The sequence below is a fragment of the Limnoglobus sp. genome (assembly GCF_059499385.1).
Window position 1 is genome coordinate 48970 of record NZ_JCABYM010000143.1, and the last position, 56096, is coordinate 105065.

Sequence of the window (56096 nt, forward strand, 5' to 3'; positions counted from 1 at the left end):
GGAGCGGAGCGCGGGGCCGCCCGCGCTCCGCTCCGAAGACTCCGCCTCGCGGCTAAACGGTCACTTCCCCTGGTTCCAGTAGATGCGGCAGTTCCCCGTCGCCCGGCCGACGGCGACGATGTCCGGCTTCCCGTCGCCGTTCAGGTCGCCGACGGCCAGGTCCTCGACCGCCACGCCGCCGTCTTCGAGGACGTACCGGTCCCACTCGCGGGCGCTCCCCTTCGGCTGGTAGAGCCGGATGCCGCGGCGGTCCGTGAACGTGTCGCCGAGCTTCGGGTTCGGGTCGTCCCGCACGCCGAGCACGACCGTGTCCCCCGGCTCGTTGGCGAAGTTGGCGAACTTCACCGCGTGGCCCCACCGGAGCTTGTTGTCCAGAACCATGTGGACGGGGGACTTGGCGAAATCGTTGTAGAAGTTCAGGACCAGCTCGTTGCCGTGCCACGGCTGGACGGTCGCGAGCGTCGAACCCAGGACGGCCATCGTCCCGCGGGCGATCTCGCTGGCCCCGCGGCTGCCCTTCTTGTCCTTCTGGTTTCCCTGGTGGTAAAGCCGGGTCGAGTACTTGCCGTCATTGTAGTCCACCAAGCTAATCCCCTCGTAGCTCGCCGTAGCGAACAGGGCCGTCGGGTACTCCGTGCCGACCGGGCAGAAGTTGTGAACGACGTGCAGGGTGTCCGACAGAACGGTCGGCTTCCAGTTCCCTGACTTCTTCGGGTCGGCAGGGATCGCATAGCCGAGGACGCGGACCGGTCGGCCGTCGAGCCAGTTCCGCTCCCTCGTGGCGTCGCGGCCCATGAGCGGGGCCATGACGATCTCCTTCTTGCCGTCACCGTTGACGTCGAACGCCTGGACGCGATGCACCGTCGGCTCGTCGCACGCGATCGGGTGCATCGTCCACTCGTCGTCGAGCGACTTCCCCCGCTTCAGCCACTGGAGCGTCCCGGGGTTCTTCGTGTCGAACGGCTTCCAGCCCGCGCCGATGACCAACTCCAGGTCGCCGCCGCCGTCGATGTCGAGGGCGCAGATGCAGACGTTGTCCGGCTTCGTCTTGCCGTCGAGAATGACCCGCTTCTTCCACGTCGGGTTCTCGTACCAGACGACCTTGTGCTGATCGACCACGACGACGTCCGACTTCTTGTCGCCGTTCAGGTCTTCGAGGATCACGGCGTACCCGATCTTCAGGGCCGTGTCGATCTCCTGCCACTTGAACTTCGGGAACCCGACCGGCGGCGGCGGGGCGTCGGCGAGCTTCGGCTCGCCGGCCCGACCGGTCGTGCCGGTCGTCAGGATCGCGAAGAGGGCGGCGACGGCCCAAATTGTGGCGGACCTCATCCGAATCTCCTGAGTGTGTTCTAAATTTCGAGCGGTTGCACCTTCGCCAACCGGCACAGCTTTCCTAGCCGCTACGACCGAAAATGTCGCAACCGGCGGACAACCGCTTGACCCGCGGGAGAGTGCCGGGACAATGAACGCAGGTCGCCATCATGGCGGGTTGCGGGCCGCGGGGCAAGAACTTCTCGGACCGGAGACAGTGGATGTCGGTACGCTCGTCTTCCAGGCCGGCCCGCGAGTGGCTGTTGCTCGTCGTCGCCCTCGTCGTCGTCGGGGTCGTCGTCGTCCCGTTGTGGCAACTCACCGGGTCCGGCGAGACGCGGGCCGAGTTCCTGGCGAAGTGGACGCCGGAGCGCATCGCGAAGCTGCTCCTCGGCCCCGAACAGGTCGCGTGCTACCTCTGCTTCGTCTGGGCCGGACTTGTCTTGGTGTTCCGCTACCGGGAAGTGATCCGTCAGCGGGCCGCGTTCCGTCTCGAACTCCTCCCGACGGACGAAGGGGCGCGAATTCTTCCCGAGGACGCCCGGCCCCTGTCCCGTAAAGTCGATCAAGTTTCCAGCCGCGGCGGGCCGTACATCCTGGCGAACATGATCCGCCTCGGCCTCGGCAAGTACGCCGTCAGCAAGTCGGCCCCGGACGTGGCCGAGGTCGTGCGGAACCAGGCGGACATCGAGTACGGCCGGCTCGTCGCCAGCATGGGCGGCCTCGTCAGCTACCTCGCGTGGGCGATCCCGGCGATCGGCTTCATCGGCACGGTCCGCGGCCTCGCCGGGTCGTTCGGCCTCGGCGGCGTGCAAGACATCGACAACGCCACGTTCCTCCGCGTGGCGACCGACCAGCTCAAGATCGCGTTCGACTGCACGCTCGTCGCCCTCGTGCTCAGCATCCTGCTCATGTACCTGTTGCACTCGGTCCAGCGGTCGGAAGAGACGCTCGTGATCGACTGCCAGGAGTATTGCCAGGAACACTTGCTATTGCGGCTCTACGATCCGAAGGCCGACGGGGAGAAGCATTGATGTTCGGATTCGGCAGCGCGAAACGAACCGAGAAGCCCGGCGGCGACCGGGCGAAACTCGTCGGCGTCGATCTCACCTCCTCGCGGACGCGGGCGATTGCCGTCGCGGGTGGGCATCTCAACCCTGTCACGCTGGATTCTCAGACCGACGAATTGCCACTTTTCATCAACCTCGAGCGCCGCTCGCCGGACGTGGGCCGCGCCGGGTACGCCGTCTGCCGGACGCTGCCGCACCTCGTCTGCTCGAACTACCTCGCCCAGCTCGGCACGGCCCGCGAGTGGCGCGGCCAGCGGGTCGCGCTCACGCCGGAGGCGGCGGTCCTCGTCACGCTCGAAAAGCTCCGCGGCCCACTGACGGCCGAGGCGGACGGCTTCGCGCTCGTGCTGCCGCCGTACCTCGCGGCCGCGCAGGTGAAGGCGGTCCGCGAACTGGCGGCGCGGGCGAAGCTGCCGCTCGTCGGCACGGCGTCGGCCCCGCTCGCGGTCGCGGCCCACCGCGCGAACGCGGTCTTGAACCCGATGAAGGTGGTCGGCGAACCGAAGACCGGCGAGCAATCGTCGTGGGTCGTGCCGATCCGCCCGCAGGCCGGCGGGCCGGGGGCGGTCGTCGTCGTGGACGTGGACGAGTACGCCCTGTCCGCCGCCGTCGTGAACGTGCAGCCCGGCGAGGTCCGCCTGCAAACCCTCGCCGCGTGGCCGCGGGCGTCGTTGAAGCTGTGGAAGGACCGGCTCATCGACGCGATTTCCGACCGCTGCGTGCGGCTCTGCCGCCGCGACCCCCGCGACTCCGCGGCGGCGGAGCAAGCCCTTTTCGAGCAACTCGATTCTGCCCTCGACCGCGTGCGGCACGCCCAGCCGGTGACGCTGACCGTGCGGGCCGACAAGTGGTTCCAGGACATCGTGCAACAGCCGACGGACTTCGATTCCCACTGCGCCGCGCTCGCGAAGCTTGCCTCCGAACAATTGCGCGACCTGCTCGCGTCCGCGAACCTGCCGCCGCGGGCCGTGTGGCTGACCGACGCCGCCTCACGGCTGCCCGGCCTGACGGCCGCGATCTACCAGACCTCGGCCGAGCAAACGGAGGTCGCTGTCCTACCGCCGGACGCCGCGACGGAGGCGGCGGCCGCGTTGCATTCGCGCTGGCTCGCCGCGACGCTGCCGCGCGTTCATCTGGACGGCGTGATCGGGTGGGACCAACAAACCAATAAGCCGAAGACGGAAGCAAGAAGTCAGCGGTCCGTGTGACCCGACTTCCGAAGTCCGGCTTCGACTTCGGAAGTCCGTGCGCGGGTGAGGCGTTTGCCGATCAGATGAAAGCCCCGGCCCGGTTCGACTTCCGAAGTCGAAGCCGGACTTCGGAAGTCAGGTACAACCCATGATCCGCAACCGGCACAAGCCGCCGCAACTCGTGAGCATGTGGATGCTCGACGTGTTCTGCTGTGCCCTCGGGTGCGTCACGCTCCTGTGGCTCGTCAGCAACCGCGACGCCGCGCAGGAGGCGCAGCGGAACAAGGCCGCCATCACCGAACTTCAGTCCACACGCTCGACACTCCTCGCCACGACGCAGGATCTCGAATCGACCCGCCGCAGCCTGAACGCCGAGATCGACAACCTGAAGGCCAAGCTGATCGCCACCACGACCGAACGGGACGCGACGGCCACGAGCCTCGCGGTGGCGAAGACCGACATCGCCAGCCTGGAGACGAAGCTCGCGAAGTCCGTCATCCAAAGCGTGACGCTGGAGGAACAGCTTCTCAAGAAGCAAAAGGAATCGACCGACCTGACGAAGCAACTTGCCACCCTCTCGCTGTCGGCCGAGGAGTTGCAGAAGTTGCTCCGCGACAAGGAAACGGAACGGCAAGACCTGGCGCTGAAGGCGAAGAAGGCGGCGGAGCAGCTCGACGACGCGGACGCTCGCATTCGGGCCATCACGAAGGCGAACGACGACGCGAAGGCCGACCTCGCCGCCATGCGGAAGACCGGCGACGAACTCGCGTCCGCGAAGGCCGCGCAACGCGACTTGCAGAAGAAGCTCGACGACGCGAACGTGAACATCGTGGACCTGCAAGGGGACAAGAAGAAGCTCGCCGACAAGTACGACAAGCTGCGGATCGAGACGGACGCGAAGTTCGCCGGCATCGCGATGACCGGCCGGCGGGTGGCGTTCGTCGTGGACATGTCCGGCAGCATGAAGTTGCTCGACGACAAGACGGCCGCCCCGGAGAAGTGGCCCACGGTCGTGGAGACGCTCACGAAGGTGATGCGGAGCCTGCCGGACCTGGAGCAGTTCCAGATCGTCGTCTTCTCCCGCCAGGCCCGCTACCTGTTCGGCTCCGGCGGGTGGCAGCGGTACGCGGGCGAAGAAACACTCGCGGCCGTTCGCGAGAAGTTGTTGGCCGAAGACCCGGTCGGCGACACGAACGTGTACGACGCGTTCGACCTGGCTTTCCGGCTGAAGCCGCTCGGCCTCGACACCGTCTACTTCTTCTCGGACGGCCTGCCGACGAGCGGGGCCGGCCTGCCGGCCGACTTCAAGACCCTCTCCGACGCCCAGCGGTCCGAGGCCCTGACGAAGCACGTCCGCCAGACGCTGCGGACGGTCTGGAACCCGGAACGGGACGCGAAACGGGTGAAGATCAACTCGATCGGCTTCTTCTTCGAGAACCCGGAAGTCGGGGCGTTCCTGTGGGCGCTGTCCCGCGACAACGCCGGCAGCTTCGTCGGCATGAGCAAGCCGTGATTCACCGCACGAGTTGTCGAAACGGCTCGCCTAACACCTCCTCGATCCGCGGCGTCACGCCCCAGAACTGTCTCATCCCACGGTATTCTTCGACGAACTGCGGCTCGCCGGCCTTTCCCGTTCGCACGGCCCGGATCATCAGGTTGCGGGCCGTGTGCTCCGGGCTGACGAACTCGACCACGTCCACCCGGTAGCCCATGATCCGCAGCGCCAGCGCGCGGAACGAGTCGGTCACGAGGTCGGCCGTCCGCTCGTGCAGGATGCCGTGCCGCAGGACGGGCCGAAGCACCTCGGCCGGGCCGCTCGCCTTCAGCCGCTCGTTCAGGTGGTGGTGGCAGCACGGCACGCTCATCAGGAGCCTCGCCTCGCTCTTCACGGCCTGGGCGAGCGCGTCGTCCGTCGCCGTGTCGCAGGCGTGAAGTGCGACCACCACGTCAGCCCGTGTGTCCAACTCGCCGATCCGCCCGCACGCGAACGTCAGGCCGGACATCTCCAACCGGCTCGCCTTCTCGACGCTCGTGCGGATCACGGCCTCGTTCACGTCCACGCCGAGGATCGTCGCCGGGACGAGCAGCATGTCGTTCAGGTAGTGGTGGGCCGCGAGCGTCAGGTAGCTCGACCCGCAGCCGCAATCGAGAATCTCGACCGGCCGGCCGAGCGACCGCAACCCCGACGGTTCGAGGGCGTGACGGAGGTGCTTCAAGAACTCGTTGATCTGCGTGAACTTTGGCCGAAGGCTCGCCCGCACCCGGCCGTCGGCGGTGAGGATGCCCATCGTTTCGAGCAGCCGGTCAGCCTTCCCCTCCGGCAGCGGCACGTCCTTCACGCGGTTGTGCGTCAGGTCGCCGTCCGGCGTCGCCGCCGCCCGGCGCGTGACGTTCAGCTTCCCCTTCTTGCTGACGCGGATGTCGATTTCCTCACCGCCCGTGCGGGCGTGGACGTTCGCGAACTCGAACCCGACCAACTCCCGCAGGAGGGCATTGGCCGCGGTTGGTTCCTCGTTGCGGGTGAACGACTGCCGGGCGTCGAAGAACTCGAACTGGGTCAGCCTTGTTCCGCGGACGACGACCGGCCGCACGAGGACGCGGACCCACGGGCACGGCCCGTCGCCACGGACGGCCCCGCCGAACGCGGCCCGCTGGAACCGTTGGTTCAGCACGGCGTCGCGGATGGTTTCGAGGAGTCGTTCCCGATCTTCGGCGGAGAGTTTCACACGGATAGAGTATCGCGAACCTCGCGGCCGGCCGCGTGTCGATGTTGTGGGGTAAAAACCGCCCGCGGCCCTTGATGACGACGGCCCGCGGTTCTAAAACTTCGGGACGCCCCGATAGCTCAACTGGCAGAGCAGCTGACTCTTAATCAGCGGGTTGTAGGTTCGAGTCCTACTCGGGGCACTTCCACTTCGCAGCACGTCCGCCGACCAGCAATTTGGCACGCCCGTTGCTCAACAATCCCTCGTTGAAGTGAGACTTCCTTCGCAAACGACCGGAGGTGTCCCATGTTGCGAATGGCGATTGCCTTCTTCGCGATTGCGTTACTCGCCGCGGTGTTCGGGTTCGGCCTCGTCGCCGACTTCTCGTTCACCGCCGCCAAGGTGCTCTGCTTCGTGTTCCTCGTTCTCGCCGTGATTTCGCTGATCGGCGGGAGCTTGCGAACGAAGACCCTTTAACCCCAACCCCTGCACGAGGTTCCCATGACGATCATCAACGCCACCCGCCGGGCCGGTCGAATCAGCTATGCCGCCATCGCGTGGCTGCTCGGTCTGCCGCTGCCGATCATCCTCATCGCCCTGCTCATCGGCGGTTGCACCCGCTGGTAACGCGAAATCTCGACGACAGGTTGCGGCCTCCCCGGAGGCCGCGACCTTTTTTCATTTCACGCCCGTCGAATCCGGCTCATCAACGCCTGCCAGCCCTCGTTTAGCGACGCTAGCGTCCGATGGGGGAGCACGCTCGCCCCCGCGAGCCGCCGGCGGCCCGCCAGGTACGCCGACAGCCCGCCGGCGGCGCTGACGCCGCCCACGAGCAGCCACGCGGTCGATTCCGGGAGCCTCGCCCACTCTTGCAAGACTCGCACGACGCCGATCAGCAGGAATAGCGTGCCCACGGTCAGGGCGACGAGGCCGGTCCCCGTCAGTTCTGCCGCCGACTTTAGCCGGCGGAGTTCCTCGCGGGCCTCGGCGTCCAGCAGTTTGAGGTGCTCGTGGAGGAGTTGGCCGCCGGCGGCGGCGAGGTCAGACGCCAACGCCGCGAGAGTTTCCTCCCGCGGCGTCGTGGTAGACTCGGGTTGTGGGTCGGCGTGCATGTTACTTCCCGACGAGGTGGCCCGTATGCTCCAGGATACGGTTCGCCGCCTCCTTCGGGTCGAGTTTGTCGTCGTCGAGGTCGATTGCGGGGCCGCCCTCGCCCTCCATCCGGCTGACGGCCTCGCGGTCCTCGACCTCGAACACCGTCGGCAGGTGGCGGAAGTCGCCGCGGAGGATGCGGAGCGCGATCCGCTCGTTTTCGATCTCCGCCCCGGACCGGAACCCGGCGGCGGCGAACAGGTCGGTGAACACGCTACGGCAGAAGAACAGGTACTGGGCCAGCACCACCCCGGCGATCGCGGGGAGGATCAGCCACCACGGGCTGACGAACGCCGCCAGTGCGAGGCCCGCGATGAGCAGCACACCGGAGCTGGCCTTCACCAGCCGGCCCGTCGTCCACTCGCATTCGAGTTCGTGCAGGCGCTGGTCGATGGCGGCCGGTCCGTTCGCGGCAATCTTCGCCAACCGGGTGGGGAGTTCCTTCTCCGGCGCTTGGAATGTCGTAACCATTGGAGCCTCCATCTGTGGGCGAAGGCGACCGATGTTCGAGTCCCCTCGGAACCGGTCGCCTTCGGTTTGTGAGCCGGAGTTCGGTGCGAACTCGTGCGGGTTACAGCGCGCTTTCCGGGGTGCGGCGGCCCATCAGCAGGGACACCACGAACAGCACCAGGAACACGAAGAACAGGACCTTCGCGGCCAGGTAGGCGGTGCCGGCCACGGTCGTGAAGCCGAACACGCCGGCGAGCAGGGCGATGAGCAGGAACAGGATCGAGTAACCGAGCATGGGATTCTCCCGCGTGAAAGCCGTGTGGGATAACCTCCGATCTGTTCGGGGGTTGAAGAACTAAATGCACGGGCCGTGCCAAAGCGGATTTCGCCGTTGTTTTGAGGTGAAATCACCCTGAACCGTGGGATAAATGGGAACCAATCACGCCGAAAGAGAACGAGCGGGACGGGTCTGCGCTTCTTGCTTCTCATTGACGGGAGAAAACGAAAACCGCCGCCGTTCGACGCATCGAACGGCGGCGGTTGCGACCGGAGAGGGGGTCGCCTACTCCTTCGCTTCCAGCCCTTGAATCATGCTGTCGAGGGCGCGGACGTGGTCGCGACACCGCGGCAGCAGTTCGTCGCGGAGGATGTCCTTGCACGCCACCGGCACGTCCTGGTCTTCCAACATCCCTTCGTAAGTGCCGATGCCGTATTCCTCGCCCTGCTTCAGCGCGCCGAGGGTCGTCTGCGGCCCGAGCATCTTCGCCGCGCCGGTGACGGTGCTGGCGAACGTGCCCCAGCTACCGGAGCTGTCGCTCGGCTCCGCGCCCATGTCGCGGAGGTGCGAGCGGAGGAGTTCCACGGCTTGGGTGTGTTCGTCGCGGATGTGGCTGAGCACGGACCGGATGTTCATGTCGTCGAACTTCGGGATCGCCTGCTCGTAGGTTTCGACCGCCGACAGTTCACCGCGGAGGACGGAATTCATGTTGTCGCGGTCCTTCTCGCTGAACTGGTCCATGACCATGCCGGACCCAAAGGTGCGAGTCGCCATGACAATCTCCAATCGGGCGAAGGGGGTATTCGGTGAGACTCGCCGACCCCAAGTCTGACGAGAAACTCATTCCTTTTCCGAGCGAGTAGTGTGCCGAGAAACGACGAAACCGGCCGCAAGGCCGGTTTGAGTGACACAAGGAAGTGGTAATTCGCCTGGCCTCTCGATTTTCCGCTCACGGCTTCGGCAGTCGCCTTCGGCCGCAACGACTCGGCCCCAACGGCGGGCAACCCCCACAACGCCGGACGAGTAGTCAGTCTTTTTTGAACTGTGTCTTGTCGATCTTGTAGTTCGCGATCTTGTCCGTGACACTCCGGCGACTCAGCCCGGAAATCTTGGCACATTTGCCGACGTGCCCGCGGGTCTTGCGCAGCGCCTTTCGCAAATACCGCTCCTCGAAGTGCGCGACGATTTGCGCGAGTTGTTCGGACAGCGGGCGGCCCAGGTCCACGTGGAACGGGTGCTTCGTTTCGTGGTGCTTGAGTACGTCGCCCGGAAGGTTACCCGGCTTGATGACGCCGTCGCGGGCGGTGACGCACGCCCGCTCGATCGCGTTCTCCAGCTGCCGGACGTTGCCGGCCCACTCGCACTTGAGGAGCAGTTGCATCGCCTCCGGCGTGATCGTCACCGTCTGGCCGGGGCGGGCGAACTTCGCCGTGAAATGCTCGGCCAGTACCGGGATGTCCTCCGGTCGCTCGCGGAGCGGCGGGATTTCGATCCGGATCACGTTCAACCGGTAGTACAAATCCTCGCGGAACTTCCCGTCCTTGACGAGCTTTTCCAGCGGCTGGTGCGTCGCGGCGATGACCCGCACGTCGATGTCGATGGACGCCGTGCCGCCGACCCGCTCGATGCGGCGCTCCTGGAGCACGCGGAGGAGTTTCACCTGCATCGACAGCGGCACGTCGCCGATCTCGTCGAGGAACAGCGTCCCGTTGTGCGCCTGCTCGAACCGCCCCTTCCGCTGGGCCAGCGCCCCGGTGAACGACCCCTTCTCGTGGCCGAACAGCTCGCTCTCCAGCAGCGACTCCGGCAGCGCGGCGCAGTTGACGGCGACGAACTCGCCGGGCCGGAGCTTCGCGGACGCCTGGTGGATCGCCCGGCCGATCTGCTCCTTCCCGGTCCCCGTTTCGCCGAGGATGAGGACCGTGCTGGACGTGTCCGCGATGTTCGAGATGAGGTCGAACAGGTCCATCATCTTCGGGCTTTTGCTCAGCACGTTCTGGAACGAGTGCCGCGTCTGGAGCTGCGACCGGAGGGCGATCACCTCGTCCCGGAGGGCGCGGTCGGCGAGCGCCCGCTGGACGAGCAGGCACAGGTGCTGCGGGTCGGCCGGCTTAAGCAGGAAGTCGTAGGCCCCCATCCGCATCGCCTTGACGGCGTCCGGCACGTTGCCGTGGCCGGTCGTCACGATGGTCGTGACCGGCAGGCCCTCGTCCTGGATCGACTCGATGAGTTGCAGCCCGCTCTTCTTGGGCATCTTCAGGTCGGTGACGAGCACGCTGTAGTGCTTGGTCCGGAGCATCTCGAGCGCGGCCGCCCCGTCCACGGCGGTGTCCACCTCGAGGTTCAGGGTGAGGTGCAGAAGTTGCTTGAGGGACTCGCGGGCGTCCGCGAGGTCTTCGGCCACCAGGATCCGTTGGGGAACGCCGCCGGGGGGCGTCGGGGTCGTGGATGGTGTCGTCATAGAATCAATGATACCAAAAAATCGGAGGCGGCGATGCTCGGGCGGAACTACCGCGACCTCGCGATCTGGGTGGTCGCGGTGGCGGCCATCATCGGGAACGCGGCCGTTTCCCACTTCAACATCGACCGCATGGTCCGGCTCGAGCGGGCCACCCTCCGCACCCGGTCCGTGCAGTTGGAACTGAACCAACTCCTGTCCGACATCAAGGACGCCGAGACCGGCCACCGGGGCTACCTACTTTCCGAGGACGAGGACTTCTTGAAACCGTTCCTCGACGCCGAGCGCGGCATCGAGTCTCAGCTCGCCCGGACGCGGGACATGGTAGACGAGGACCGGGACCAACTGGAGGAGTTCGCCGGCCTGGAAGCCTTGTGCCGGCAGCGGTTCGCGGAAATGAAGCGGGTGCAAACCCTCTACCGGACGGAGGGCCTGCCGGCCGCCAGGAGGCTCATCGCCGAGCGGGAGGGGAAGCGACTGATGGACGAAATCCGCCGCAAGGTCGCCATCATGCAGGAATTCGAGGACCGGAAACTCCGGGCGCGGACCACGTCGGCCGACCAGAACATCTACCTCGCCCGGCTGACGAGCTTCATCGGGGCGGGCATCGCCGTGGCCGTCATCCTGTTGGCCAGTAGCCTCGTCCAGCGGGAACTCGACCGGCGGCTGAAGGCGAACCTGGAGTTGAAGGAGAGCGAGGGCCGGTTCCGGAATCTGGCGGAGGCGATGCCGCAGATCGTGTGGATGACCCGGCCGGACGGCTACCACGAGTACTACAACCGGCGGTGGTACGAGTACACCGGGATGACGCCGGAGCAGAGCATCGGGTGGGGGTGGAGCGACCCGCTCCACCGGGACGACCGGGAGCGGTCGCAGATCCGGTGGCAGCGGTCCACGGACGCCGGCGAGTCCTACGAGATCAAGTACCGGTTCCGGCGGCACGACGGCGAGTACCGGTGGTTCCTCGGCCGGGCCGAGCCGGTCCGGGACGAGGCCGGCAACGTCGTCCGGTGGCTCGGGACGTGTACCGACATCGACGAGCAGGTGAACGCCACCCAGCGGCTCCAGGAGAGCGAGGCGTACCTCCGGAGCGTCCTCGACAACAGCCCGGACTCGGTGATGATCCTCGACACCTACGGGAACCTGCTCGACATGAACGGCCCCGGCCTCGCGGCCGTCGAGGTGGACGACTTCCAGACCGTCCGCGGCAGCGACTGGGCCGGCACCTGGCCGGAAGCCGTCCGGCCGAGCGTCGCCCGGGCCGTGGCCGCCGCCGCCGGCGGGGAGGTCAGTCGGTTCAGCGGCCCGTGCCCGACGGCGAAGGGGGCGGTGAAGTACTGGGACGTGATCGTCGCCCCGATCCCGGACGCCCACGGCAAGCCGTTCCGCCTCATCGGCGTGTCGCGGGACGTGACGGACCAGCAGACGGCCCAGCGGGCGCTGCGGGAGTCGCAGCGGTACATCGAGTCCGTCCTGCACTCGCTACCGAGCCACCTGGCCGTGCTGGAGGCGAACGGCGACATCGTGACGGTCAACGAGGCGTGGCGGCGATTCGGCGTCGAGAACGGCCTACCCGAGGACCACGCCTGGGCCGGGAAGAACTATTTCGAGTCGAGCCGCAACGACAAGTACGGTGTCCGGGCGATCGCCGGGATCAAGGCCGTGGCCGCCGGCGAGACGGACTTCTTCCAGATGGAGTACCCGTGCCACGCGAAGGACCGGGAGCGGTACTTCAACCTACGGGTGACCCGGTTCCGCGGCGACGGCCCGCTCCGCCTCGTCGTCACCCACGAGAACATCACCGACCGGCGGATCGCCGAGCGGCAGCTCCAGGAGTCGGCGTCCCGGCTCCGGCAACTCGCCGAGGGGCTGCCGCAGCTCATCTGGTCCTGCACCGCGGACGGGACGTGCGACTACCTGAGCGTCCAGTGGGGCAGGTACACCGGCCGGCCGGTCGAGGAGCAACTCGGGTACGCGTGGCTGAACGTCGTCCACGCGGACGACCGGGACCGCGTCGCCGAAGCGTGGGGCCGGGCCGTCTCGACCGGGGCCGTGTACGACGTGGAGTTCCGCATCCGCCGGCACGACGCCGCGTACCGGTGGTTCGCGGTCCGCGGCATCCCGGTCTACAACGACCACCAGCGGATCGTCCACTGGTACGGCAGCTGTACCGACATCGACGACCAGAAGCGGCAAGCGGAGGTCCTGGAACGGCTCGTCGCCGAGCGGACGGCCGCGCTGACCGCCGCCTACGACGACCTGCAGGGCACGTCTGCCCTCCTAAAGGCGAGCAACGATGAGCTGGAGAAATTCGCGTACATCGCGTCCCACGACCTCCAGGAGCCGCTCCGGAAGATTCAGGCGTTCGGCGACCGGCTGTCGAAGAAGTACCGGGCGCAAATCGACGACACCGGCCGGGACTACATCGACCGGATGCTCGACTCCGCCGGCCGGATGCGGCGGCTGATCGAGGACCTGCTCCAGTTCTCCCGCGTGACCACGAAGACCCAGGCGTTCGAGGCGGTGCGGCTGAACGAAGTCCTTGAGAACGTGCAAGAGGATTTGCAGAACCAAATCGAGCGGACCGGCGGGCGGGTCGAGGTCGGGCCATTGCCGACCCTGACGGCCGACGCGGTGCAGCTTCAGCAACTCTTCCAGAACCTCGTCGGCAACGCCCTGAAGTTCGGGAAGCCGGGCGTCCCGCCGGTCGTGACCGTCGCCGCCGCCGAGACCGACGCCGGGTGGCGAATCACCGTCGCCGACAACGGCATCGGGTTCGAGCAACAGTACGCGGACAAGATCTTCGAACTGTTCCAGCGGCTCCACGGCCGGACGCAATTCGAGGGGACTGGCCTGGGACTTGCTATCTGTAAGAAAATCGTTCTCCGACACGGGGCAACGATCGTAGCCACGAGTACCCCCGGAGAAGGTGCGACGTTCATTATTGATTGGCCGACGCGGAGGGATTAACGATGCCACCAACGAAGCCCATAACCATATTGGTCGCCGACGACGACCCGGACGACCGGAAGCTGACCCAGGACGCGTTCGAGGAGGCAAAAGTTGCCAACGACCTGCGGTTCGTCGAGGACGGGGTCGAAGTTTTCGACTACCTCAATCGGCGGGGCAAGTTCGCCGACCCGGACGCCGCCCCGTGGCCGAGCATCCTGCTGCTCGACCTGAACATGCCCCGGAAGGACGGCCGGAACGTCCTGGAAGAATTGAAGGCCGACCCGAAGTACGCCGGCATTCGGGTCATCGTCATGACGACTTCCAAGGCGGAGGAAGATGTCGTCCGTTCCTACCAGCTCTCGGCGGCGAGCTACATCACGAAACCCGTGACGTTCGAGGCCCTCGTGCAGGTGGTCCAAACCCTCGGCCGTTACTGGCTCGAAATCGTGGAGCTCCCGGACAATGACACGCCCCACCCCGACAAGTAGCCCGCGGCCCCCGTTGCGGCTGTTACTCGTCGACGACGACCCGGACGACTACCTGCTCACCCGCGACCTCGTCAACGAACTCCCCGGCCGGCGGTTCGTGCTCGACTGGGTCTCGGACTTCGACGAGGCCGTCGAAGCGATCCGCCGGGGCGAGCACGACGTTTACCTTCTGGACTACCGCCTCGGGGCGAAGACCGGGCTGGACCTGCTGACGGCCGCGAGGGGCTGTAAGCTGTCCGGTCCGGTGATCTTGTTGACCGGGCAGGGGCAGTTCGAGATCGACCAGGCCGCCCAGGAGGCCGGGGCGAGCGACTACCTGGAGAAGGCGTCGCTCGACGCCGTGACGCTGGAGCGGACCATCCGGTACGCGATCAAGCAATACCAGCAGGAGGCCGAGCTGGAGCGGAAGGTCCTGGAGCGGACGGCGGAGTTGAAGAAGCTCAACGAGGCCCTCCGGGCGGCCGACCGGCGGAAGGACGAGTTCCTCGGCAGCCTGGCGCACGAACTCCGCAACCCGCTCGCCCCGATCCGTAACGCCCTCGAAATCCAGCGGATGGCCGTCAACAACCCGGCCGCGATGGACGCCGCCCGGCAGATGATCGAGCGGCAGGTCAAGCAACTCGTCCGCCTGATCGACGACCTGCTCGACGCCTCGCGAATGACCCGCGACCGGCTGCACCTCGAACTCGAATCGCTCGACCTCGCCGAGCCGCTGCACCTGGCCATCGAGACGAGCCAGCCGCTGCTCGACACCGCGGGCGTGACGTTCTCGTCGCAACTCGTCGAGGACGCGATCCCGGTCCAGGGCGACCGCGTACGCCTGTCCCAATTGTTCGCGAACATCCTGAACAACGCCGCGAAGTATACGGACCCAGGCGGCCACGTGACGCTCGTAGTGGAACGGGTTCCGCCGCACGCCGTCGTCCGCATCGTGGACACCGGCGTGGGCATCCCTGCCGACTTCCTCCCCCACGTGTTCGAGCTGTTCACCCACTACGACCGGCCGAACCAGCGAGCGCAGGGCGGGTTGGGGATCGGGCTGGCGCTCGTCCACCGGCTCGTGCAGATGCACGGCGGCGAGGTGACGGCCGTCAGCAAGGGGGAAGGGCAGGGGGCGGAGTTCACCGTCAAGTTGCCGATGGCCGGTTGAAGACCCACATGGAACCCGGAGCGGGAGCGACGGGGTGTGGACATTCCACACCCCGTCGCTCCCGCTCCGGGTTCCACAATTACCGGCACGCCCGGCTGCAGAGGTAGCCAACGCCGAAGCCGATGAGGAGCGCCTGGATCGGGTGCTTCCGTACGAGCGCGGCGAAGTCGTCGCCGTACTCCTTCACCTTTTCCCCGACTTGCTCGGCGGCCTTCAGCCCTTGGTCCGCGGCCCGGCGGGCGCGGTCCTGGACTTGCTCGGCGGTGCGGGCCGCCACCTCGCCGACGCGGTTGATGGTCTCGCCACTCGACTCGACGGCCTTCTTACCGAGGTTCGCGAGGTTGTCGATCCCGGTCTTCATTTGGTCTTTCATATCGGCCATGACAAGTCCTCCGATTAAGGGTTAGGGAACGGTTCACGTCGCCGTCACGGGAGTAGGGGCAGCCTTCGTGCCAATCGCCGGTCGGATTTCCTTCGCCGGCTCGGATTCGGCGTCCGAGGTTAGCGGTCGCCATTCGTTCAGTTGGCGGATGCTCGCCGCGAGCGTGACCTCGACGGCGTTCGCGCCCACGTCGAGCAGTTCGCGGTACGCCTCCGAGTTGTCGGCGTCGCCCCACCGGCCGACTAGAATGCGGACGGTCGTGTTCTGCTGCCGCAGCCGCTTGCAAAGGTACCGCACCTGCACCAACCCGGCCGGCGGGAGCGACCCGATGCACACGATGTCGGTCCCCGTCTCCGCGACTTTCTCGACGAACTCGGCCGCCAGCGTGTCCACCGTGACGGTGTGAACGTCCCACTTGTCCCGCGGCAAGAGTCGCCGGAGCGCCTCGACGGCCAGCTCGTCCGCCTCGTCGCGGGCCGGGATGACGACCAACTTGCCGCGGCCCTCGGGGCCCGGTTCGGCGGGGGCGTGCTCGACCGCGTCCAGCGAATCGCGGACGACCTCGCGGGCCGTCTCGATCATCGGGTCGATTTCCTCGGGCGTGAACTCGCCCGAATGGATCGCCGTCTTCGCGCTCACGAGGGCCGGGATGAATACGGTGTCGAACGCGTCGTTCGGGTTCTCCTCCGATTTGTTCTTCTCCATCAACTTGACCGCCTCGTCCGTGTCCCCCGTCATGAGCCGTTGGAAGAGGGCGACGCCCGGCGCGAGCGGCGGTTCGGTCCCCAGCAAGATTTCAAAGAACCGGAACCGCGGCGCGTGGCGGCCGAGGACGACGAGGCACGTCGCGAGCGGCCCGGACAGGATGAGGCCGATCGGCCCCCACAGGAACGACCAGAACGCGGCGGAGACGAGCAGGCCGACCTCGGACACGCCGAGCCGGGAGCCGTACAGGTACGGCTCGATGACGTTGTTGCAAAACAGCTCCAACCCGGCGTAGACGGCGACGACGAAGATCGGCAGCCACCAGCCCTCGGTGGTCGCGAGTGTGAACAGGGCCGGCGGAATGATCCCGACCCACGTTCCGATGTACGGCACGTACCGGAACAGGGCGGCGATGAACCCCCATAGGAGGGCGTACTTCACGCCGAAAATCCAGAACGTCAAGGCGATGACGAACCCGAACGACACGTTCAGTACCAACTGGGCGAGGAGGTACTGGCTGAGCCGGGTGGTCGCCTCGTCGATGGCGCGGGTGGTGCTCGGCAGGTGGGTGTCGCCGATGAGCCGGAGCATCCGGTCGCGGAGGTCGTCTTTCGCGAGCAGGATGAAGACCACGAGGACGAACGAGAACGCGGCCATGCCGAACGCTTCCGTCACCGGGCCGATCAGTTGGTCGATGCTGGCCATCCACTTCGGCTTCGCCGACTCGACGACGAGCGGCGGCTGGTCCGCCGCCTGCCGGGCGTCCTTCACCTCGCCGACGATGGTTTTCTCCAGGTCGTCGATCAGCCCCGTGAGCCGCGGGTCGCCCTTGCCGACGAGGGTTTCCTTCGCGTCGGCGATCTTGGCCTTCACCGTCTCCGCGTTCTCGGCGAGCGTCTTCGTGAGGCCACTGATCTGCCGGCTGATGACGATCGACGTGGCGAGGAAGAGGAGGACCGCGACGGACACGGTCAGGATGACGGACGCGGCCTGGCCGAGGCGGCGGCGCTGGAGCGACTTAACGACGGGGGCGAGGACGTAGGAGAGGAAGATCGCCATCGCAATCGGGATGAGAATGCTCCTGGCCCAATAGAAGAGTCCCAGGATGAGGGCGGCCGTGATGATGCCGGACTGGATGATGACGGCGCGTTGCCAGGGGGGACAGGACTTTCCGGGCGTCATGGATCGGCTCCTCGGTGGGCGATTCGCCGAGGAGATGCATCCGCCGTGCCGCGGCTACCGCCACCGCCGCCACCCGTACCGGTAGCCCCACGGGTTCGAGTACGAGCGGAAGTTCGAGTAGCCGTAGTACGGGTTGTAGCCGTAACTACGGTAGTACCGGTTCCCGTACCACGGGTTGCCGTAGGAGTAGGACGTGCCGAACGAGTTCGTCCACGGCGAGTAGTAGCTGTTCCCGTACTGGATCGTGCCCGGCGTGTAGTAGTAGCTCGACGAGTTGTACGTGCCGGTGTACGGGTTGTACGAGGAGTAGTATTGGGCGTCGGCGGTGCTCGCGCACGCGAGAAAGGCGAGGCCGAGCAGGGCGGCAAAGAGGGTGCGTTTCATGGTGAAACCTCGTTGGTGGTGCAGCTCCGTCCGCGTGAGTCGATGCCCCTGTGACATCCCCAGGATATTTCGCAAAGAAAGTGCCGTGGCCGTCCGGAAACCGTCTCGATGGCGCGAACATTGCCGGGAAAAGATCTGCGTCGCAATGAGAAATGAGTTGCTTATCCTGACTAGCCTTCGTGGCCATCCCGCTGGCCTGTAAGGGCTTTCGTCGCCGGCGGTATGCTCAATGGGTTCTCCGCGAACTTGTTCGATGGGTGCGTTCGGCTATGCTTTCACCGTGCGGCCGCGCTCGGCCGCCCTTCTACAAGGTGTTCGATGACCGCGGTTGACCAAGAAAAGACCGGCCTCGGCAACTACTTCATCGCGAACTACCCGCCGTTCTCCGCGTGGAAGCCGACGTACCTCGCGGACGCGACGGCCGCGATCGACCGCCCGCCCGTTCCCGGCGTGCCGCTCGGCCTGTACCTGCACATCCCGTTCTGCCGGAAGCGGTGCAAGTTCTGTTACTTCCGCGTCTACACGGACAAGAACGCCCGCGACGTGGAGACGTACACCGACGCGCTCGTCAAGGAAGTTGAGCTGTGCAGCCGCCTGCCGATGGTGGGCGGCCGGAAGCTGGACTACGTCTACTTCGGCGGCGGCACGCCGTCGTACCTGAGCGCGACGCAACTCCGCGAGCTGATGGAGAAGCTGAAGGCGATCATGCCGTGGGACGCGGCCCGCGAGGTGGCGTTCGAGTGCGAACCCGGCACACTCCAGCAGCACAAACTTGAAACGCTCAAGGACCTCGGCGTCACCCGACTGTCGCTCGGCGTCGAGAACTTCAAGCCGGAGATTTTGCAGTACAACGGCCGCGCGCACCTCGAAGAGGAAATCCATCGGGCTTACGGCTGGGCGCGGGACCTCGGCTTCCACCAAATCAACATCGACCTGATCGCCGGCATGGTCGGCGAGGACTGGGACAACTGGAAGGACTGCGTCCGCAAGACGATCGCGCTCGCCCCCGATAGCGTGACCGTCTACCAAATGGAGTTGCCGTACAACACGCGGTTCTCGAAGGAACTGCAGATGGTCGGCGAGGAGGCGCATCCGGACGCCACGAAGGTCGCCGACTGGCCGACGAAGCGGGCGTGGGTGAAGTACGCGTTCGACGAGTTCCTGGCCCACGGCTACGAGATTTCGAGCGCCTACACGGTCGTGAAGGGCAAGGCGAAAAACCAGTTCGTCTACCGCGACGCCCTGTGGCACGGGGCGGACATGTTCGGCACCGGCGTCGCCAGCTTCGGCCACCTGAACGGCGTCCACGTCCAGAACGTGGACACGTGGGAGGGCTACATTGACAAGCTCGACAAGGGCGAGTTGCCGCTCGGCCGGGCGTTCCCGGTGTCGCAAAAGCAGAAGCTGATCCGCGAGATGATCCTGCAACTGAAGACGGGCCATTTGGAGAAGACGTACTTTCAGCAGAAGTTCGGCGCGGACATCTCCCGCGAGTTCGAGAACGGCTACAAGCAGCTCGAAGACGAGGGCTGGCTCAAGGTGACGCCGACGGGCGTGGACCTGACGCCGAGCGGCCTGATGCAGATCGACCGCCACTTGCCGACGTTTTTCGAGCCGGAGTACGTGGCGAAGCGATACACGTAAGAGGATTCACCGCGGAGAACGCAGAGATCGCAGAGGGAAGAGAAAATCGAGAGAAGACGAAATGAGTAATCGAGCGGAGGGTTGGTCATGCGGGTCGCCACGGCCGCGGAGTTAAATGGGATATCCGAAGGCGTGATCGGGGCCGCGATCGAAGTTCATTCGCACTTGGGACCGGGGCTGCTGGAATCTTCCTACGAGGCTTGCCTGGAGTACGAACTTCTTCAGCGCGGCTTCGCCGTCGTCCGCCAATTGGGGCTGCCGGTCGTTTACAAAGGCGTTTCCGTCGAATGCGGGTACAGAATTGATTTGGTCGTGAACGACGCGGTCATCCTGGAGCTCAAGGCGGTCGATCACCTGGAACCGATCCACACGGCTCAACTGCTGACGTACCTGAAACTCTCGAACTGTCGCCTAGGGCTGATTATGAACTTCAACGTGAAGCGGATGGTAGACCGCGTTAAACGTGTCGTCCACGAATTCCCCTCTTAACTCCGTCTTCTCTCTGCGTTCTCCGCGGCCTCTGCGGTGAAAAAATGCTCACCTTCTACATGGGGAAATTCGCAGCGACGCTCCCCGCGGACCGCCGGTACTGCCGCAACCACATGTGGTGCGACCCCGCCGCCGGCCGGTTCGGGTTCTCCGCGTATGCCGTGCGGCTGATGCAGGACGTGTACTTCCTCGAATGGAAGCTCGACGCCCCGGCCGCGGTCGCCGTCAAGCAAGAGATCGGGTTCATCGAAAGCTCGAAAGCCCAGAGCGAACTCTACGCCCCGCTCGCCGGGACGATCACGGCCTTCAACGGGCAGTTGCTCAACGACCCGTCCGCGATCAACGCCGACGGGTACGGCGACGGCTGGCTGTTCGAGATGGCCGGCGATTTCTCGACGACCATGACCGCGGCCGAGTACTATCAATACCTGGAATCCGCGTGGGCGACGGCCCAGCGAATCCTGAAGAACCAGGTGAACCTCGACGACGAGTGACCCCATGGCCCGCAAACTGACGGTGGTTCTCTCGCAAGCGCCGGGCAAGCACCCGGCCAAGCGGTCGCTGGAGGAGAGCATCGCCGCCGCCCTCCTGATGGAGCCGGGGATTGACCTGTCGATCGTACCGAACCTGTACGACCTCGGCCCGGACCACACGGGGCGGCTGTTCCTCGAAGGCGTGTCCGGGGACATGGTCGTGCTGTCGTGGCTCTACCCGCGGGCCGCGTTCTGGCTGCTCGACCGCGACGGCATCAAGGGGCACTTCGGCGAGTCGCAACTCAAGCCGCCGGCCGACGACGAGGACGAGGAGGACACGCCGCGGGAAGAAGTGGAGAGGCCGGCCGCCATCGGCGCGAGCGGCACGATCCCGGACCGGCACATCTACACGCTCGACCTTCGCGACTTCAACAAGCACGAACCCTACGTAAACGAGATTCGCCGCATCGCCGCGGAGTGCCATGAGCGGCGGGCGAAGAAAGCGGCCGAGAAGACCGCGGCGAACCCGATCATGCTGTCCCTCGGGCTGCCGACGAAACCCGCACCGGAAGAGTTGCTCGCCCCGGCGAACCGGCGGTGGTACCCGGTCATCGACTACGGCCGCTGCACGAACTGCCTCGAATGTTTGGATTTCTGCCTGTTCGGCGTCTACGGCGTGGACGCGCTCGACCGCATCATCACGGAGAACCAGGACCAGTGCAAGAAAGGGTGTCCCGCTTGTAGCCGGGTCTGCCCGCAGAACGCGATCATCTTCCCGGAGTACAAGTCGCCGGCGATTGCCGGCGCGGAGGGCGGCACGGTCGGCGGTCTGAAGATCGACCTGAGCAAGCTGTTCGGCGGCGGCGACGCGGCCGACCCGCTGGCGACGGCCGTGGCCGAGCGGGACCGCGAGCTGGTCGCCGACGGCCGCGACGCCGTTGGCATGGCAATTGGCATCCCGAAGCGGCAGGCCGGCAAGCCGGCGGGACCGAAGGACGACCTGGACAAGTTGGTGGATGACCTGGACTCGCTCGGGTTATGATGTCTGGTGGAGGGAATGTCATGAAGATGCCGAAGCAGTGGGCGTTGGAGGCGATCCAGTCGCTACCCGACGACTGCACATGGGAAAAAATCCTCTATCAGATTCGGTTCCACGCTCACGTCGCGCAAGGGATTGCAGACGCTGACGCGGGCCGCCTCAAGCCGCACGCCGAGGTCATGCAGGAGATGGAGCAATGGCTAACGTCTCTTGGACGGCCCGGGCCGAGTTCGACCTCGAATACCACGCCCGCCGGATCGCCCGCGACTCCGTAAGTCGCGCGTTGAAGTGGATGCGAACGGTGCGGAGTAAGGTCGCGCTTCTCGAAACACTCCCGGAAATGGGCAGTCCGGTGGAAGACCTTCGGTTCCCTGGCTATCGCGAACTCATCGTTCGGAACTACCGGATCATCTATCGCGTCCGCAACGGTGACTGCGAAATCTCCGCAATCTTCCGCGCCGAGCAAGACATCAACCGGGCCTTCGGTTCGGAACCCCCTTCGTGATGATCGACCCCAATCGACTCAACGACGCCTACCTGACGGCGCGCGACGCGCTCCTAGCGGAGCGAACGGCCGACGGGTTCTGGGTCGGCGAACTGTCCACGTCCGCGCTCGGCACGGCCGTCGCCGTCATCGCGCTGCACCGCGTCGATCCTCACGCCCAGCGCGAGTTGATTGCGAACGGCGTCCGCTGGTTGGTCGAGCACCAGAACGCCGACGGCGGGTGGGGCGACACGACGAAGAGCTTCTCGAACATTTCCACGTCCATGCTCTGCCGGGCGGCGTTCGCCGTTGTCGGGGCGGAGGGCGAACACCCGCAGACGCTGCAACGGGTCGAGCACTACCTCGACGAAAAGTGCGGCAAATCGGCGGCGGAGCGGGCGGAAGCGGTCCGCGCCCGGTACGGGAAGGACCGCACGTTCAGCGTGCCGATCCTGATGACGTGCGCCCTCGCCGGTCTCGTGCCGTGGCGGGAGGTGCCGCGGCTGCCGTTCGAGCTGGCGTGCCTGCCGCAGAGCTGGTACCGGTTCGCCGGGCTGCCGGTCGTCAGCTACGCGCTGCCGGCGCTCATCGCCATCGGGCAGTGCGTCCACCACCACCGCGGGTCGTGGTCGCCGGTCCGACCGTTCGCGAAGGCGGCGAGCCTGAAGGTGCTGCGGCGGATTCAGCCGTCGAGCGGCGGCTACCTCGAAGCGACGCCGCTGACCGCGTTCGTGGTGATGAGCCTCGCGAGCATCGGGAAGAAGGACCACGAGGTTGTTCGCGAGGGGGTGCGGTTCCTCGTGGATTCCGTGCGGCCGGACGGCAGTTGGCCGATCGACACGAACTTGTCGATCTGGGTAACGACGCTCAGCGTCAACGCCCTCGCCGCGGCCGGCGACCTCGAATCGCTGTCGGACAAGGAGAAACTGCTCGGCTGGCTGCTCGACCAACAGACGAAGGAGCGCCACCCGTACACCGGGGCCGCGGCGGGGGCGTGGGGCTGGAGCCACTGTCCCGGCAGCGTCCCGGACTGCGACGACACGCCGGGGGCGTTGATCGCAGTGAGGAATCTGACAACAGATGAGCAGCTCAAGAAGATGCTCCCCGGCTTGAGGTGGGTCGCGCGGCTCCAGAATCGGGACGGCGGTTGGCCCACGTTCTGTCGGGGTTGGGGGAAGCTCCCGTTTGATCGGAGTGGGGCCGACTTGACGGCTCACGCATTACGGGCGTTCGATTCCTGGTGGGGCGATGAAGGTCACCCGCCCGCCGCGCCGGTCAAGCCGCGGTGGGATCACAATTCAGATAAGCCCGAAGGGTGGTACGAACTATTCTGGATGTGCAACCGGTCTGTTCACCGCGCCCTCACTTATCTTGCTCGTCACCAACGGTCCGACGGTTCCTGGCTGCCGCTCTGGTTCGGCAACCAGCACGCCCCGGACGACGTCAACCCCGTCTACGGCACGGCTCGCGTCCTCGCCGCGTACCGCGATCTCGGCCTCGCCGACGCGCCGGAGTGTCAACGCGGTGTCAGTTACCTGATCGGCGTGCAGAACGCGGACGGCGGGTGGGGCGGGGCGAAGGACTGCCCGTCGAGCGTGGAGGAAACGGCTATCGCCGTCGAGGTGCTGCTCGACCTCGCGGCCGGTCCGCAGGTCGAAAGCGGGGTCGCGTGGCTCATCGACGCCGTCGAGGGCGGCCGGTTCCGCGACCCGTCGCCGATCGGGTTCTACTTCGCGAAGCTGTGGTACTTCGAGAAGCTGTACCCGATCATCTTCACGGTCGCGGCCCTCGGCCGGGCGCGGCGGACACTCACTTCTTGATCGCCCGTACCCGCTCGGCCGTCACCCACTCGTCCCACTCGTCGCCGAAGTTGACGTAATGAATCAGCGATTTCTCGCCGTCCTTCTTCAGCACCACAGCCGGGAACCATTTGCCCTTCCACTCGACCTCGATCTCCGCGGCCGCCGTCCTCACCTTGAGCCAGCCGTCGGGGATGGCGGACAGCTTGCCCTCGGGAACCTCCACGCGGCGCTTCTCGGTGTAGTCGTAGAACTGCACGACGGCCTTGCCGTCCGCCCCGCCGACGACGCGGCCGGCCCGGTTCGCCCGGCCGTCTGGGGCGAGGACGAACTCGCCCGGCGGGAATTTCACGCCGTCCGCGGCCTTCGCCTTCTTCGCCGCCGTCGCGAGGGTAAACTTGCCCGCGAGGCCGAACGACTTATACCCGTGTTTCTGCCGTTCGAGCGATTCCATCGCCTTCCGCACGTCGCCGGCCAACTCGTCGAGCGTGACCACGCCGTCGGCGTTCGCGTCCGCGAACGTGTCGCCGGTTACTGCGTCGATGACGGTCTGCGTGAACGTCCAGTTGTTCGTCGAAACCATCGCGTCGTTGGCGGAGGTCAGGTACGCCGCCTCGTACCCGGCCTTGTTCAGCCCTTCCGCGGCCTTCCCTAGCCCGCCGGAGAAGCAGCAGTCCGCGAGGAAGAGAACACGCTTCCCCTTGTAATTGTCGCGGATCATCGCCGTCAGGTCCGTCGCGAGCAGCCCCGTCAGGTCGGGCTGCCCCGGCTTCAGGTCGTAGTTCGCCAGGCAAACGCCGCCCGTGCGGTGCGGCAGGCCGTGGCCGCAGTAGTAGAAGACGAACAGCGAATCCTTGTTCGCCTTCGCCGCGACCTCCCGGATCGCCCGCTTCACGCCGGAGTGCGTCGCCTGCTCGTCGAGGAGCAACTTCATGTTCTCCGCCGGCACGCCGGACTTCAGGAGTACGTCGTGCAGTTCCTCGTCCTTGCGGTTTTTCGTCGGGAAGCCGGGGATGACGTTCCCCGGCCACTGAAGCACGCCGGCGATCACCACGTAGGTGTTCGCCGGCTTCAAATCGAGGTCGGCGGCGGGGATGGCCGTGGCACAAGCGGCGAACCCGGCGACGGCGAGGACGAATCGCATGGTCGAGTCTCCAATGGCGTGCGGACGGCCCGGTTTTCACCCCGAAGGGGTGGGAGCGCTCAGCCCAGGGCAACGCCCTGGGCGCGGGGTCGCGGGGGCTCGTGCGTGTCTGGGGCCGCCTTGTCGCAGGCTTTCAGCCTGCGGGGTGGTTGCGGTCCTCACCCAGGGCGGCGGGCCTACGGCCCTGGCCCTGGGCTAGGTTCTCCCACACCTTCGGGGTGAAAACCATGTCCTGGCGCGGGCGACGATCCTCCCCCGGCGGCTGACGCCGCTCGGCTCGCCGGGATTACTTCTTCATCGGCGGCAGGATCGGCTTGAACTCGCCCTTCTTCTTGTCGAGGTTCTTGTTCAGATCGGCCGGGTCGAACTCGACCTTCGCGCCGCCCGCCGGCACGTCCGCCTTCGCCGTCCAGAGCAGGGCGTTCACCACGATGCGACGGAAGTTCTCGTCCGCCCAGTTGCGGTGGAAGTGGCCGCCGGTGAACCCGAACCCGCGGCCGCCGGCCGGCCGCTCGTAGGCCCACGCCAGCGTCTCGATCTCCCCCTTGCGGGTCGCGGTGTACTTCGTCGTCCGCGTCTTGTCCGGCGGCACGGCCTGCAGGATCGGCGTCACGCCCTTCCGGTCTTCGAGGAACCGCATGCCGTAGTACCACTCGTCGTTGAGCGTGAACGGCTTCACGCCATTCGTGATCGGGTGCTTCGGCAAACTCCGAATCTCCGCGTCCCAGTGCGGGTTGATGCTGTAGTCCGGCTCGTAGTACCCGCCCATCCAGCCGAGGACCCGCTTGCCGTGCTGCGGCAGGTAGTCCACCGCGTAGTGCAGGTTCGCCCAGCCCACGCCCTTGTCCATCAGCTTCTGGAGGCGGTCCATGCGGTCGCCGTGTGCGTCTTTTTTCACGACCGGGTGACCGTTGCGGCCGTCCATGTAGAACATGACGGAGTCCGCGCGGTCGAACAGCTTCTCGTCCTTCGGCCACCCGTCGCGGGCCATGACCGGCCAGACGTTCGGCGTCTGCTTCAGCAGGTTCATGAGGATGGCCGTGCCCGCGAAGAACTCGTGGTCGCCGGGGTTGTGGCTTTGCGTCCCGGCGACGAGGAGGATCACTTTCCCCTTGAAGTCGGCCGGGGGCGGGACCTCGAGCGGCACGCCGGACTGGTCGCGGGGGTCGGCGGCGGGCGCGAGGGTTGCGAAGAAGGCGACGAGCAGGAGCGCGGAAAGGCGGACCATGCGAATGGCTCCGGGAGGGTGGGAACGCTCTTAATATAGCCGCCGGCTTGCCGGCGGGGTTTTGGGGGATCGCGAAACCCCGCCGGCAAGCCGGCGGCTATATAAATGGTTCCAGCGACGAGGGAAGCGATGAGAATCGCCGCCTTTTCCGTTGGCGGACCGGGCCGGAGTTGCGAAACTGATACCGACGATGTAAGACCGAAACTCGCTCGTGGTATCCCTCCCGACTGCGTTCCTCCCGTTGAAGGAATTCCCCGTGACGACCGCCGACCACGAACCCGACGCGCCGTCCGAACCCAAGTCCAAGAAGCCGAACACCGCCGCCTTCAAGGTGGTCCCCGAAACCCGTCAACTGCGGGACCGCGTCCGGGACGCCGCCGTTGCCGCCGCCGCGAAGCTCGACAAGTCGAACCCGCTGACCCGCGAGGCCGCCCGCGACATCGCCGACGGCCTGTTGCGGTCCCTCGGCGTCGGCGATCAGTACCTCGGTTTCGCGATGGTGATGCTGACGAACGCCTTCTGGAAGGAGCAGGTCGCGGCGATCCCGTTCCACCGCCGGCTGATGCTGCTGCCGCACTGCCTGAAGAACGCCGAGGGCTGCCCGGCCGAGTACGACGAGTTCGGCCTCGACTGCGAGAAGTGCGGGGCGTGCAGCGTCGCCGACTACAAGACGAAGGCCGAGCAACTCGGGTACAAGGTGCTCGTCAGCGAGGGGACGCCGATCGTCCTGAAGATCATCGTGAGCGGCCACGTCGATGCCATCGTCGGCGTGGCGTGCCTGAACGTGCTGGAGAAGGCGTTCGACAAGGTGCTCCTCGCCGGCATCCCGTGCGTCGCGACGCCGCTGCTGTCCAGCAACTGCAAGAACACGTCGGTCGATCAGGACTGGGTGTTCGACATGATCGACCTGCAAACCGCCCCGCCGGAGAAGGTGACGAAGACCTACGTGCGGCTGATGCGGGCCGCGAACCAGATGTTCGACGAGCCGGAACTGTCCCGGCTCGCGCCGCCGGCCCGCCGGAACTCGCTGCCGAGCGACCCGCTCGCGAAACACGAGGCGATTGCTTACGACTTCCTCGGCCGCGGCGGGAAGCGGTCCCGGCCGTTCATCACGCTCGCCGCCTACGACGCCCTGACCGGCGGCAAGGCGACGCTTTCGGACGACGGCTGGGAGCTGTCCGACTCGGTGAAGCGGGCCGCGATGGCGATCGAGACGTTCCACAAGGCGTCACTGGTTCACGACGACATCGAGGACGACGACGCCTTCCGCTACGGCCAGGAGACGCTGCACCGCGTCCACGGCATCGGCACGGCCATCAACGTCGGCGACTACCTCATCGGCCTCGGCTACCGGCTCGTCAGCCGCGACCGCAAGGCGCTCGGGGCGGAGGCCGCGGCCGACATCCTCGACCGGCTGGCCGACGCGCACATGAAGCTGAGCGAGGGGCAGGGGGCCGAACTCCTCTGGCGGGACGCGGCCGAGAAGGGCCTCACCCCGGTGGACGCGCTCAAGATTTACGCGCTGAAAACGTCCCCGGCGTTCGAGGCGGCGCTCTACACCGGCGTCCGCCTCGCCGGGCCGACCGACGCCTACGACAAGCTCATCCCGGACTTCTCCCGCAACATCGGCGTCGCGTTCCAGATTCTGAACGACCTCAAGGACTGGAACGGCGACGAGGACAACAAGCTCCTCGCCGGGCAGGACGTGCTCTCGGCCCGGCCGACGCTGCTGTTCGCGCTCGCGCTCGAAGGCGCGGCCGCCGCGGACAAGGCGGAGTTGCTCAAGATCGCGCACGGCAAGTCGAACTTGGCGGACGAAGCCATCGTCGAGCGGGTACGGGCGATCTACTTCCGGACGAAGGTGTTCGAGAAGGCCGACAAGTTGGTCGAGAAGTTCCGGGCGAAGTGCGAATCGCTCGCCGACGAGGTCGAATGCGAGCCGTTCCGCGAGCTGCTCTACTACCTCGTGGACACGGTCCTGGAGAGGGCCGCGTTGCCGGCGGAGCCGGTCGCGACGACGTTCAGCGTGCCGCTCGGCCTGCCACTGCCGCGGCTGGCCGTCGCCGGGAGTTGACGCGAGCGGGTAAGACCGCCGCCCGGCGGCGGTACTGCCCGGTATGAGCACCCGCTACCACGACCGCATCGTGCAACGAATCCCCGACTACCATTCGCTGTACAACCTCCTGCCGGACGCGGACGGCATCCCGGCCGCGACCGCCATTTCCGCCGACGACATCCCCGAACCGTACCGCTCGCTGCTCGTCCACACGCACCACATGACGGTGACGGTCGAGCAGTTCTACGGCGACCGGGTGAACGTGAACGTGCTCGCCAAGCGGACGGACGCCGACGAGTATTCGCGGAAGATTCTCCTCACGCTCGCCGGGACCGGGAAGGTGGTGCAGTTCGGGCTGGTGCAGATCGACTTGAACCGGCTTGCCCCGCACGTCCGGCAGCACATCGTGGACGGCAAGACGCCCCTCGGCCGCGTGCTGATTCAGAACGACGTGCTGCGGCAGGTGCGGCCGACCGGCTTCGTGCGGGTGACGCCAAACGGCACGATGAAGGAGTGGTTCGGCATCAACGATGATGAACTGCTGTACGGCCGCCTCGGCGTGATCGACACGGACGGGAAGCCGGCGATCGAGGTGCTCGAAATCCTCGCCCCGGTCCCGGCCGGTCACACGTCCTGAACGTGAATCCCCAGGTTTTTCAGCACTTCTTTCAGGGCCGGCAGGTCCGCGTCCTCCACGACCACGGCCGCGGGGCCGAGGCGGTCTTTCACGAACCCGCTCGACGTGGGCCACTGAATCAGCCCGTCGGCGATCTCCTCGGACGGCAGCCGCAGCACCCGGCACGTCTGCGTCGTCGGCGGGGGCAGCGAATGACCGGTCAGGAACAATCGCGCGGCCGGGGAGAGCGGGTCGCCGGTGCGGGTGACGAACCACTCGTCCAGCGCGTCGAGCGATAGTCCGCCCTCGGCGGCGTGGCGGAGTGTCCTCGGCGTCATGCGGAACTGCCGCGGCCCCTGGTTGAACACGGGCAACGCCTCCGCGATCCTGGCGATCTCGGCTTCGAGTAGAATGTCCGCCTGCCCCGCGTCCACGGTCAGCGTCAGCCCGTCGGCGGCGACGGTCACGCACTTCACCGGCTTCGCGTCGTACTCGCGGTTGCCGATCAGCCGCAGGGCCTTGAAGTCCGGGTCGCGGCCGTCGGCCGTCAGCCCGATGTAGTCGGTCAGCTTTATGGCCACCAACCCGCGGGACAGCGCGAGGTCCAGGTCCGCCGGGGACGTGAATTCGACGAGCGTGGCCGATGGGTAGACGGTGATCCGCTCCCGCTTGTCGGCCCACCGCCGCAAGAGGTCCGCGACGTTGTTCGGAACGGGCCGGATGGCGTGGCGGTCGAGCGTCTGCTTGATCCCGGCCAGCGTCATCCCGGATTCGAGGCCGTGGTACGTCTCGTCGGCGTTCAACTCCAGCGTGCAAGCCGGGCCGATCTGCTTCCACGTCGCGAACCGCGACAGCTCCGCGACCAACCCCGGCGTCAGCCCCTGGCGGTAGACGATCACCTCGGCGTTCGGCTGGACCATGAGCGTCTGCGGGAACGGCGGCGGCAGCGGCGGCTCGGCCTCGTTGCAGAACAGGTGGCGGCCGAACTCGGACAGGCGGAACTGCTTCGGCTCGCCCGCCTGGAAATCGACGAGCCGCATCGGGCACGCCACGGACAGGAGCAGAGCCTCCACCCAACTCGCCCCTTGCGTCTTCGCGGCCTCGCGCGAGAGGGTTGACGGCAGGGACGGGTGGTTCTCCCACAGCGGCGCGGCGAGGTCGGTCGCCGCCTTCCACTTGTTCGGCGACGCCGCCAGTTGGTCGAGCACGACGAGCGCCGCCGTCGGTGTCGGGGACAGCCCGCCCTCCGTCGGGGCGTACCCCTTGAGCGGGTCCCACGTCTCGATCTGGAAAAACGCCGCGAGCAGGTGCGACAGCAGCGGCCACAGGCCGACGGCCCAGCCGGACGCCACGGGGTCGGCGTGGTAGTCGGTCTCGACCTGGCGGAACAACCCGGCGGCGACGGCCCACTCGAACGCCAGCACGCCGGCGTCCGGGACGGCGTGCGGCACGTCCACGAGCGGGGCGTTCAACACGTCGTCGCCCTGAAGCCGCGTCAGGTCTCGCTTGAAGAGGAGCTTCGCCTGCGTCACCTTCACCGGCGTCGGCCGGGTGATTTGCCAGGCCGCCGCGAGGCGGAGCGGCCAGTCGAGGCCGTCGGGCTGCACGGCGGTTCCCGCCGTGACCTTCGCTTTCGGCCGCGTGTCGTCCATCAGCCCGCGGGACCGCGCGGCCACCGCCGGATGTACGAACACGGAGGCGGTCATCGTCCCGGCCCGGCCGAACCACGCGGCGAAGTCGGTCAACGCGTCGTCGGCGTCTGTCGGAAAGAACAGGCCCGATTCGAGCAATTGTTGGACGGGGCCGAACCCGTCGGCGAACCCGGCGGCGGCGGACAGCGTGATGAGTTGGCCGACCTTCCAGATCGGTTGGCGGCTCAGCCCGACGAGGCGGAGGAGGGTTTGCGGGGCGTCCGGCAGCTCGCGGACCCGGCGGTCGATGACCGGGGCGTTCGTCAGCGTCGCGGCGGCCTTGTCGATCAGGTCCGGCAGCGTCTGCCCGATCTTCGGCTTCACCAGCCGCGAGCACACGGCCCGCGCCAGCGGCTCGGCGTACCGGCCGAGCGTCTCGTGAACCCGATCAGTCCAATGGGCGAAATCCAACGGCAACGGAGGCATCCAGTCGTTTTACGATTCGGCCCGGCTAACGACCTGTGGCGTGTGCCCCATCTTGCGGAGTTCGTCCAGGACGGCGTCGATCCGGCCGGGGCGGACGAGCAGCACGCGGTCCGCGAGCCGGCCGACGACCTCGCCGGCGAGCTTCTTGCGGGCGAGCAGTTCTTGCGCGAGGACGGCGTCCTCGGTGAGGACGAAGCAGACCCGGCGGTGGAGTTTCGCCGCGAGGCGGGGTGAGGGTGGGGTCATGGGTGGGTGTCGGGGTGTTGGAAGCGAAGTTTCGGCGAGGGGACGTCAGCCCTCTGATTCTGGAGGGAGCGTGTCCGATAATCAGAGCTGACGCCGCCCTCGCCCAGGGTTTCGACAGAGCACAAAGCACCGAGCCGGGGTTTGTTGTTTTGTTCCCTCCCCCCTTGGGGGGGAGGGAACAAAGACAGCAGCCATCGCCGCTTGCTTGCGTTCTGCTACCCCTTCGTGGTGAAAACCCTCACGTACACTCCGCCTTCGGCGGCGTGATGAACCCGCGCTCGTCGAGGATTTCGTAGCTGTACCCCTGTTCCGTCAGGAACATCTGCCGGTGCTGGGCGAAGTCGAGTTCCTTCGTGTCGCGAGTCACGACCGTGTAGAAGTGGGCGGCCCCGCCGTCGCCCTTCGGCCGGAGCACGCGGCCGAGCCGCTGGGCCTCCTCCTGGCGGCTGCCGAACGTGCCGGACACTTGAATGAGGACGTTCGCGTCCGGCAGGTCGATGGCGAAGTTGCCGACCTTCGACAGCACCAGGTGGCGGACCTCGCCGCGGCGGAACTGGTTGTACAGCAGCTCCCGCTCGCCGTTCGGCGTGGACCCGGTGATGAGCGGCAGGTCGAACCGCTTGCTCATGTTCTTCAGTTGCGTCAGGTACTGGCCGATCACGATCACCCGCTCGTTCGCGTGGCGTTCGAGCAGCCGGGCGACGATTTCGTCCTTGAGCGGGTTCTCGCTGGCGAGGCGGTACTTCTGCCGCCACTCGGCGACGGCGTACTCCATCCGGGCCTTGTCGTCCGGCAGCCCGACGCGGATTTCCGAACACGACGCGGACGCGATCCACCCCTTTGTTTCCAGTTCCCGCCAGGGCACGTCGTACTTCTTCGGCCCGATCAGGCTGAACACGTCCCCCTCCCGCTGGTCCTCGCGGATCAGCGTCGCGGTCAGCCCGAGGCGGCGGCGGGCCTGAATCTGGGCCGTCACGCGGAACACCGGCGCGGGCAGCAGGTGGACCTCGTCGTAGATGATGAGGCCCCAGTCGCGTTGCTCGAAGAGTTTGAAGTGCGGGTAGTCCTCCGGCGACCCCGGCCCGCGGCGGGTCTCTTCGTCGTCCGCTTCCTCCTCGACGAGCTCCGGCTCGCCGTTCAACAGCTCCTCGTCCGTCTCGGCCCCCTTCTTCTTCCGCTTCTTGCCGGGCCGGTACGTGAGAATCTGGTACGTCGCGACCGTGACGTTGCCGATCTCCTTCGTGTCGCCGGTGTACTCCTTAACGTCCTCGGCCGTCAGCGTCGTCTTGTCGATGATCTCGCGGACCCACTGCTTCACGGCCGTCACGCTCGTCGTCAGCACCAGCGTGTTCTTCTGAAGCAGCGACATGACGTTAATGCCGACGATGGTTTTCCCCGCCCCGCACGGCAGCACGATGACGCCGGACCCGCCCCGCACGTCGCCGCCGGCGTGGAACACGGCGGCCGCGTCCCGCTGGTAGTCGCGGACGTGGAACGGCAGCCCGGTCGTCGCGACCTCCCGCAGCGCCACCGGCAGGTTCGCGCCTTCCGTGTACCCGGCCAGGTCCTCGGCCGGGTAGCCGACGGCGATGAGGGCCTGCTTCAAGACGCCCCGATGACCGGGCTGGATCGCGAAACTGAGGCCGTCGAGCCGCTCCCCGAGGTACTCTTGCAGCTTCTTCTGGCGGGCCAATTCTTCGAGCAACGGCTTGTCGCGGCAGACGAGTTTTAGCGAGTTCTCGTCGATCCGCTCGAGTTTCACCCGTCCGTACCGGCTGACCGTCTCGGCGATGTCGGCGGGCAGATTCGCCGGGATTGGGAACTTCGTGTACTGGTTCAGCACGTCGATCATCTGGTCGGCCGTGATCCCGGCGGCGGCGGCGTTCCACAGCGACAGGTTGCTGATCCGGTACGTGTGGATGTGTTCCGGGCTTTTCTCCAGCTCCGCGAACGGGGCGAGGGCGTCGCGGGCGGCGGCGTACTTCGGGTTATCGACTTCCACCAGGATTGAGCGGTCGGACTGGACGATGAACGGGTTCGCGGGGTCGAACGTGGGCATCGCGGGTTTCGGCGAACCGGGGCGCTTCGTCGAGCTGGATGGCATAGCGGGTCCGACGGGGGTACGGGGGGCCGGAATGAGCTATCCTAGCGGCCCGTGCCGGAGGCGGACAAGGCGGATGCGGACAATGTGACGACCGGCTTTCGGCCCGTCGGCGGGCGGGCACAATCTTCAATTCTATGCGTCGCGTCAACCCAGGTGGCGATTCCGCCACGGGGGGCCACCCGTGGCGGTGGCGGCGGTGGCGGTTTCACTCTAGCAGGAACTGCCCCACGATCCAACCTTCACCCGTCTCACCCGGTCCGGTAGAGTGTCCGTTCATCCCGGAGGTCCGCATGGCCGCGATCTGGAACCCCGTCGAGACCCGTCGCAAGTACGGCCTCTACCTGACCGCCGCCGACCGTGCGAAGATCGAAATAAACATGGCCCCGCTGGAGCGCGCGAACCAACTGTTCGACGCCGACGCGGTGTTCGAGGGGGGCGGCGTGCTCGGCACGGCATTCCTCGGCGCGGCCCGGCTCTGCTCGGAGGTCGGCATCCGCTGGCACGGGCTGGCCGGCACGTCCGCCGGGGCGATCACGGCCAGTTTGCTCGCCGCGGACCTGAACATCGACCAGCTCGAACAGATTCTCGGCCACCTCGACTTCATGCACTTCCTATCGAAGAAGACGAGCCGCCTCATCTTCAACGGCGACCCGAGCGACGACCTGGAACATCCAATTCTTCTGCTCACGAACTTGGCGATGACCGGCGAGCTGGGCGAATACTCGTCCGACCCGTTCCGGGCGTGGCTCGACGAGATTCTGAAGTGGGCCGGGAAGCAGACGTTCGGCGAGATGTGGGACCGTAGCCACCTCGCGACCGACCGGCAACTGAAGGTTGTGATCTCGGACGTGACGAAGGGCGAGATGAAGGTTCTGCCGGACGACCTGGAACCGGCGCGGCCGACGCCCGCGCGACCGGCGGAAGGGACGCCGACCACGACGATGCAGGCCGCCCGCGTGGACTACCGGCCGCCGCTGACGCCCAAGCAGCGGGGGTTCGGCGTGGCGGAAGCCGTGCGGCTGTCGATGAGCATCCCGTTCTTCTTCGAGCCGGGGACGCTGGAACAGAGCCGGATCGTGGACGGCGGCATCCTCAGCAACTTCCCGCTCTGGATTTTCGACGACGACACGCCCGGCGTCGCCCCGTCGTGGCCGACGTTCGGGTTCCGCCTCATCGACCGGGCCGACGCGCTGCCGTCGAAGATCGATACGGCCACGGAGCTGCTGTCGAGCATGTTGAAGACGATGATGCTGGCCGGGGACCGCCGCTACCTCAGCCAGCGGCACCAGGGGCGGGTGATCGACCTCGACCTGACCGGCCTCGGCATCACGGCCACGCAGTTCGGCGTCACGGCCGACCAGAAGGACCAGCTCTACACCCGCGGCTACCTGTCGGCGAAGGACTTCTTCCTGAACCGCTGGAGTTGGAAGAACCACCTGACGCTCCGCGGGTTTTGATTGTAGAATCGCCCGTGTTCGGGTAGCGTTTCCCGGAACGGTCCCACCCCGCACCCACCTTCCCACATTCATCATGATCGCACGCATCCTCCTCGCCGCCGGGGCGCTCCTCGGCTCGGCTCACCTCGCTTCCGCCGAGAACTGGCCGCAGTGGCGCGGGCCGGTGAACGACGGCCACAGCCCCGAGACCGGCCTGCCGACGGCGTGGGCGGCAGACAAGAACGTCGTGTGGAAGACGCCGCTGCCGGGCATGGGGGCCTCAACGCCGTGCGTCTGGGGCGAGAGCATCTTCATCACGACGCAGGAGGGGGCCGACCTGTTCGTGAAGTGCATCGGCACGGACGGGAAGCCGAAGTGGAGCGAGAAGCTCGGCACGAGCCGCGGCAAGGCGTACCGTAACGACGAGGGGAACGACGCCTCCGCGTCGTGCAGCACGGACGGGAAGCTCGTGTTCGCGTTCGCCGGGTCCGGCCACGTCGCCGCGTTCGACTTCACCGGCAAGAAGGCGTGGGGCTTCGACGCGCAGGAGAAGTACGGCGAGTTCGCCATCCAGTTCGGCGTCCACCAGACGCCGGTGCTGTACAAGGATCGGCTGTACCTCTCGCTGTTGCACCGCAAAGCGCAGCTGTTGGTCGCGCTGAACACGAAGGACGGCTCGGAAGTGTGGCAGCACAAGCGACAGAGCGACGGCCGCGGCGAGTCGCCGGACGTTTACGCCTCGCCGTTCGTCTGGGAGAAGGGCGAGCAGGCGCTTCTCATCTCTCACGGCAACGACTACTGCACCGCCCACAAGCTCGACACCGGCGAAGAGGTCTGGCGGGTCGCGGAGTTGAACCCGAAGATGAAGTACAACATGGCGTGGCGGGCCGTGTCGTCGCCGCTGGTGACGCCGGACCTGATCGTCGTGCCGTCGTGCAAGCGGGGCGTGACGGTGGGCGTCGATCCGGCGACCGCGAAGGGCACGATCAACCCCGGCAGCGCCGGCGAACTTTGGCGGCTGCCGAAGGACACGCCGGACGTGCCGTCGCCGCTGTTGGTGGACGACCTCGTTTACATCATGGGCGAGGGCGGCACTCTCTACTGCCACGAGGCGAAGACCGGCAAGCCGGTGTACGCCGAGAAAGTGTCGAACATGCGACACCGGGCCAGCCCGGTGTACGCGGACGGCAAGCTCTACCTCACTGGCCGGGACGGGTTGGTGATCGTCGTAAAGGCCGGCCGGACGTTCGAGAAGCTGGCCGAGAACAAGTTGCCGGACACGTTCACCGCGTCCCCGGCCGTGTCCGGCGGCTGCATCTACCTCCGCGGGTTCAACAACCTCTGGGCCATCGGGACGAAGTAACCGGGCCGCGGTCCCGTGGCCGTGACTAAACTAACGTCATGCCACGGGAGTTCATTTCTCGCTTCGCCCCCACGCCGACGGACGCGGACTGGGACCTTGCGGCCGAATCCATCGCGGTCAAAATCCGCTGGTTCGGCCTCGTCGTCGGCGTCGTCCTCGCGAACGTCGCCGCGACCGCCGACCCGCGGCCGCTGAACCTCATCCTGCTCCTCGGCCTCGCGTTCACCGCCCTCGACACGTACTACTTCACCCGCCGCCGGGTCCTGTTCCGCGACCAGCCGCTCGTCATCTCCATCATGGAGAGCCTGTTCATCGGGCTGCTCTGCTACTTCCACACCGGCCTCGAAAGCCCGTTCCGCTACTACTACATCCTGTCGCTCGTCTGCTGCGCCATCCGATTCTCGCCGCGGACGACGTTCATCACCTGCGGCCTCGCCTGCCTCAGTTACGGGGTCCTGTTCGCGACGCTGCCCGGCGGCGACCCGCAGCTGGCGGCGCTCATGCTCGTGGTCCTCGTCTGGGTGGCGTGGGCCGCGAGCGGGCTGGCGAAGCTGCTCAAGCGGGCCGGCGAGCGGCTTCGCGTGTTGAACGACGAGTTGCAAGAAAATAAGAACCAGCTCGAAACCCGAATCGCCGAGCGGACCCGGGAACTCGAAGAGACGCAGGCCCAGGTGCTGCACCAGGAGAAGATGGCCGCGTTCGGCCTGCTCGCGGCCGGGATCGCGCACGAGGTCGGCAACCCGCTCACGGCGATCAGTTCGCTCGTCCAGATGCTCGAACACCGCGATCTCGACGACTACACGCGGAACAAGCTCGGGCAGGTCGGCGGGCAGCTCGTCCGTATCCAGTCGATCCTCCGCGAACTCGTGAACTTCAGCCGCCCGGCCAGCACGCAGCGGGGCAACGTCTCCGTCCGCGACATCATCGACGAGGCGCTCGGCATCGCGAAGTTCTACAAGGGCGGCAAGAACCGCACGATCGCCGTGGCCCTCGCCGACGACCTGCCGCTCGTCCCCGGCGTGCGGGACCAGCTCGTGCAGATCGTGTTCAACCTCGTGCTGAACGCCATCGACGCGACGGGGAAGGGCGGCCGCATCACCGTGTCCGCTTCTTGCGCGAACGGCACGATGCAACTCGCCGTGTCCGACGACGGGACCGGCATCCCGGCGGACGTGCGGGCGAAGCTGTTTCGGCCGTACTTCACGACGAAGCGGCACGGCACCGGGCTGGGGCTGTTCGTCATCCGCAAGATCGCGGAGGAGCACGGCGGGCGGGTCGAGGTGGAGAGCGAGTCCGGTCACGGGACGACGTTCCGCGTGGCGCTGCCGACGGTCCGCCCCGTCGCCGCGCCGCGCCCGGCGGAGGTCGCCTGATGCCGAACCGCGTCGAAGCCACGTCCGTCCTCGTCGTCGATGACGAGCAACTCATCCGCGAGACGCTCGCCGAGTTCCTGCACGGGCAGGGGTTCCGCGTCGCCACCGCCGCGAGCGGCGAGCACGCCCTCTCGACGATCCGCAAGGCCCCCTTCGACGTGGTGATCTGCGACATCAACCTCCCCGGCCTCGACGGCCTCGAAGTTTTGGAGCGTGTGTCACGGAGCAACCCGGAAACGTTCGTCCTGCTCATCACCGCCTACGCGACAGTCGATACCGCCGTCGAAGCCTTCCACAAAGGCGCGTCCGACTACCTGATGAAGCCGATCATCCTGCAAGAGGTTTCGCAGAAGATTCGGCGGCTGATGACGCAGAAGGAGATCGCCCGCGAAAACCAGTGGCTCCGCCGCGAACTGAACCGGCAGGCGGATGCCGGGGACATGGTGATCGGCCGCAGCCCGGCGATGCAGACGGCGATGCAACTCGCACAGAAGGTCGGCCCGACGCCTTCGACGGTTCTCATCCTCGGCGAGAGCGGGACGGGCAAGAAGCTCATGGCGAAGGCCGTCCACCGCTTCGCCCAGACCGGCGGCGTCGAGAGCCGGTTCCTCGCCGTGAACTGCGCCGCAATCCCCGGCGAGCGGCTGGAGAACCAACTGTTCGGCCACCTGAAAGGGGCATTCCCTGGCGCGGACTCGGACCAGGCCGGGCTGTTCGTGTACGCCGGGACGGGCACGGTCTTCCTCGACGAGATCGGCGAACTGCCGCTCGGCACGCAGGCGAAACTCCTTCGCGCGATAGAGCAGAAGGAAATCTTGCCGATCGGCGCGAACGAGCCGGTCCCGGTGTCGGCCCGCGTCGTCGCGGCGACGCACAAGAACCTGCAAGACGAGGTCGCGGCCGGGCGGTTCCGCGAGGACCTGTTCTACCGGCTGAACATCGTCACGCTCACGCTGCCGCCGCTACGGGACCGGCGGGAGGACATCCCGGAGTTCGTCGAGCGGCTCATCGCGAAGCACGCGCAGGCGATGGGCAAGCGGTTCGTCGGGGCCAGCCGGGAGGCCGTCGAGTTGCTCATGCGTTACCCGTGGAAGGGCAACGTCCGCGAGCTGGACAACGCGATCCAGCGGGCGATCATCCTCGGCGACGGTCCGCTGATCCAGCCGTCCGATCTGCCGCCGGACATCGCCCCGAACCCGGCGGACCCGTCGGCCGTGGACGACCTGAACGAGGCGGCGGCGCGGTTCGAGAAGCTGCACATCGAGCGGATACTTCGACAGACGCCGGACAAGCGGGAGGCGGCGAAGCGGCTCGGCATCGGGCTGAGTTCGCTCTACCGCAAGATCGAGCAGTACGGCATCGGGGAGAAGTGACCCGACTTCCGAAGTCCGGCTTCGACTTCGGAAGTCGATCCCGCGCAGAAGCGCCCGTGGGACCGGGATACGCCACTCTTCCCCTCGACTTCCGAAGTCGAAGCCGGACTTCGGAAGTCTGGGTGTTGCGATTCCCTACGCGATTTGGCACAATACAAAAGTTCCGCACGCCGCCGACCCTCTTCTGGTAGACCGATGACGTTCCGACACTCCCCCGGCCTCGTCCTCGCGCTCTTGTGCTGTTCCGCCGTCCGCGCCGCCGACCCCGACCCGAAAGGCGTGGAGTTCTTCGAGGCGAAAATCCGCCCCGTCCTCGTCGAGCATTGCGTGAAGTGCCATTCGTCCGATGCGGAAAAGAACAACAAATTGAAGGCGGAACTTTACCTCGACACGGCCGAGGGGGTGAAGAAGGGCGGCGAGAGTGGCAAGGTTGTCGTCCCGCACAAAGCGGCCGAGAGTCTGCTCCTGAAGTCGCTGAAGTACGACGGCGACGTGAAGATGCCGCCGAAGGGGAAGCTGCCGGACGCGGTGATCTCGGACTTCGAGAAGTGGGTGAACATGGGCGCGCCCGATCCCCGCGGCGGGAAAGTCGCGGCCCGGAGGCAGGTCGGTATGTCCGTCGAAGACGGCCGCAAGTTCTGGGCGTACCAACTCCCGAAGGCTCCGGCCGCGCCCGCGGTCACGAACGCGGACTGGGCAAAGGCCGACATTGACCGCTTCATTCTCTCGAAGCTCGAAGAGAAGCGGTTCGCGCCGGCGAAGCCGGCCGACCGCGCGACGCTCGCCCGGCGGCTCTACTACGACCTGATCGGCCTTCCGCCGACGCCGGAGGAAGTCGATGCGTTCGTGAAGGACCCATCCGGCGATGCGGTCGAGAAGCTGGTGGACAAGCTGCTCGCGTCGCCGCACTTCGGCGAGCGGTGGGGCCGCCACTGGCTGGACGTGGCCCGGTACGCCGAGTCGGTAACGCTCCGCGGGTTCGTACTCGACGAGGCGTGGCGGTACCGCGACTACGTCATCGAGTCGTTCAACAACGATGTGCCGTTCGACCGGTTCGTGAAGGAACAGATCGCCGGGGACTTGCTCCCGGCCGACGACTGGGCCGCGAAGCGGCGGCAGACGACGGCCACGACGTTCCTCGCCCTCGGCAACACGAACCTCGAAGAGCAGGACAAGAAGCAACTCCGCATGGACGTGGTGGACGAGCAGCTCGACGTGATTACGAAGGGCTTCCTCGCCCAGACCGTGACGTGCGCCCGGTGTCACGACCACAAGTTCGACCCGATCCCGACGAAGGACTACTACGCCCTCGCCGGCATCCTGCGGAACGCGAAGACGCTGGAACACGCGAACGTCTCGAAGTGGATCGACGTGCCGCTGCCGGTCGATCCGGCTGACGAGACGGTGCTCAAGACGGCCGAGGACGCCATCGCCGCGCTGCAGGCCCGGATCAAGGCCGAGAAGGGGAAAACGAGCGTCGCGAAGGCCGGGGGGATTCTTCCCGTCAAGGACGTGCCCGGCGTCGTGGTGGACGACGCGGCCGCGAAGAAGGTCGGCGACTGGATGCACTCGACGCACTCCGGCCAGTACATCGCCGCCGGTTACCTGCACGACATGAACGCCGGGAAGGGCGAGAAGACGCTCACGTTCCAGCCGGACAACCTGCCGCCGGGCAAGTACGAGGTCCGGCTGGCGTACTCGCCGGGCACGTCGAGGGCGGAGAACGTCCCGGTCGCCGTCTTCAGTGCCGACGGCGAGAAGGAACTGACCGTGGACATGCGGAAGAACCCGCCGGTGGATGATCGCTTCGTGTCCCTCGGCGAGCACCGGTTCGAGAAGGGCGGGCTGGCCTACGTCATCATCTCGAACGAGAACACGAAGGGCCACGTCACCGCCGACGCCATCGCGTTCGTCCCGGTCGAGAAGACCGAATCCGGAGCCACGAAGGCGGTCGGGAAGGCCGGCACGAGCGATACGCTGAAGGCGATGGAAGCGGAGTTGAAAAAGCTCCAGGAAGTCAGCCCGAAGCGGCCGAAGGCGATTTCCGTCGTCGAGGAGAAGCAGATCGAGGGCGCCCGCGTCCACGTCCGCGGCAGCGTCCACAACCTCGGCGACGCCGCCCCGCGCGGCGTACTGCAAGTGGCGCTGCACGGCCCGGCCCCGACCTTCCCGAAGGGCCAGAGCGGCCGGCGGGAGTTGGCCGAGTGGATCACGTCGAAGGACAACCCGCTGACCGCCCGCGTCATCGTCAACCGTACCTGGCACTGGCTGTTCGGGTCCGGCCTCGTCCGCACGACGGACAACTTCGGCACGACCGGCGAATTGCCGTCGCACCCGGAACTCCTCGACCACCTCGCGACAAAGTTCGTCGCCGACGGTTGGTCGATGAAGAAGCTCGTCCGCTCGATCGTCCTCAGCCGGACCTACCAGCAATCGACCGTGGGCGACGCGAAGCTACTCGCCGTTGACCCGGACAACCGGCTCTTCGGCCGGTTCAACCGCCGCCGCCAGGACGCCGAGGTCCTGCGCGACACGATTCTGTCGGTCAGCGGGCAACTATCACCCGAGAGGGAAGGGCCTACCTACCCCGCGACGCTTGCCGCCGACTACTCGTACAAGACGACCTCGACCCGACGGAGCGTCTACCTGCCGATGTTCCGTAACGCGATGCCGGAACTGTTGGAAGTGTTCGACATGGCCGACCCGAGCACCGTGACGGGCGCGCGGAACGTCAGCACCGTCGCCCCGCAGGCCCTCTACCTGATGAACAACCCGTTCGTCGCGGAGCAGGCGAAGGCTGCGGCCCAGCGGTTGCTCGACGGCTCCCGGAACATGAATGACGACCAACGGTTGACCCGCCTGTACCGCCTGACCCTCGGCCGCGAGCCGACGGCCGGCGAGCGGGAGGTCGCAACGAAGTTCCTGCAGAACCGTTCCGACGCGAGTGATGCGTGGGCGAAGCTGTTCCACGCGGTGTTCGCGTCCGCCGACTTCCGATACGTGAACTGAGGGTTGAACCGTGCTCTCCCCGATCTCCCGCCGTGACTGGCTCTCCCGCACCGGCTGCGGCTTCGGCGCGTTGGCGCTCGCCGGGCTGTCCACGGCCCAGGCCGCGAAGGACGACCCGCTCGCGCCGAAGGCCCCGCACCACGCGCCGAAGGCGAAGCGGGTCATCTTCCTGTTCATGCAGGGCGGCGTCAGCCACGTCGATTCCTACGACTACAAGCCGCGGCTGGAGAAGGACAACGGCAAGCAGATGCCGTTCGACGACGCCCGCGTCCTGGCCAACACCGGCAACCGCGGGTCCACGCAACGGGTCATGAAGCCGCTGTGGAAGTTCGCCCAGCACGGGCAGACCGGCCGGTGGGCGTCCGACCTGTTCCCGACCGTCAACGACCACCTCGACGGGCTGACGTTCCTCCACTCCTTGCACACCGAGGGCGTGGCCCACGGCCCGGCCACGCTGTTCCTGCACTGCGGCTCCACGAGTTTCGTCCGGCCGAGCTTTGGGTCGTGGACGCTCTACGGCCTCGGCACGGAAAACCAAAACCTGCCGGGGTTCGTCTCCATCGCCCCGTCGAGCGGCAACGGCGGGGCGCGGAACTACGGCAACGCCTTCCTGCCGGCCGTCTACCAGGGGACGCCGCTCGGCCGTGCCGGCGGCCCGGCGTCGGAGGTCGCGATCCGCAACGTCAGCGGGACCGCCGCGCCGTTCGACCTGCTGCGGGAGCTGCACGCCGAGCAGTTGAAGCGGACGCCCGGCGACGCGGAACTGGAGGCGGTCGCGAACTCCTACGAACTCGCGTGGCGGATGCAGCAGAATGCCCCGGACGCGCTCGACCTCTCGAAAGAGACGAAGGAGACGCTCGCCCTGTACGGCATTGGTGAGAAGCCGACCGACACGTTCGGCCGCGAGTGCCTGATGGCCCGGCGGCTGTGCGAGAGCGGCGTCCGGTTCGTGCAGGTGACCTACGGCGACAACTCCGCGAACCCGGCGTGGGACCAGCACTCCAACCTGCCGAAGCACGGCGACCACGCGAAGGCGGTGGACAAGCCGATCGCCGGGCTGCTCGCGGACCTCGAACGCCGCGGGCTGTTGAAGGACACGATCGTCTGGTGGGGCGGTGAGTTCGGGCGGACGCCCTACGCCGAGAAGAACGGGACGGGCCGCGACCACAACCCCGGCGGGTTCACCGTCTGGCTCGCCGGCGGCGGGTTCAAGCCGGGGTTCGCGTTCGGCGCGACCGACGAGTTCGGGCACGCGGCCGTGCAGGACAAGGTTCACATGCACGACCTGCACGCGACGATCCTGCACCAGTTGGGCCTGGACCACGAGAAGCTGACGTACCGGTACGCCGGGCGGAACTTCCGCCTGACCGACGTTCACGGCCGGGTGGTAAAGGAGTTGTTGGGTTAATTCGCCGGCCGTTCGGCCACGGCGATCATGCAGTCGCTCTGGCCGAATGCGTAGGTCAGCCACGCCGCGCACTTCGCGACCGGCTTCCACGTCAACGGCCGTTGCCACAATGAGGCCGTGTTCTTCTGCACGGCCAGCTTCGCCGACGACCGCAGCCAGTCGCTGTGCCGGACGAGCCGCTGCGACTCGACCCGGTAGCCGCACGACTCGAGCGCGTCGCGGAGCGTCGCCGGGGTGAAGTGGACGAGGTGGCGCGGCAAGTCGAGGCCGAACCACGCCGGGCCGAACCACCGGAACGGCCAACTGTCGATGTTCGGGCACGCCACGATCAGCTTCCCGCCGGGGGTCAGCAGCCGGTAGGCTTCGCGGAGGATGCCGAGCGGGTCGTGGACGTGTTCGAGCGAGTGCCACATCGTAATCACGTCGAACGACGCCGGCGCGAGGTCGTCGTGCGGCAGCGTCCCGACGAGGGCCTTCAGGCCGAGCGATTCTTGCACCTCCCGCACCGCGCCGACGGACGCGTCCAGCCCCGTGACTTCCCAGCCCTGGTCGGCCATCCGCTTTAGGAACGAGCCGCCGCCGCAGCCGAAGTCGAGCAGGCGGCCGGGCTTCTCGACGGGCAGGATGCCGCGGCGCTCCGGCGACCGGCCGGAGACGCGGCCCCACCATGAGTTGGCGCGGGCGAGTTGAATCTTCCGCGGCCGGCGGTGCGGCTTGTAGTCGGTCGGGTAGAACGCCCCGATGCTCGCGGCGTCCGGCCGCGGGTTCGTGTACTTCAGCGCGCAGTGTCGGCACTGGACGACCGCGAACCACAGCCCCTCGCCGGCCGTCGGCGTCGGGTCTTGCGCCTCCTGCACGCAGTCGGCCTCGGCGTGGCCGCACAGCGGGCAGGGCGTCTCGTCCCAGGCGATGGCGCTCGCCGGCGACGGGGTCGGGGACGCGGACAGTCGCGGCAGCATCATGACGAGCCTTCCCTGGTTACGGCCGAAGTGTAGCCCGGTCGGGAAAGGCCCGTCAACGGCAGCTCACGGCGGTGTCCGAACGCCGTCATTCAACCGACCGTTTGGACGCCGCCACCGCCGCCACCGCCACGGGTGGCCCCCGTGGCGGAAACGCCACCTGGGTTGACGCGACTGGTAAAATGACGATTGGTCCTTGCATCAACTACCACCCGGCCAGCGGGTGTTTTCGGTTCTTCAGCGGCAACTCGACGGCCTTCTCTGTTCGGTGCGACTCGTATACGGCCAGGATCATCTCCAGTGCCGCCCGGCCGTCGGCGATGCCGTCGAGTGGTTGCCGGTCCTCGGCGACGGCCTTCAACAAGTCCTGCACGCACCAGATGTTGCCGTTGCCCACGTCGCCGGCCTTCAGCGGTTCCGGCTTGCCGACGCCGGCGGACGTGATCTGCTGCCACGCGGCCTTGCTTTTGCCCGGCATCCACGCCGGGTCCTCGCACAGGTACGCCGGCGGTAGTGCCCCGAACCCGACGTGGATCATCCCCTTCGTGCCGCGGATTTCGAGGGAGAACCGGCTGCCGGCCCCGGCCTTCGCCTTGAGCGTCGTGTACCGGCCGACGGCGAGGCCGTCGAACCCATATGTCGCCGTAATGTGGTCGCCGACGATCGGGCCGATCTGCTCGCCGCCGGGCCGCACGTCCCCGGCCACCGCCTTGCGGCCCGACTGGTTGATCCGCGCGAAACACCACCGCGCGTCGCCGACGAGGTATCGCATCAGGTCGAACGTGTGCGTCCCGAGGACCATGAGGTCCTCACCGCCGCCGCGCTGGTCTTCCTTGCCGTGGCCGTGCAGCTCAATCACGTCGCCGATCTTGCCCTCGCCGATCAGATCGCGGATCACCTTAACCCGCGGGCTGTACCGCGTCTGGTGGGCGACGGCGCACTTCACGTGATGCTTCTCGCACGCCGCGACCATCTCGTCCGCTTCCTGAAGCGTTCGTGCGGCCGGCTTCTCCAGGAAAATGTTCGCCCCGTGTTCGGCGCACGCCAGCACCATGTCCCGGTGGCAGTCCGGCCAGCGGTCGGCGACGCTCACCACCTGCGGCCGCTCCTTCGCCAGCATCTCCCGGTAGTCGGCGTAGCCGGCCTTCGCCCTCAGCTTCGCCACGGCCGCGGCCCGGCCCTTCTCGTTCTCGTCGGCGACGGCCACGATCTCGACGTTCGGAACTTGGAGCCAGATGGTGTCGAGGCCGTGCCCGTAGTTCCCCTTGCCGGTCCGGCCGATGACGGCCACGCGGACGGTTTTCTCGGCCATGACGACACCCTCCGAGCGGATCGGTAAACTGAAGGACGATGGTAACACCGAGGAGGTCGCGATGCTACGACATTGGCAACTGCTCGCAGCCGCGATCTGGGGCACTCTCGCGGTGCTCATCTTCTTCCGCGAATCGCTGTTCGAGCCGGAGCAGGTGGACCGGTTCCCGGTGCGGAACTGGACGATGGCGAACCTGATCTGCGCGTTCCTGGCCATCTGGAACGTGGCCCGGTGGTATCAAGCGAACGCGGCCCGGCGCGCGGCCGAGCCGGTCCGGAAGCCGTTGCAGCCGAACCCCGACGCGCCGCAAGGGTACGAGTACATCCCCGAGTTCGACTTCCAGAAGCAGGACGCGGAAGAAAAGAAGAACGACCCCGGTTAGCGGGCGACCCAACGGGTCGCCCACTACTTCTCGTGCAGTTCGCAGTACGCGAAAAGTTTCGGGTACAGCGGCAGAAATCGCAGGACCCGGAACCACCCGCGGGCCTGCACGACGGCCGGCCGTCGGCAGAAGCTGCACCGCACGGCCGTGCCGTCCGCCCGCAGCACGAGCCGCTCGCGCCGCCGGTGCTCGTGGTCGGCCTTCTCGCCGTCCGTCACCCCGCGGCGGGCCAGTTCGCCTTCTATCAGGTCCACGGCGGCCGGCTCCATCTCGTCGCGGAACACCGTGACGCGGTCCAACAACTCTTCCGTTTCCGCCTCCCGCATCCGCTTCGCGATCGTCTTCAAATCGAGCCGCATCGGGTATTTGCCTCAAAGCGCGGCGGGCAGAGCTTTTGGAACTCCGGAACCCGCGGGTGCGTCCTAGTGTTGTATCACTAGCGTAACGCCGCCGCCCGTATCCCTGGACCCGTGGTCCGCCGGTGGGTTAGACTACAATCAGACCGTGCGGGTCGGCCCCCACGCCGGCCGCCCGTTCGCCGCTCCTCTGGGGGTCACCCGATGACTCGAATCGCCGCCGGGCTGTTCTCGCTCGGCCTCTGCCTGACGCTGACCGCCCGCGCCGCCGACGTTACCGTCGCGCCGCAGACCGATGCCATCAACAAGCACATCAAGGACGGGTGGGAGAAGGCCGGCGTCAAGAAGCCGGCCGAGAAGGCCACGGACCTGGAGTTCATGCGGCGGGCCTTCATCGACCTGATCGGCCGCATCCCGACGACCGAGGAAGCCCTCGACTTCGACGCCGACAAGAGCGCCGGCCGCCGGGCCAAGTTGATTCACCGGCTACTGTACGCGAAGGAGTACAAGCCGAAGGTCAACGGCATGACCGTGAAGCTGGACGGCAAGAAGGAGCTGAGCTTCTCCTACACCGACGAGTTCGCCGAGCACTGGTCGAACATCTGGACCGTCTGGCTGCTCACCCGGACCGGCCACCCGCTGTACCGCCAGCAGATGGGCGTCTGGCTGGAGACGGAACTCGGGGCGAACCTCGAAGCGGCCGTCACGCCGTACGACGAACTCGTCACGAAGCTGCTCACCGCGAAGGGGAAGTCGAACGAGAATGGGGCGGTGAATTTCATCATCCACCACCTCGGCGAACCGACGCCCAACGAGAAGCAGGCGGAGATGGGCAAGTTCGACGCCGTTCCGATCACGTCGCGGGTCACCCGCCTATTCCTCGGCATCCAGACGAACTGCACCCAGTGTCACGACCACCCGTTCAACAAGGAGTGGGTGCAGGGCGACTTCTGGGGCGTGAACGCGTTCTTCCGGCAGACCGTCCGGGACAAGACGCCGACCTCCGACCAGGACCGGCGGATGATGGCGAACCCGGTGCAGGTCGAGCTGACCGACGAGACGAAGTACAACGCGCAGTCGATCATCTTCTACGAGCGCCGCGACGGGAAGCTGATGGCGACGAAGCCGAACTTCCTGAAGGACCTGGCGAAGGCGGAGTCGGGCGAAACGGACGTGAAGCTCATCGGGAAGGCGGAGAAGTCCCGGCGGGACGCGCTCGCGGAGTTCGTGTTGAAGCACGACAACTTCTCGAAAGCCTACGTCAACCGCGTCTGGGGCCACCTGTTCGGCCGCGGGCTGAACAAGGAGGCGAGCATCGACGACTTCGGGTCGCACAACGAGGTCGTCCACCCGGAACTGCTCGCCGAGTTGGGCAAGGAGTTCGCCAACTACAAGTACGACATGAAGAAGCTGCTCTACTGGATTTGCTGCAGCGACGCCTACAGCCTCAGCCACGTGGCGAACAAGGACTACGTGGACCAGAAGTACGACGCGTACTTCGCCCGGATGCCGCTGAAGGCGCTGTCGCCGGAGGTGCTGTTCGAGGCGATCAACACGGCCACGAAGTCCGAGCTGTACCAGGACGCCGACGCCCGGAAGCGGCAACGGGACCAGTGGATGTCGAAACTCGTCCGCAACTTCGGCGACGACGAGGGGAACGAGATGACGTTCAACGGCACGGTCGTGCAGGCCCTCCTGATGATGAACGGCAAGGAGCTGAACGACGAGGTCGTGAAGAAGACGGCGACGAACCCGGTCACGCGGGTCGTGGCGAAGCACTCGAAGAACGGGACGGCGGCGGTCAACTCGTCCGCGGTCATCGACGAGCTGTTCCTGGCGACGCTGACCCGCAAGCCCACGTCCGAGGAGCGGGTGAAGATCACGAACATCATGAACAAGGGGGCGGTGATCGCGGCGGAGGCGAAGCCGGACGCGAAGCCGGTGACGCCGGCGAAGCCCGACCCGAAGCGGCCGAAGCAGCCGGTCGCGCCGCCGACCCCGACCGGCCCGCGGATGGTTCCGGGGACCGGGCCGAACGACCTGAGCTTCTACCAGGACCTGTTCTGGGCGCTGCTCAACACGAACGAGTTCATGTTGAACCACTAAGCGACGAAGCCGTTAAACGCGACTGGCCGCCTCCGAAGGGAGGCGGCCGTTTTTGTTGACGGCAACCGCTCCGAAAAGCAGCCCATTGAGCAGGTTTTCAGGCCGAAAGCCTGGGACATGTCAGCCCAGGGCAACGCCCAGGGTCGGACACCCGCGGAGGGAAGCCCTGAAGGGGCGTGACAGTTGCGCTGTCACGCCCCTTCAGGGCTTGTTGCGTTAGGTGGCCGTCTACCCAGCGCGTTGCCCTGGGCTGACATGTCCCACCCCTTCGGGGTGAAGAAGGTCCAGGGTGTGTGGTCTTGGGCTTCGACCCGTCGAATGTCTCGTGTCGGGCCTCGCAAAAGCCTTTACCCACCCTGCGAGTACGCCTTCTTCCCGCGGCCGATGGCGTAGTAGGTGTACCCCGCGGTCTGCATCGCCTTCTCGTCGTAGATGTTCCGCCCGTCGAAGATGACGTGCCCGGCGAGCAGCTTCTTCATCATGTCGAAGTCCGGGTTTTGGAACGCCTTCCACTCGGTCACGATCACCAGCCCGTCCGCCCCCTCGAGCGCCCCGTACGGCCCCTCGGCGTAGGACAGCTTGTCGCCGTAGATGTCCCGCACGTTCGCCATCGCCTCCGGGTCGTGGACGCGGAGTTTCACGCCGGCCTTCAGCAGCTCGTCGATCAGTACCAGGGCCGGGGCCTCGCGGATGTCGTCCGTCTGCGGCTTGAACGCCAGCCCCCAGACGGCCAGCGTCTTCCCGGCCAGCGCGTCCTTGAAGTGGAACTTGATCTTCTGGAACAGCACCTGCTTCTGGTCGTCGTTCACGTCGTCCACGGCTTCCATCAGCTTCAGCGGGAGGTTCGTCCGGCGGCCCATGGCGATGATCGCCTGCACGTCCTTCGGGAAGCACGACCCGCCGTAGCCGGGGCCGGGGAACAGGAACTGGAACCCGATCCGCTGGTCGTGGCCCATGCCCTTCCGCACGTCGTTGATGTCCGCCCCGACGCGGTCGCAGAGGTTCGCCATTTCGTTGATGAAGCTGATCTTCGTGGCGAGCATGGCGTTCGCCGCGTACTTCGTCATCTCGCTCGACTCCGGCGACATGACGATGAACGGCCGCTCCGTCCGCAGGAACGGGGCGTACAACTCCCGCAGCACTTCCGCGACCTCCGGCTTCCGCACGCCGACGACGACGCGGTCCGGCTTGTTGAAGTCGTTGATCGCGGCCCCTTCCTTCAGGAACTCCGGGTTGCTCGCGGTATCGACGTGCCCGGCCCCCTTCCGGTTCAGCCGCTCGGCGACGCCGCGGTTCGTGCCGACCGGGACGGTGCTCTTGACGATGACGACCCGCGCCCCCGGCGGGCCGGGCGGCACGTCCCGCAGGGCGTCGCCGATGGCGTCGCTGACGGCCCAGACCGCGGACAGGTCGGCGTCCCCGGCCTCCGACTGCGGCGTGCCGACGGCGATGAACACGATCCGCGCCGCCCGCACGGCCTTCGCCAGGTCGGTCGTGAACGTCAGCCGGCCGTCGCGGCGGTTCTTCTTCACCAGCTCTTCGAGGCCCGGCTCGTAGATCGGGATGCCGCCGGCGTTGAGCGTCTCGACCTTCTTCGCGTTGTTGTCCACGCAGACCACGTCGTTGCCGCTTTCGGCGAGGCACGTCCCCGTGACGAGGCCGACGTACCCCGTGCCGATGACCGCGATTTTCACGATTCACGTCTCCGCTTGGGCGATGAAAGAGGCTACCGAGAAAGGATAGAACTCGCCCGTTCGGGCGAAAGACGGGAAACCGATTTTCGACGTGTCGGGAAAATTATGACCGCGCGACGACGGTTCGCCAGTAGTCGAGCGTGTCGCGGAGCGTCTGGTCGAGTTCGTACCGCGGCCGCCAGCCGGTGAGTTGACGCAGGGCCGAGACGTCGATGGTCTGCGACAGGAGTTGCGACCGCGGCGAGCCGTCGCCGGCCGTTTCGACCGGGATGCTCGTTCTCGCCATGCCGCAAAGCGAGTCCACGATCTGGTCGAGTTGCACCAACCGGCCGCTCGCCGCGTTGAAGATGCGGCCGCGGACCGGCTGTTGCGTCGTCATGAGCAGGTCGAGCGCGACGACCACGTCCCGCACGTCGGTGAAGTCGCGGTAGCCGGACAGGTCGCCCTTGCGGATGCCGGCCCGCTTCCCGGCCTCGACCTCGGCGATCTGACTGGCGTAGTCCGAGACGACGAACCCTTTCGACTGCCGCGGGCCGATCTGGTTGAACAGCCGGACGCAAACGATGTCCAGCCCGGACTCGTTCGCCGTGCGGACGCTCAACTCCTCGGCCTTCAACTTACTCTCGGCGTACGGGCCGCGGGCGTTCGTCGGCGTTTGCTCGTCGCACGTGCCCGTGCCCTGTTGCAGGTTGCCGTAGACGTGCCCGGTGGAGGCGAACAGGACCCGCGGCCGGACGCCGCTGGCGAGGACGGCCGCGTACAGCGCCTCGGTGCTGCCGAAGTTGTCCGCCCAGCACTGCTCGGCGTTCTTGCCGGCGTCCCGCGGGTTCGAGTACCCGGCGAGGTGGTAGAGCGCGTCCGGCCGGACTTCGCGGAGGATCGCTTCGACGGCCGCCCGGTCCGACAGTTCGGCCGCGTGCAATTGCACGCGGCCGTCGAGGTGCGCCCACTCCGGGGCGAACGCCCCCTGCCGGCTGACGCCGAACAGGTGGTGTCCGCCCGCCCGACCGAGGTGTTCGACGAGGTGGCCGCCGATGAAGCCCGTCACGCCGGTGATCAGGATCCGCATGGGGAGGAGACTCCGTTCCCGGTCAGATGCCCTGGGCCTTCACGTCCGGGGTGGCGGAGTTCTTCAACCGGTCGAGGTCGGCCTTCACCATCCGCTCGACGAGTTGCTCGAAGGAGACCTCCGGGACCCAGCCGAGCTTCTGCTTCGCCTTCGCCGGGTCGCCGATGAGCAGGTCCACCTCGGCCGGGCGGACGAGGGCCGGGTCGGTCTTGACGTACTTCTTCCAGTCGAGGTCCACGGCACGGAACGCCGTGTCCACGAGCTTCTCGACGGTGTGCGTCTCGCCGGTAGCAATCACGTAGTCGTCCGGCGTGTCCTGCTGGAGCATCAGCCACATGGCGCGGACGTAGTCGCCGGCGAAGCCCCAGTCCCGCTTCGCGTCGAGGTTGCCGAGCTTCAGCTCCTTCGCGAGGCCGAGCTTGATCCGGGCCACGCCGTCGGTCACCTTGCGGGTGACGAACTCCCGGCCGCGGCGCTCGCTCTCGTGGTTGAACAAGATGCCGCTGACGCAGTACATCTTGTAGCTCTCGCGGTAGTTGATCGTGATCCAGTGGCCGTAGAGCTTCGCGACCCCGTAAGGACTGCGAGGGTAGAACGGGGTGTCCTCCGTTTGGGGCACGGCCTGGACCTTGCCGTACATCTCGCTCGACGACGCCTGGTAGAACCGGATGCGGTCCTTGCCGAGCAGCTTGATCGCTTCGAGCATCCGCGTGACGCCGATGGCCGTGAACTCGCCGGTGAGGACCGGCTGCTTCCAGCTCGTCGGCACGAAGCTCTGGGCGGCGAGGTTGTAGACCTCGTCCGGGTTAGCCACCTTGATGACGTCGATCAGGGAGAGCTGATCGAGCAGGTCGGCCTGGTGCAGCTGAATTTTGCCGGAGAGGTGGTTGATCCGCTCGAACGTCTCGGTGCTGGCCCGGCGGACGATGCCGTGGACCTCGTAGCCCTTCGCGAGTAGCAGTTCCGCCAGGTAGCTCCCGTCCTGGCCCGTGATGCCCGTAATAAGCGCTCGCTTCATTTTGCGTATCCTACGTCGAGGTACGTGACCCGCCGATCTCATCCCATCGGCACGGCTGTTATATCGGTTACAGAGCGCCGCGCCATTCAGAATTCCCCAGCAATTACCGGTCCGGACGCACCAGGATTTTCCCGGACAGGGTTCCGGCCTTCTTCAACGTGTTTTCCTCTTGAAGTTGGTGTGCGGCGGCCGACTCCGCGAGCGGGAACGTGCGGCCGATGCTCGCCCGCAACTTCCCGGCGACGAGCCACCCGTTGATCTGCTCGGCGCACGCCCGTTGTTGCTCTGGCGGGGCGTTGAACATGGCGAAGCCGAACATCGCCAGCCCTTTTACGTAGAACGGCCCGTTCGGGAACACCGGCCGCGCGGCGCGACCGGCCATGACGACGATCCGGCCGCGCGGGGCCATGAGGTCCACCGTCTTGTCGAAGTCGGCGGGCGGCAGCGTCTCGAACCACACGTCCACGCCCTTGCCGCCGGTCGCGTCCTTCACGGCCGAGGCAACGTCATCCGTCTTGTAGTTGACAACCACGTCCGCCCCGAACGCCTTCGCCGCTACCGCTTTCTCCGCCGAGCCGACGGTCGTGACGACGCGAGCGCCGACGGCCTTCGCCATCTGCACGACGGCCGACCCGACGCCGCCGGTCCCGCCGTTGACGAACACCGTCTCGCCGGCAGTCAGGTTCGTGCGGTCGAACAGGCCGAGGTGGGCCGTGATGCCGACGAGCGCGACTGCCGCCGCGTCCGCGTCCAAGACGTTCGCCGGGGTTGGGTACAGCCATTTCTCATCGACGGCGGCAAACTCCGCGAGCGTCCCCTGCCGCCCGGCGAGGCCCTGGTTCGACCCCCACACCCGGTCGCCGACCTTGAACCGCGCGACGTTCGGCCCGACGGCCTCGACCGTGCCCGCGAGGTCGCAGCCGGGGATGAACGGCTTCGGCAGGTTCGCCGCGACCAGACCGCCGCGGATGTACGTGTCGATGGGGTTCACGGCCGACGCGAGCACGCGGACCAGCACTTCGCCCACCTTCGGCTCCGGCGTCGGTAACTCGCCGACACGAATCACGTCCGGCGGTCCGGGGGCGTCGATGTACGCGGCCTTCATGATGAACCCCTCGCGGTGGAATCGTCCGGCGTCGTTCTACGGAACCGCACGGCCGCGAGCGTGAGGTACAGGCCGACGCCGCCCCACGCCGTGACACCGCAGGCTTGCAACCGCGGGTCGAATTGTTCGGTGAACGCGAGGACCAGCAGGAACCCGCTGAAAACGGTCGGCAGGATCGCCCACCGGCGGGTTCGGCAGGCGTGCAGGGCGACGGCCCACGCGGGGAGCAGCCAGCAGAAGAAGTACGTCCACGCCAGCGGCGACGAGAGCACGACGAGGATCAGCACCATCGCCGTTTCTTGGGCATCTGCTTCGGGCGTCGGCGCGAACCGGCAGCGGGTCGCGGCCAACAGCACGAGGCCGAGGACGCCGACCGCGGCGAGGCCGATCAGCTGCGACGCCTGTGGCGACAGGTTCACGACGTTCACGCGGACGTGTTCGCCCGAGTCGAGGTCGCGGGTCAGGCGGTGGGCCACCGACACGAGCGACTGGTTCCGCCGCGTGAAGCCCGTGCTGGACCGGGCGGCCATCGTGTTCCCGGACTGGTCGCCGACCATGAGGCCGAACCACTGCCGCACTTCCTCGGAGTTGCGCCCGACCCCGCGGACCGCGCCGGGCAGGACGACGACGAACACGCCGACGGCAAAGATGGTCGCAAGAATCGCCCGTTCTTCCCGCCGCACGGCCCAGTAAACGAGGAGTGGCAGCGGGAAGACTTTGATCGCAATTGCCAGGCCGAGGCAGGTTCCCGCAAGCCACGACCGCTGATGGCGAAGCAGTTCCATCGCCATCAGGACGAGAAAAAGCAGGAAGAGATTCACCTGTCCGAGCAGGAACAAATCGTAGACGTACAGCCCGCCCAGCACGACCGTGAGCAGGTAGTACCATCGCGGGTGGCCCCGCCAGCGGCCGGTCGCGGCGCGGATCGACAGGTACACGCACCCCGCCCACGAGAGCGCCGTTCCCACCACCAACACGACGACGAATGCAACCGGCCCGAGGGCCGTCAGCGGCGCAAAGAAAAGGACCGCCGCCGTCGGCGGGTACATGTACGCCACTTCGCCTTTCGGCCCGAGTTGGTACAGCGGCCCGTCATCGCGGACGACCTGCCCGATGCCGTACCAGAGGGAGTAGTCCTTGTTCGATTCCGGGCGGCGAATCGAGTTGATGACGGGCGTGACGGCGAAGGCTACGGAACAAAAGAGGATTACCCAAAGGACGGACGGCAAACTTTCCTGTCGGGGGGCCGACATCGCCGCTCCTGAGGTTCTGCCGGCTCTTGTGGAACCCTGAGCGGAAGCGACGGGGTGTTGGACCGCCTCCCCACCCCGTCGCTTCCGCTCAGGGTTCCACAAGAGCCGACATTTGCAGATTCCGTCGCGTCCGTAGTTGTACGCGAACCGCGCCCGCTTTACTATCGGTATCACCCACTCACCGCTTCCTCTTCACCTGGTGAATCATGTCCAACCCCACCCGCAGAACCTTCCTCGGCACGGCCGCGACCGCCGCAGCACTAGCCGCGACCACCCGCGCCGCCGCGGGCGACAAGCTCGTCGTCGGCGTCATGGGCATGGGCGGCCGCGGCACGGAACTGTCGAAAATCTTCGCCGCCCAGCCGAACGTGACCGTCGCCTACGTCTGCGACCCGGACCCGGCACGGGCGGGGAAGGCGGCGGACGGGCTGGTGAAGGCAAACCGGCCGAAGCCGGAGGCGGTCGCGGACTTCCGCAAACTTCTCGACGACAAGGCCGTGGACGTGCTGGTGTGCGCCGCCCCGAACCACTGGCACGCCCCGGCCGGCATCTTCGGGTGCGCGGCCGGCAAGCACTGCTACATCGAGAAGCCGTGCAGCCACACGCCGCGGGAGGGGGAGATGCTCGTCGCGGCGGCGCGGAAGCACAACAAGGTCGTGCAGATGGGCAACCAGCGGCGGAGCTGGCCGAAGGTGCAGGAGGCCATCGCGAAGCTGCACGAGGGGATCATCGGCCGCGTCTACTTCGCGCAGGCGTGGTACATGGCCAACCGCGAGTCGATCGGCGAGGGCAAGCCCGGCGACCCGCCGGCCGGCCTAGACTACGACCTGTGGCAGGGGCCGAGCACGCGGAAGGAGTTCCGGTCGAACTACCTGCACTACACCTGGCACTGGTTCTGGCACTGGGGCAACGGCGAACTCGGCAACAACGGAATCCACACGCTCGACCTGCTCCGCTGGGGGTTGGGCGTCGAGGCCCCGGTGAAGGTCACGTCCGCCGGCGGCCGTTACCGGTACAAGGACGACCAGCAGACGCCGGACACGCACGTCGTCAGCTACGATTTCGCCGAGGGCAAGACGGCGACGTGGGAGGGACTGAGCTGCAACCGCAACCCCGGCGGCAACGCGTTCGACTGCCTGTTCCACGGCGAGAAGGGGACGATGACGATCAGCGACAAGGCGTACACGGTCTTCGACCCGAAGGGCAAAGAAATCTCGACGGAGCCGGTGAAGGGCGGGGACACGGCGATCCACGTCGCGAACTTCCTGGCGGCCGTCCGCGGCGACGCGAAGCCGAACAGCGAGATCGCGCTCGGGGCGACGAGCACGCTGTTGTGCCACCTGGGGAACATCGCCCACCGCGTCGGCCGGACGCTGCACTGCGACGCGAAGACGGGGGCGATCCACAACGACCCGGACGCGATGAAGCTGTGGACGAAGGAGTACGCCCCGGCGTTCGAGCCGAAGGTGTGACGGGCGATCATGGTTTTCAGGCCAACGGCCTGGGAGCGCTCAGCCCAGGGCCAGGAGTGGAGCGACGCCGCCCTGGGTGGGGATCGCAACCACCCCGCAGGCTGAAAGCC

At 66.8% G+C, this 56096-nt stretch carries 49 protein-coding genes and 1 tRNA gene; 27 read left to right on the forward strand and 23 right to left on the reverse strand.

What is annotated here, in order from left to right; translation table 11 throughout:
- Positions 1-60: 60 nt before the first annotated feature.
- Positions 61-1332 carry an FG-GAP-like repeat-containing protein gene (locus AC5JJ2_RS24615; protein ID WP_495860697.1) on the reverse strand — a complete coding sequence of 424 codons (1272 nt, stop codon included), beginning with the start codon at positions 1330-1332 and terminating at the stop codon, positions 61-63.
- 203 nt (positions 1333-1535) lie between these two features.
- Between AC5JJ2_RS24615 and AC5JJ2_RS24620 the strand changes: the two genes are divergently transcribed.
- From AC5JJ2_RS24620 to AC5JJ2_RS24630, 3 genes are all read left to right on the forward strand, one after another.
- A complete protein-coding gene (locus tag AC5JJ2_RS24620; RefSeq protein ID WP_495860698.1) occupies positions 1536-2348 on the forward strand; it encodes a MotA/TolQ/ExbB proton channel family protein in 813 nt (270 codons plus the stop codon).
- A complete protein-coding gene (locus tag AC5JJ2_RS24625) occupies positions 2348-3592 on the forward strand; it encodes a hypothetical protein (RefSeq protein WP_495860699.1) in 1245 nt (414 codons plus the stop codon). The genes AC5JJ2_RS24620 and AC5JJ2_RS24625 overlap by 1 nt, the downstream gene beginning before the upstream one ends.
- Positions 3593-3722: 130 nt before the next feature.
- Positions 3723-5087 (forward strand): VWA domain-containing protein, encoded by a 1365-nt coding sequence (locus AC5JJ2_RS24630; protein ID WP_495860700.1) that lies wholly within the window; start codon positions 3723-3725, stop codon positions 5085-5087.
- 1 nt (position 5088) lies between these two features.
- On the opposite strand, the gene AC5JJ2_RS24635 is transcribed toward AC5JJ2_RS24630, so the two are convergent.
- On the reverse strand, positions 5089-6300 hold the full coding sequence (locus tag AC5JJ2_RS24635) for a class I SAM-dependent methyltransferase (RefSeq protein WP_495860701.1): 1212 nt from the start codon (positions 6298-6300) through the stop codon (positions 5089-5091).
- 108 nt (positions 6301-6408) lie between these two features.
- Between AC5JJ2_RS24635 and AC5JJ2_RS24640 the strand changes: the two genes are divergently transcribed.
- The 3 genes from AC5JJ2_RS24640 (at position 6409) to AC5JJ2_RS24650 (ending at position 6906) form a co-directional block, all read left to right on the forward strand.
- Positions 6409-6481, forward strand: a tRNA-Lys gene (locus tag AC5JJ2_RS24640).
- 104 nt (positions 6482-6585) lie between these two features.
- Positions 6586-6756 carry a DUF1328 family protein gene (locus AC5JJ2_RS24645; RefSeq protein ID WP_495860702.1) on the forward strand — a complete coding sequence of 57 codons (171 nt, stop codon included), beginning with the start codon at positions 6586-6588 and terminating at the stop codon, positions 6754-6756.
- 24 nt (positions 6757-6780) lie between these two features.
- Positions 6781-6906: a hypothetical protein gene (locus AC5JJ2_RS24650; protein ID WP_495860703.1), complete on the forward strand. Its 126-nt coding sequence runs from the start codon at positions 6781-6783 to the stop codon at positions 6904-6906.
- Between the two features lie 56 nt (positions 6907-6962).
- Here the strand turns inward: AC5JJ2_RS24650 and AC5JJ2_RS24655 are convergent, their stop codons facing one another.
- The 5 genes from AC5JJ2_RS24655 to AC5JJ2_RS24675 all read right to left on the reverse strand — a co-directional run bounded on the left by AC5JJ2_RS24655 (position 6963) and on the right by AC5JJ2_RS24675 (position 10619).
- Positions 6963-7391, reverse strand: coding sequence for a phage holin family protein (locus tag AC5JJ2_RS24655; protein ID WP_495860704.1), 429 nt, complete (start codon positions 7389-7391; stop codon positions 6963-6965).
- A gap of 1 nt (position 7392) precedes the next feature.
- A complete protein-coding gene (locus tag AC5JJ2_RS24660) occupies positions 7393-7902 on the reverse strand; it encodes a hypothetical protein (protein WP_495860705.1) in 510 nt (169 codons plus the stop codon).
- Positions 7903-8002: 100 nt separating this feature from the next.
- A complete protein-coding gene (locus tag AC5JJ2_RS24665) occupies positions 8003-8176 on the reverse strand; it encodes a DUF1328 family protein (RefSeq protein WP_495860706.1) in 174 nt (57 codons plus the stop codon).
- Positions 8177-8443: 267 nt separating this feature from the next.
- Complete coding sequence (locus tag AC5JJ2_RS24670; RefSeq protein WP_495860707.1) at positions 8444-8932, reverse strand: DUF2383 domain-containing protein; 489 nt, start codon at positions 8930-8932, stop codon at positions 8444-8446.
- 253 nt (positions 8933-9185) lie between these two features.
- Positions 9186-10619 carry a sigma-54-dependent transcriptional regulator gene (locus AC5JJ2_RS24675; RefSeq protein ID WP_495860708.1) on the reverse strand — a complete coding sequence of 478 codons (1434 nt, stop codon included), beginning with the start codon at positions 10617-10619 and terminating at the stop codon, positions 9186-9188.
- Between the two features lie 33 nt (positions 10620-10652).
- Between AC5JJ2_RS24675 and AC5JJ2_RS24680 the strand changes: the two genes are divergently transcribed.
- Genes AC5JJ2_RS24680 through AC5JJ2_RS24690 form a run of 3 tightly spaced genes read left to right on the forward strand, consistent with a single transcriptional unit; the run spans position 10653 to position 15206 of the window.
- The gene (locus AC5JJ2_RS24680) at positions 10653-13586 is read left to right on the forward strand and encodes a PAS domain S-box protein (protein WP_495860709.1); all 2934 of its coding nucleotides are present in this window, start codon (positions 10653-10655) and stop codon (positions 13584-13586) included.
- 2 nt (positions 13587-13588) lie between these two features.
- A complete protein-coding gene (locus tag AC5JJ2_RS24685; protein ID WP_495860710.1) occupies positions 13589-14056 on the forward strand; it encodes a response regulator in 468 nt (155 codons plus the stop codon).
- The gene (locus tag AC5JJ2_RS24690; protein WP_495860711.1) at positions 14031-15206 is read left to right on the forward strand and encodes a sensor histidine kinase; all 1176 of its coding nucleotides are present in this window, start codon (positions 14031-14033) and stop codon (positions 15204-15206) included. Before AC5JJ2_RS24685 ends, AC5JJ2_RS24690 begins: the two co-directional genes overlap by 26 nt.
- 79 nt (positions 15207-15285) lie before the next feature.
- On the opposite strand, the gene AC5JJ2_RS24695 is transcribed toward AC5JJ2_RS24690, so the two are convergent.
- Genes AC5JJ2_RS24695 through AC5JJ2_RS24705 form a run of 3 tightly spaced genes read right to left on the reverse strand, consistent with a single transcriptional unit; the run spans position 15286 to position 17859 of the window.
- Positions 15286-15588 carry a hypothetical protein gene (locus AC5JJ2_RS24695; RefSeq protein WP_495860712.1) on the reverse strand — a complete coding sequence of 101 codons (303 nt, stop codon included), beginning with the start codon at positions 15586-15588 and terminating at the stop codon, positions 15286-15288.
- Between the two features lie 33 nt (positions 15589-15621).
- Positions 15622-17475: an AI-2E family transporter gene (locus AC5JJ2_RS24700; protein WP_495860713.1), complete on the reverse strand. Its 1854-nt coding sequence runs from the start codon at positions 17473-17475 to the stop codon at positions 15622-15624.
- Between the two features lie 54 nt (positions 17476-17529).
- On the reverse strand, positions 17530-17859 hold the full coding sequence (locus AC5JJ2_RS24705; RefSeq protein ID WP_495860714.1) for a hypothetical protein: 330 nt from the start codon (positions 17857-17859) through the stop codon (positions 17530-17532).
- Between the two features lie 318 nt (positions 17860-18177).
- Between AC5JJ2_RS24705 and AC5JJ2_RS24710 the strand changes: the two genes are divergently transcribed.
- The 7 genes from AC5JJ2_RS24710 to AC5JJ2_RS24740 all read left to right on the forward strand — a co-directional run bounded on the left by AC5JJ2_RS24710 (position 18178) and on the right by AC5JJ2_RS24740 (position 23808).
- Positions 18178-19503: a coproporphyrinogen-III oxidase family protein gene (locus tag AC5JJ2_RS24710; RefSeq protein WP_495860715.1), complete on the forward strand. Its 1326-nt coding sequence runs from the start codon at positions 18178-18180 to the stop codon at positions 19501-19503.
- Positions 19504-19590: 87 nt separating this feature from the next.
- Complete coding sequence (locus tag AC5JJ2_RS24715) at positions 19591-19992, forward strand: GxxExxY protein (RefSeq protein ID WP_495860716.1); 402 nt, start codon at positions 19591-19593, stop codon at positions 19990-19992.
- Positions 19993-20036: 44 nt separating this feature from the next.
- Positions 20037-20486: a glycine cleavage system protein H gene (locus AC5JJ2_RS24720; protein ID WP_495860717.1), complete on the forward strand. Its 450-nt coding sequence runs from the start codon at positions 20037-20039 to the stop codon at positions 20484-20486.
- 4 nt (positions 20487-20490) lie between these two features.
- Entirely contained in the window at positions 20491-21507 is a 1017-nt protein-coding gene (locus AC5JJ2_RS24725) for a ferredoxin family protein (RefSeq protein WP_495860718.1), read from the forward strand.
- A 20-nt stretch (positions 21508-21527) separates the two neighbouring features.
- Positions 21528-21779 (forward strand): hypothetical protein, encoded by a 252-nt coding sequence (locus AC5JJ2_RS24730; RefSeq protein WP_495860806.1) that lies wholly within the window; start codon positions 21528-21530, stop codon positions 21777-21779.
- Positions 21701-22009, forward strand: a complete 309-nt coding sequence (locus tag AC5JJ2_RS24735) for a type II toxin-antitoxin system RelE/ParE family toxin (protein WP_495860719.1) — start codon at positions 21701-21703, stop codon at positions 22007-22009. The genes AC5JJ2_RS24730 and AC5JJ2_RS24735 overlap by 79 nt, the downstream gene beginning before the upstream one ends.
- A complete protein-coding gene (locus AC5JJ2_RS24740) occupies positions 22009-23808 on the forward strand; it encodes a prenyltransferase/squalene oxidase repeat-containing protein (RefSeq protein ID WP_495860804.1) in 1800 nt (599 codons plus the stop codon). The genes AC5JJ2_RS24735 and AC5JJ2_RS24740 overlap by 1 nt, the downstream gene beginning before the upstream one ends.
- Here the strand turns inward: AC5JJ2_RS24740 and AC5JJ2_RS24745 are convergent.
- Both AC5JJ2_RS24745 and AC5JJ2_RS24750 read right to left on the reverse strand, forming a co-directional pair.
- Complete coding sequence (locus AC5JJ2_RS24745) at positions 23798-24931, reverse strand: caspase family protein (RefSeq protein ID WP_495860720.1); 1134 nt, start codon at positions 24929-24931, stop codon at positions 23798-23800. The two genes, AC5JJ2_RS24740 and AC5JJ2_RS24745, sit on opposite strands and share 11 nt — an antisense overlap.
- 286 nt (positions 24932-25217) lie before the next feature.
- A complete protein-coding gene (locus tag AC5JJ2_RS24750; RefSeq protein WP_495860721.1) occupies positions 25218-26159 on the reverse strand; it encodes a ThuA domain-containing protein in 942 nt (313 codons plus the stop codon).
- A 256-nt stretch (positions 26160-26415) separates the two neighbouring features.
- Here AC5JJ2_RS24750 and AC5JJ2_RS24755 point away from each other — a divergent pair, with 256 nt between their 5' ends.
- Both AC5JJ2_RS24755 and AC5JJ2_RS24760 read left to right on the forward strand, forming a co-directional pair.
- Positions 26416-28233, forward strand: coding sequence for a polyprenyl synthetase family protein (locus AC5JJ2_RS24755; RefSeq protein ID WP_495860722.1), 1818 nt, complete (start codon positions 26416-26418; stop codon positions 28231-28233).
- Between the two features lie 43 nt (positions 28234-28276).
- Positions 28277-28852: a hypothetical protein gene (locus tag AC5JJ2_RS24760; RefSeq protein ID WP_495860723.1), complete on the forward strand. Its 576-nt coding sequence runs from the start codon at positions 28277-28279 to the stop codon at positions 28850-28852.
- Here AC5JJ2_RS24760 and AC5JJ2_RS24765 read toward each other — a convergent pair.
- From AC5JJ2_RS24765 to AC5JJ2_RS24775, 3 genes are all read right to left on the reverse strand, one after another.
- On the reverse strand, positions 28840-30948 hold the full coding sequence (locus AC5JJ2_RS24765) for a hypothetical protein (RefSeq protein WP_495860724.1): 2109 nt from the start codon (positions 30946-30948) through the stop codon (positions 28840-28842). The two genes, AC5JJ2_RS24760 and AC5JJ2_RS24765, sit on opposite strands and share 13 nt — an antisense overlap.
- A gap of 9 nt (positions 30949-30957) precedes the next feature.
- Positions 30958-31194, reverse strand: a complete 237-nt coding sequence (locus AC5JJ2_RS24770; protein ID WP_495860725.1) for a hypothetical protein — start codon at positions 31192-31194, stop codon at positions 30958-30960.
- A 238-nt stretch (positions 31195-31432) separates the two neighbouring features.
- Positions 31433-33253, reverse strand: a complete 1821-nt coding sequence (locus AC5JJ2_RS24775) for a helicase-associated domain-containing protein (RefSeq protein WP_495860726.1) — start codon at positions 33251-33253, stop codon at positions 31433-31435.
- A gap of 335 nt (positions 33254-33588) precedes the next feature.
- Between AC5JJ2_RS24775 and AC5JJ2_RS24780 the strand changes: the two genes are divergently transcribed.
- From AC5JJ2_RS24780 to AC5JJ2_RS24805, 6 genes are all read left to right on the forward strand, one after another.
- A complete protein-coding gene (locus AC5JJ2_RS24780; protein WP_495860727.1) occupies positions 33589-34755 on the forward strand; it encodes a patatin-like phospholipase family protein in 1167 nt (388 codons plus the stop codon).
- A gap of 73 nt (positions 34756-34828) precedes the next feature.
- The gene (locus AC5JJ2_RS24785; protein WP_495860728.1) at positions 34829-36097 is read left to right on the forward strand and encodes an outer membrane protein assembly factor BamB family protein; all 1269 of its coding nucleotides are present in this window, start codon (positions 34829-34831) and stop codon (positions 36095-36097) included.
- A 38-nt stretch (positions 36098-36135) separates the two neighbouring features.
- Positions 36136-37470: a sensor histidine kinase gene (locus AC5JJ2_RS24790; RefSeq protein ID WP_495860729.1), complete on the forward strand. Its 1335-nt coding sequence runs from the start codon at positions 36136-36138 to the stop codon at positions 37468-37470.
- Positions 37470-38843 carry a sigma-54-dependent transcriptional regulator gene (locus tag AC5JJ2_RS24795; RefSeq protein WP_495860730.1) on the forward strand — a complete coding sequence of 458 codons (1374 nt, stop codon included), beginning with the start codon at positions 37470-37472 and terminating at the stop codon, positions 38841-38843. Before AC5JJ2_RS24790 ends, AC5JJ2_RS24795 begins: the two co-directional genes overlap by 1 nt.
- Before the next feature lie 195 nt (positions 38844-39038).
- Positions 39039-41852 carry a DUF1553 domain-containing protein gene (locus tag AC5JJ2_RS24800; protein WP_495860731.1) on the forward strand — a complete coding sequence of 938 codons (2814 nt, stop codon included), beginning with the start codon at positions 39039-39041 and terminating at the stop codon, positions 41850-41852.
- 10 nt (positions 41853-41862) lie between these two features.
- Positions 41863-43260 (forward strand): DUF1501 domain-containing protein, encoded by a 1398-nt coding sequence (locus AC5JJ2_RS24805; RefSeq protein WP_495860732.1) that lies wholly within the window; start codon positions 41863-41865, stop codon positions 43258-43260.
- Here AC5JJ2_RS24805 and AC5JJ2_RS24810 read toward each other — a convergent pair.
- Positions 43257-44222 carry a methyltransferase domain-containing protein gene (locus tag AC5JJ2_RS24810; protein ID WP_495860733.1) on the reverse strand — a complete coding sequence of 322 codons (966 nt, stop codon included), beginning with the start codon at positions 44220-44222 and terminating at the stop codon, positions 43257-43259. The two genes, AC5JJ2_RS24805 and AC5JJ2_RS24810, sit on opposite strands and share 4 nt — an antisense overlap.
- 202 nt (positions 44223-44424) lie before the next feature.
- Entirely contained in the window at positions 44425-45531 is a 1107-nt protein-coding gene (locus AC5JJ2_RS24815; protein WP_495860734.1) for a Gfo/Idh/MocA family protein, read from the reverse strand.
- On the opposite strand from AC5JJ2_RS24815, the gene AC5JJ2_RS24820 reads away from it, so the two are divergent.
- Positions 45530-45913: a hypothetical protein gene (locus AC5JJ2_RS24820; RefSeq protein WP_495860735.1), complete on the forward strand. Its 384-nt coding sequence runs from the start codon at positions 45530-45532 to the stop codon at positions 45911-45913. The two genes, AC5JJ2_RS24815 and AC5JJ2_RS24820, sit on opposite strands and share 2 nt — an antisense overlap.
- 23 nt (positions 45914-45936) lie before the next feature.
- Here the strand turns inward: AC5JJ2_RS24820 and AC5JJ2_RS24825 are convergent, their stop codons facing one another.
- Positions 45937-46272 carry a hypothetical protein gene (locus AC5JJ2_RS24825; RefSeq protein WP_495860736.1) on the reverse strand — a complete coding sequence of 112 codons (336 nt, stop codon included), beginning with the start codon at positions 46270-46272 and terminating at the stop codon, positions 45937-45939.
- A 201-nt stretch (positions 46273-46473) separates the two neighbouring features.
- On the opposite strand from AC5JJ2_RS24825, the gene AC5JJ2_RS24830 reads away from it, so the two are divergent.
- Positions 46474-48375 (forward strand): DUF1549 domain-containing protein, encoded by a 1902-nt coding sequence (locus AC5JJ2_RS24830; RefSeq protein ID WP_495860737.1) that lies wholly within the window; start codon positions 46474-46476, stop codon positions 48373-48375.
- Between the two features lie 347 nt (positions 48376-48722).
- Here the strand turns inward: AC5JJ2_RS24830 and AC5JJ2_RS24835 are convergent, their stop codons facing one another.
- The 5 genes from AC5JJ2_RS24835 to AC5JJ2_RS24855 form a co-directional block, all read right to left on the reverse strand.
- The gene (locus AC5JJ2_RS24835) at positions 48723-50069 is read right to left on the reverse strand and encodes a UDP-glucose dehydrogenase family protein (protein ID WP_495860738.1); all 1347 of its coding nucleotides are present in this window, start codon (positions 50067-50069) and stop codon (positions 48723-48725) included.
- 103 nt (positions 50070-50172) lie between these two features.
- Positions 50173-51138, reverse strand: coding sequence for an NAD-dependent epimerase/dehydratase family protein (locus AC5JJ2_RS24840; protein ID WP_495860739.1), 966 nt, complete (start codon positions 51136-51138; stop codon positions 50173-50175).
- A gap of 22 nt (positions 51139-51160) precedes the next feature.
- Positions 51161-52156: a GDP-mannose 4,6-dehydratase gene (gene gmd, locus AC5JJ2_RS24845; protein WP_495860740.1), complete on the reverse strand. Its 996-nt coding sequence runs from the start codon at positions 52154-52156 to the stop codon at positions 51161-51163.
- Positions 52157-52259: 103 nt separating this feature from the next.
- Positions 52260-53261, reverse strand: coding sequence for an NADPH:quinone reductase (locus AC5JJ2_RS24850; protein WP_495860741.1), 1002 nt, complete (start codon positions 53259-53261; stop codon positions 52260-52262).
- Complete coding sequence (locus AC5JJ2_RS24855; RefSeq protein WP_495860742.1) at positions 53258-54514, reverse strand: glycosyltransferase family 87 protein; 1257 nt, start codon at positions 54512-54514, stop codon at positions 53258-53260. The genes AC5JJ2_RS24850 and AC5JJ2_RS24855 overlap by 4 nt, the downstream gene beginning before the upstream one ends.
- Positions 54515-54720: 206 nt before the next feature.
- Here AC5JJ2_RS24855 and AC5JJ2_RS24860 point away from each other — a divergent pair, with 206 nt between their 5' ends.
- The gene (locus AC5JJ2_RS24860) at positions 54721-55986 is read left to right on the forward strand and encodes a Gfo/Idh/MocA family protein (protein WP_495860743.1); all 1266 of its coding nucleotides are present in this window, start codon (positions 54721-54723) and stop codon (positions 55984-55986) included.
- Positions 55987-56096 lie beyond the last annotated feature (110 nt).

What these genes read in the sequence shown, in the direction of transcription:
- AC5JJ2_RS24770 (WP_495860725.1), bottom strand. Translation starts at nt 31,194, where the DNA reads ATGACCCCACCCTCACCCCGCCTCGCGGCGAAACTCCACCGCCGGGTC.
- AC5JJ2_RS24855 (WP_495860742.1), bottom strand. Translation starts at nt 54,514, where the DNA reads ATGTCGGCCCCCCGACAGGAAAGTTTGCCGTCCGTCCTTTGGGTAATC.
- AC5JJ2_RS24810 (WP_495860733.1), bottom strand. Translation starts at nt 44,222, where the DNA reads ATGATGCTGCCGCGACTGTCCGCGTCCCCGACCCCGTCGCCGGCGAGC.
- AC5JJ2_RS24820 (WP_495860735.1), top strand. Translation starts at nt 45,530, where the DNA reads ATGACGACACCCTCCGAGCGGATCGGTAAACTGAAGGACGATGGTAAC.
- gmd (WP_495860740.1), bottom strand. Translation starts at nt 52,156, where the DNA reads ATGAAGCGAGCGCTTATTACGGGCATCACGGGCCAGGACGGGAGCTAC.
- AC5JJ2_RS24630 (WP_495860700.1), top strand. Translation starts at nt 3,723, where the DNA reads ATGATCCGCAACCGGCACAAGCCGCCGCAACTCGTGAGCATGTGGATG.
- AC5JJ2_RS24715 (WP_495860716.1), top strand. Translation starts at nt 19,591, where the DNA reads ATGCGGGTCGCCACGGCCGCGGAGTTAAATGGGATATCCGAAGGCGTG.
- AC5JJ2_RS24685 (WP_495860710.1), top strand. Translation starts at nt 13,589, where the DNA reads ATGCCACCAACGAAGCCCATAACCATATTGGTCGCCGACGACGACCCG.
- AC5JJ2_RS24775 (WP_495860726.1), bottom strand. Translation starts at nt 33,253, where the DNA reads ATGCCCACGTTCGACCCCGCGAACCCGTTCATCGTCCAGTCCGACCGC.
- AC5JJ2_RS24625 (WP_495860699.1), top strand. Translation starts at nt 2,348, where the DNA reads ATGTTCGGATTCGGCAGCGCGAAACGAACCGAGAAGCCCGGCGGCGAC.
- AC5JJ2_RS24740 (WP_495860804.1), top strand. Translation starts at nt 22,009, where the DNA reads ATGATCGACCCCAATCGACTCAACGACGCCTACCTGACGGCGCGCGAC.
- AC5JJ2_RS24750 (WP_495860721.1), bottom strand. Translation starts at nt 26,159, where the DNA reads ATGGTCCGCCTTTCCGCGCTCCTGCTCGTCGCCTTCTTCGCAACCCTC.
- AC5JJ2_RS24730 (WP_495860806.1), top strand. Translation starts at nt 21,528, where the DNA reads ATGAAGATGCCGAAGCAGTGGGCGTTGGAGGCGATCCAGTCGCTACCC.
- AC5JJ2_RS24860 (WP_495860743.1), top strand. Translation starts at nt 54,721, where the DNA reads ATGTCCAACCCCACCCGCAGAACCTTCCTCGGCACGGCCGCGACCGCC.
- AC5JJ2_RS24665 (WP_495860706.1), bottom strand. Translation starts at nt 8,176, where the DNA reads ATGCTCGGTTACTCGATCCTGTTCCTGCTCATCGCCCTGCTCGCCGGC.
- AC5JJ2_RS24735 (WP_495860719.1), top strand. Translation starts at nt 21,701, where the DNA reads ATGGCTAACGTCTCTTGGACGGCCCGGGCCGAGTTCGACCTCGAATAC.
- AC5JJ2_RS24745 (WP_495860720.1), bottom strand. Translation starts at nt 24,931, where the DNA reads ATGCGATTCGTCCTCGCCGTCGCCGGGTTCGCCGCTTGTGCCACGGCC.
- AC5JJ2_RS24620 (WP_495860698.1), top strand. Translation starts at nt 1,536, where the DNA reads ATGTCGGTACGCTCGTCTTCCAGGCCGGCCCGCGAGTGGCTGTTGCTC.
- AC5JJ2_RS24700 (WP_495860713.1), bottom strand. Translation starts at nt 17,475, where the DNA reads ATGACGCCCGGAAAGTCCTGTCCCCCCTGGCAACGCGCCGTCATCATC.
- AC5JJ2_RS24760 (WP_495860723.1), top strand. Translation starts at nt 28,277, where the DNA reads ATGAGCACCCGCTACCACGACCGCATCGTGCAACGAATCCCCGACTAC.
- AC5JJ2_RS24645 (WP_495860702.1), top strand. Translation starts at nt 6,586, where the DNA reads ATGTTGCGAATGGCGATTGCCTTCTTCGCGATTGCGTTACTCGCCGCG.
- AC5JJ2_RS24785 (WP_495860728.1), top strand. Translation starts at nt 34,829, where the DNA reads ATGATCGCACGCATCCTCCTCGCCGCCGGGGCGCTCCTCGGCTCGGCT.
- AC5JJ2_RS24710 (WP_495860715.1), top strand. Translation starts at nt 18,178, where the DNA reads ATGACCGCGGTTGACCAAGAAAAGACCGGCCTCGGCAACTACTTCATC.
- AC5JJ2_RS24795 (WP_495860730.1), top strand. Translation starts at nt 37,470, where the DNA reads ATGCCGAACCGCGTCGAAGCCACGTCCGTCCTCGTCGTCGATGACGAG.
- AC5JJ2_RS24695 (WP_495860712.1), bottom strand. Translation starts at nt 15,588, where the DNA reads ATGGCCGATATGAAAGACCAAATGAAGACCGGGATCGACAACCTCGCG.
- AC5JJ2_RS24725 (WP_495860718.1), top strand. Translation starts at nt 20,491, where the DNA reads ATGGCCCGCAAACTGACGGTGGTTCTCTCGCAAGCGCCGGGCAAGCAC.
- AC5JJ2_RS24655 (WP_495860704.1), bottom strand. Translation starts at nt 7,391, where the DNA reads ATGCACGCCGACCCACAACCCGAGTCTACCACGACGCCGCGGGAGGAA.
- AC5JJ2_RS24720 (WP_495860717.1), top strand. Translation starts at nt 20,037, where the DNA reads ATGCTCACCTTCTACATGGGGAAATTCGCAGCGACGCTCCCCGCGGAC.
- AC5JJ2_RS24815 (WP_495860734.1), bottom strand. Translation starts at nt 45,531, where the DNA reads ATGGCCGAGAAAACCGTCCGCGTGGCCGTCATCGGCCGGACCGGCAAG.
- AC5JJ2_RS24680 (WP_495860709.1), top strand. Translation starts at nt 10,653, where the DNA reads ATGCTCGGGCGGAACTACCGCGACCTCGCGATCTGGGTGGTCGCGGTG.
- AC5JJ2_RS24790 (WP_495860729.1), top strand. Translation starts at nt 36,136, where the DNA reads ATGCCACGGGAGTTCATTTCTCGCTTCGCCCCCACGCCGACGGACGCG.
- AC5JJ2_RS24615 (WP_495860697.1), bottom strand. Translation starts at nt 1,332, where the DNA reads ATGAGGTCCGCCACAATTTGGGCCGTCGCCGCCCTCTTCGCGATCCTG.
- AC5JJ2_RS24670 (WP_495860707.1), bottom strand. Translation starts at nt 8,932, where the DNA reads ATGGCGACTCGCACCTTTGGGTCCGGCATGGTCATGGACCAGTTCAGC.
- AC5JJ2_RS24650 (WP_495860703.1), top strand. Translation starts at nt 6,781, where the DNA reads ATGACGATCATCAACGCCACCCGCCGGGCCGGTCGAATCAGCTATGCC.
- AC5JJ2_RS24830 (WP_495860737.1), top strand. Translation starts at nt 46,474, where the DNA reads ATGACTCGAATCGCCGCCGGGCTGTTCTCGCTCGGCCTCTGCCTGACG.
- AC5JJ2_RS24840 (WP_495860739.1), bottom strand. Translation starts at nt 51,138, where the DNA reads ATGCGGATCCTGATCACCGGCGTGACGGGCTTCATCGGCGGCCACCTC.
- AC5JJ2_RS24705 (WP_495860714.1), bottom strand. Translation starts at nt 17,859, where the DNA reads ATGAAACGCACCCTCTTTGCCGCCCTGCTCGGCCTCGCCTTTCTCGCG.
- AC5JJ2_RS24675 (WP_495860708.1), bottom strand. Translation starts at nt 10,619, where the DNA reads ATGACGACACCATCCACGACCCCGACGCCCCCCGGCGGCGTTCCCCAA.
- AC5JJ2_RS24690 (WP_495860711.1), top strand. Translation starts at nt 14,031, where the DNA reads ATGACACGCCCCACCCCGACAAGTAGCCCGCGGCCCCCGTTGCGGCTG.
- AC5JJ2_RS24850 (WP_495860741.1), bottom strand. Translation starts at nt 53,261, where the DNA reads ATGAAGGCCGCGTACATCGACGCCCCCGGACCGCCGGACGTGATTCGT.
- AC5JJ2_RS24765 (WP_495860724.1), bottom strand. Translation starts at nt 30,948, where the DNA reads ATGCCTCCGTTGCCGTTGGATTTCGCCCATTGGACTGATCGGGTTCAC.
- AC5JJ2_RS24780 (WP_495860727.1), top strand. Translation starts at nt 33,589, where the DNA reads ATGGCCGCGATCTGGAACCCCGTCGAGACCCGTCGCAAGTACGGCCTC.
- AC5JJ2_RS24800 (WP_495860731.1), top strand. Translation starts at nt 39,039, where the DNA reads ATGACGTTCCGACACTCCCCCGGCCTCGTCCTCGCGCTCTTGTGCTGT.
- AC5JJ2_RS24825 (WP_495860736.1), bottom strand. Translation starts at nt 46,272, where the DNA reads ATGCGGCTCGATTTGAAGACGATCGCGAAGCGGATGCGGGAGGCGGAA.
- AC5JJ2_RS24660 (WP_495860705.1), bottom strand. Translation starts at nt 7,902, where the DNA reads ATGGTTACGACATTCCAAGCGCCGGAGAAGGAACTCCCCACCCGGTTG.